The sequence below is a fragment of the Pseudomonas fortuita genome (assembly GCF_026898135.2).
GTDB lineage: Bacteria > Pseudomonadota > Gammaproteobacteria > Pseudomonadales > Pseudomonadaceae > Aquipseudomonas > Aquipseudomonas fortuita.
In genome coordinates this window covers 6165845-6221614 of the sequence record NZ_CP114035.2, presented here as the reverse complement: position 1 = coordinate 6221614, position 55770 = coordinate 6165845, and the positions used below count along the sequence as shown (strand labels likewise).

Sequence of the window (55770 nt, the reverse complement as noted above, 5' to 3'; positions counted from 1 at the left end):
TCTGGGTATAGAACGACAGCTGTGCGCCCACTGCGACGGGTACCAGGAAGGCCATGCGTTCAATGGCCACGGTCGCCACGCGGCCACCGGCGACGCGGCTGGCCATGGCGGTGCCGGCCAAGTCCATCTGGGCAACCAGCCAGCCGCCGAAGATGTCGCCAAACCCGTTGGTTTCGCGCGGGAGTGCGGTGATTTGCAAGGCCAGGTCGCCTTGCGGGATTGGATCTTCTTGTTCGAGCTCAATCATGCGATGGGGCCTCTGACCCGTGACGCTTTTCGTTGGTGTGGCGCGAAGGCCGGGTAAACGATTCAGCTTGAAACATACTACGCCGATTTCGTTTCGCTGGACGGCCGTAGGGAAACTCTGCGAAACCGTCTGACATAAAGACCGGCGTTTTCGCACAACATCCCACGCGGGCAACAACCTTTTCCTACGAATCAGCAGTATATAGGGCATAACTGCCAGCGACGACCGCGCATTCATGAATATCTGTATGGATTTTGTATCGCTTTCGGCGCGGCTCGGCAATTTGCTATCTTCGCCTGTCTCCCAATCCAGAAGCCGCGTGCCAAGCGGCCTGCATGCCCTACAAGAGAACAACGATCGATGACTTCCGTGCCGAGCAGTATCGAGCAGCCTCCGCGGCCGCTGACCCGCAGTGACTACAAAACACTCTCGCTGTCCGCCCTGGGTGGCGCACTGGAGTTCTACGACTTCATCATCTTCGTGTTCTTCGCCACGGTGGTTGGCAAGCTGTTCTTCCCGGCCGACATGCCCGAGTGGCTGCGCCTGATGCAAACGTTCGGCATCTTCGCCGCTGGCTACCTGGCGCGGCCGCTGGGGGGCATCATCATGGCCCACTTTGGTGACCTGCTTGGACGCAAGAAGATGTTTACCCTGAGCATCTTCATGATGGCCCTGCCGACCCTGATCATGGGCCTGCTGCCAACATACGCACAAATCGGCATGTGGGCGCCGATCCTGCTGCTGCTGATGCGGGTGATCCAGGGCGCGGCGATTGGTGGCGAGGTGCCGGGCGCCTGGGTGTTCGTCTCTGAGCACGTACCGGCGCGCAACACCGGCTACGCATGCGGCACTCTGACCGCAGGCCTGACGGCGGGCATTCTGCTGGGCTCGCTGGTGGCGACCTTGATCAATAGCGTGTACAGCGCCGACGAAGTGGCCGATTACGCCTGGCGTATCCCATTCCTGCTCGGTGGTGTGTTCGGCCTGTTCTCGGTGTACCTGCGCCGCTGGCTGCACGAAACCCCGGTGTTTGCCGAAATGCAGCAACGCAAGGCGCTGGCCGAGGAGCTGCCGCTGCGCGCCGTGCTGCGCGACCACCGCGGCCCGATCATCCTGTCGATGCTGCTGACCTGGATGCTGTCGGCCGGTATCGTGGTGGTTATCCTGATGACCCCTGCGCTGCTGCAGAGCTTCTACCACATCAGCCCGATCGACTCGCTCAAGGCCAACAGCATGGCCATCGTGCTGCTCAGCTTTGGCTGCATCGGCGCCGGCAGCCTGGCCGACCGCTTTTGGGCGGGGCGGGTGTTCGTGATCGGCAGCCTGCTGCTGCTGGCCAGTTCCTGGACCTTCTACCATAGCCTGCCAACCCGGCCCGAGCTGCTGTTCCCGCTGTATGCGCTGACCGGCCTGTGCGTGGGTGTGATCGGCGCGGTGCCTTATGTGATGGTCAAGGCATTCCCGGCGGCGGTGCGCTTCAGTGGGCTGTCGTTCTCGTACAACGTGGCCTACGCGATTTTCGGTGGCTTGACGCCAATGGTGGTGACCGCGCTGCTGAAAGTAAGCCCGATGGCGCCTGCCTATTATGTAGCAGGCCTGTGCGCCGTGGGTCTGGCCGTAGGCCTGTACCTGCTCGCCAACAAGCGCTGATCTGTTTCGGGGCTGCTGGCCTCTTCGCGGGCACGCCCGCTCCCACAGGGCTCAGCACAACCCCTGTGGGAGCGGGCGTGCCCGCGAAGAGGCCAGACCTGCTATCAGTGATGGCCTTTCATCCAATTGTCACAATGAAGTCATATCGTGTTCATGCGGCCTGCCGATACTTGGGCCCGTTCCATCCAACACCCCAATATTCCTGCTAGGAGCAAGGCATGAAACTGAAGCGTTTGATGGCGGCCCTTACCTTTGCCGCCGCTGGCGTTGCAACCGCCAACGCGGTAGCCGCTGTCGATCCTGCAATCCCGACCTACACCAAAACCACCGGTGTTTCGGGCAACCTCTCCAGCGTCGGTTCCGATACCCTCGCGAACCTTATGACCCTGTGGGCCGAGGCCTACAAGAAGGAATATCCGAACGTAAACATCCAGATCCAGGCTGCCGGCTCTTCCACCGCGCCACCCGCGCTGACCGAAGGCACCGCCAACCTCGGCCCGATGAGCCGCAAGATGAAGGACGTCGAGCTGCAGGCCTTCGAGCAGAAGTACGGCTACAAGCCTACCGCCATCCCGGTTGCCGTCGACGCCCTGGCCGTGTTCGTGCACAAGGACAACCCGATCAAAGGCCTGACCATGGCCCAGGTCGACGCCATCTTCTCCTCCACCCGCCTGTGCGGTGGCAAGGCTGATATCAAGACCTGGGGCGACGTTGGTGTGACCGGTGACCTGGCCAACAAGCCAATCCAGCTGTTCGGCCGCAACTCGGTATCGGGCACCTACGGTTACTTCAAGGAAGAAGCCCTGTGCAAAGGCGACTTCAAGCCTAACGTGAACGAACAGCCTGGCTCGGCGTCGGTCGTGCAGTCGATCAGCTCCTCGCTGAACGGCATCGGCTACTCGGGTATCGGCTACAAGACCGCCAGCGTCAAGACCGTAGCCCTGGCCAAGAAAGAAGGCGGCGAGTTCGTTGAAGACAACGAAGCCAATGCCCTGAACGGCACCTACCCGCTGTCGCGCTTCCTGTACGTGTACGTCAACAAGGCCCCGAACAAGCCTTTGGCGCCGCTGGAAGCCGAGTTCGTCAAGCTGGTACTGTCGCAAGCTGGCCAGCAGGTCGTGGTGAAAGATGGCTACATCCCGCTGCCGGCCAAAGTCGTCGACAAGACCCTGGCTGACCTGGGCCTGTCCCACGCCGGTAACGTCGCAAAGAAGTAAGTAACTGAAGAGGGGGCCGGTGCTGATGCCCGGCCTCTTCCACGAATTTCCAGTCCGAAGCCAGGTTCACTGTGCGGCGGGCTTTCGCGCGTCACCACTTTGTAATGTTTTTGTCACACGGGACCGCTAGGGTGTGCGCATGAATGATCTGGCCAATTCCAACATGACCCAAAACTCCCAGCCCGTGCGCATTGATTTCAATACGCCCGAGTTGCAACGCAAGCGCCGCATGCGTGCGCTCAAGGACCGCCTGACCCGCTGGTACGTCCTGGTGGGCGGGCTTGCCGTGTTGGCGGCAATCACCCTGATCTTCTTCTACCTGGCCTATGTGGTGTTGCCACTGTTCCAGGGCGCCGAGCTGACCCGTAAGCAAGCCTTGGCGCCGGCCTGGCTACAGCAGGATGCCGGCAAGCCGCTGATGATTGCGCTTGAAGAACAGAACCTTGTGGGGATGCGGGTTTCGGACAAGGGCCAGGCATTGTTCTTCGATACCAAAACGGGTAACGAGCTCAAGCGGGTCGACCTGCCCGTGCCGTCAGACGCCCAGGTCACGTCGATCAGTAGCGACCAGCCGGGCAGCCCGCTGGTGGTGCTGGGCTTGTCCAATGGTCAGGCGCTGGTGTTCCACCACACCTACAAGATCACCTACCCGGACAACAAGAAAACCATCACCCCCGGCATCGACTACCCGTACGGCGAGCAGCCGTTCGTGCTCGACGAACAGGGCCGTGCGCTGGAACACGTCAACGTCAACGTCAATGGCGACACCCTGGTACTGGCCGGGTCTACCGGCGCGCACCTGCAGGTGGTGCAGCTGACGCGCACCGAAAACATGATGACCGAAGAGGTCACCACCGAGCAGAACCGTATCGTGCTGCCGCAGATGACCGAAGCGGTGAAGAACATCTTCATCGACCCGCGTCAGCAGTGGCTCTACGTGATCAACGGCCGCGCCACCGCCGACGTGTTCAGCCTGCGTGACAAGAGCCTCAACGGCCGCTACAAACTGGCCGAAAGCGCTGACACTGAAATTACCGCCAGCGCCCAGTTGGTCGGCGGCATTTCGCTGATCATTGGTGATTCCAAAGGTGGCCTGGCCCAATGGTTCATGGCCCGTGACCCAGACGGCGAGTCGCGCTTCAAGCAGATCCGTACCTTCCAGATGGGCAAGGCCCCGGTGGTGCAGATCGACGCCGAAGAGCGCCGCAAAGGCTTCATCGCCCTGGACGCCGACGGCAAGCTGGGCGTGTTCCACAGCACGGCGCACCGCACCCTGCTGGTGGAGCCTGCTGCCGAAGGCCCGGGCACCTTGGCCCTGTCGCCGCGCGCCAACCGTATCATCATCGAAGAGGGCGGCAAGCTGCTGCCGCTGAGCCTGCGCAACCCGCACCCTGAAGTTTCCTTCAGCGCGCTGTGGGGCAAGGTGTGGTACGAGAACTACGACGAGCCGAAATACGTCTGGCAATCGACTGCTTCCAATACCGACTTCGAGCCCAAGCTGAGCCTCTCGCCGCTGACCTTCGGTACGCTGAAGGCCGCGTTCTACGCGATGATCCTGGCCGCCCCGCTGGCCATTGCCGCCGCCATCTACACCGCCTACTTCATGGCCCCGGGCATGCGCCGCAAGGTCAAACCGGTGATCGAGCTGATGGAAGCCATGCCGACGGTAATCCTCGGCTTCTTCGCCGGCCTGTTCCTGGCGCCGTACCTCGAAGGCCACCTGCCTGGCGTGTTCAGCCTGTTCCTGCTGATGCCGTTCGGCATCCTGCTGGCCGGCTTCACCTGGAGCCGCCTGCCAGAGTCGATCCGCCTGCGTGTGCCGGATGGTTGGGAAGCTGCGATCCTGATACCGGTCATCCTGTTCACCGGCTGGTTCGCCCTGACCATGAGCCCGCACCTGGAAAACTGGTTCTTCGGCGGTGACATGCGCCTGTGGATCACCAACGACCTGGGCATCACCTACGACCAGCGCAACGCCCTGGTAGTGGGTATCGCCATGGGCTTTGCGGTCATCCCGAACATCTACTCCATTGCCGAGGATGCCGTATTCAGCGTGCCGCGCAGCCTGACCCTGGGCTCTTTGGCCCTGGGTGCGACGCCTTGGCAGACCCTGACCCGCGTGGTCATCCTCACCGCCAGCCCGGGTATCTTCTCGGCGCTGATGATCGGCATGGGCCGTGCGGTGGGTGAAACCATGATCGTGCTGATGGCCACCGGCAACACCCCGGTGATGGAGATGAACCTGTTCGAGGGCATGCGCACCCTGGCCGCCAACGTGGCCGTGGAAATGCCGGAATCGGAAGTCGGTGGCAGCCACTATCGCGTGCTGTTCCTGGCCGCCCTGGTGCTGCTGATGTTCACGTTCGTCATGAACACCTTGGCCGAGCTGATTCGCCAGCGTCTGCGCAAGAAATACTCGTCGCTTTGATAGAAAGGTAGCGATCCGTGAAAAAGGATTCCCTCAAAGGCTGGTTCAAGAGCGGCGCCCCTGGCGTCTGGATGAGCGGCGGCGCCGTGGCCATGGCGGTGATCATGACCGTCGGCCTGCTGGCGGTGATTGCCGTGCGCGGCCTGGGCCACTTCTGGCCGGCCGATCTTGTCCAGGCCACCTACAAGGTGCCGGGCCAGGCTGACCATGTCGTCATCGGCGAAGTGGTGCAAAAGGAAGAGGTACCCCGTGCCCGCCTGAAGGGGGCCGGCCTGCCGGTACCGGACCAGGGCCCGGAGTTCATGACCCGCGAGCTGATAAAGGTGGGTAACCGCGACCTCAACGGCAGCGACTTCACCTGGGTGGTCGGCGACTGGCTGGTCGATGAACAGCGCCCGGCCGACCTGATCGCCCTGGAGCGCCGCGAGTGGGGCAACTTCTATGGCTACCTGGTCAGCGTCAAGGAAGAGGGCCGCGTAGTTGCCGAAGGCCCTGCTGCGTGGAACGAACTGCAGGCCCGCCTAAAGCGCGCCAACCAGCTCAACGGTGAGCTGCAGCAGTTGGAGAAGAAGGACATCGGTGCCATCAACCATGGCCTTGAGCGCCTGCGCCTGCAGGCACGCAAGCTGGAACTGGACGGCAAGCTGGACGCCGCCGCCCAGGCCGACATGGACGCCGACCGCGCCGAGCTGAACAGCCGCTACAAAGCCATCGAAGACCGCTTGAGCGGCCTGCACCAGGCGTTCGCCCGCGACAGCCTGGTGGCCCGTGACGCCAACGGCCGTGAAGTGGAGATCAACCTGAGCAAGGTGGTGCACGCCATCCAGCCGAACGGCATGTCCGGTTTCAACAAGCTGGGTACTTACTTTGCCAAAGTCTGGGAGTTCCTCAGCGATGACCCGCGTGAGGCCAACACCGAAGGCGGTATCTTCCCGGCCATTTTCGGTACCGTGATGATGACCCTGATCATGGCCGTAATCGTCACCCCGTTTGGCGTGCTGGCTGCTGTGTACCTGCGCGAGTACGCACGGCAAGGCCCGGTGACCCGCCTGATCCGTATTGCAGTGAACAACCTGGCTGGCGTGCCGGCGATCGTCTACGGTGTGTTCGGCCTGGGCTTCTTCGTCTACGTGCTGGGTGGCTCGATAGACCGCTTGTTCTTCCCCGAAGCCCTGCCGGCGCCGACCTTGGGTACCCCGGGCCTGCTGTGGGCATCGTTGACCCTGGCACTGCTGGCTGTTCCGGTGGTGATCGTGGCCACCGAAGAAGGTTTGGCGCGTATTCCGCGTACCGTGCGCGAGGGCTCGCTGGCCTTGGGCGCGACCAAGGCCGAGACGCTGTGGAAGATCGTCTTGCCCATGGCAAGCCCGGCCATGATGACCGGCATGATCCTCGCCGTGGCCCGCGCTGCCGGTGAAGTGGCGCCGCTGATGCTGGTGGGTGTGGTGAAGCTGGCGCCGTCGCTGCCAGTGGACGGGAACTACCCCTACCTGCACCTGGACCAGAAGATCATGCACTTGGGCTTCCACATCTATGACGTCGGCTTCCAGAGCCCGAACGTCGAGGCCGCGCGGCCGCTGGTGTACGCCACGGCACTGTTGCTGGTGCTGGTGATCGCTTCCCTCAACCTGTCGGCCGTGTGGATCCGCAACCACCTGCGCGAGAAGTACAAGGCGCTGGACAGCTGAGCCTGATTGCAAGCGTGCCCCCGGTGAGCCGGGCGGCCCTTTGAAACGAATTGACAGCGTATGGAGTTGACCATGCAGCAAGATTCTCATACCCACGGCATCGACATGTCTGCCCTGGGCCGCAACAAGCAGAGCCTGCACCTGGCCGAAGAAACCGTGGCCATCGAAGTGCCGGGCCTGAGCCTGTTCTACGGCGACAAGCAGGCGCTGTTCGACGTCAGCATGAACATTCCCAAGCAGCGCGTAACCGCCTTCATCGGCCCCTCCGGCTGCGGCAAGTCGACCCTGCTGCGCACCTTCAACCGGATGAACGACCTGGTTGATGGCTGCCGTGTGGAAGGCGCCATCAACCTGTACGGCAACAACATTTACCGCAAGGGCGAAGACGTGGCCGAGCTGCGCCGCCGTGTGGGCATGGTGTTCCAGAAGCCCAACCCGTTCCCCAAGACCATCTACGAGAACGTGGTCTACGGCCTGCGTATCCAGGGCATCAACAAAAAGCGTGTGCTTGACGAAGCCGTGGAGTGGGCGCTCAAGGGCGCGGCCCTGTGGGACGAGGTCAAAGACCGCCTGCACGAGTCGGCGCTAGGCCTTTCCGGTGGCCAGCAGCAGCGTCTGGTCATCGCCCGCACCATTGCCGTGGAGCCGGAAGTGCTGTTGCTCGACGAACCGTGCTCGGCACTGGACCCGATCTCGACCCTGAAGGTCGAAGAACTGATCTACGAATTGAAAGCCAAGTACACCATCGTCATCGTGACCCACAACATGCAGCAGGCGGCCCGGGTTTCGGACTACACCGCATTCATGTACATGGGCAAACTGGTCGAATTCGGTGACACCGATACCCTGTTCACCAACCCGGCGAAGAAGCAGACCGAAGACTACATCACCGGTCGCTACGGCTAGCAGCCACGCGGCCCGCTCCCACAGGGAATGACACGAACTACTTGAAGCTTGAAGCCTCTTCGCGGAGCGAACGATGATCAACAAAGAAAGCCTTACTCACCATATTTCCCAGCAGTTCAACGCCGAGCTCGAAGAGGTGCGCAGCCACCTGCTGGCCATGGGTGGTCTGGTGGAAAAACAAGTCAATGACGCGGTTACAGCGCTGATCGAGGCCGACTCGGGTCTGGCCCAGCAAGTGCGCGAAGTCGACGAACAGATCAACCAGATGGAGCGCAACATCGACGAGGAATGCGTGCGCATCCTCGCCCGTCGCCAGCCGGCGGCCTCCGACCTGCGCCTGATCATCAGCATCTCCAAGTCGGTGATCGACCTTGAGCGCATTGGTGACGAGGCCACCAAAATTGCTCGCCGCGCCATCCAGCTGTGCGAAGAAGGCGAGTCGCCGCGCGGCTACGTCGAGGTGCGCCACATTGGCGACCAGGTGCGCAACATGGTCCGCGATGCGCTTGATGCTTTTGCCCGCTTCGATGCCGACCTGGCATTGTCGGTAGCCCAGTACGACAAGACCATCGACCGCGAGTACAAGACTGCCCTGCGCGAGCTGGTGACCTACATGATGGAAGACCCGCGCTCTATCTCGCGGGTACTGAGCGTGATCTGGGCGCTGCGCTCGCTGGAGCGTATCGGTGACCATGCCCGCAACATCTCCGAGTTGGTGATTTACCTGGTGCGCGGCACCGACGTGCGCCACATGGGCCTCAAGCGGATGACGGCAGAAGTGCAGGGTACCGCTGTCGCCGACGGCGAAAAGGCTAATGTTCCGGGCGAATCTGACGATAAGTAAGGTTGCTCCCGAGCTTCGACGCCCGGCCTTGGCCGGGCGTTTTCGTTTGCGGTCGAGGAGCCGGCAGGCACCCGCGAACGATGTGAAGAAGTCCCGGCGTGACCAGGTTGTAGCAAATGGCCATTATTTGGCAGTAGGCTAGTCGGGATTCAGAAGGAGTATTGATGAGTAAAGTGAATGTGCTGGTCGTGGATGACGCCCCGTTTATCCGTGACCTGGTCCGCAAGTGCCTGCGCAATGCCTTCCCGGGCATGGCCATCGACGACGCCATCAATGGTCGCAAGGCCATGGCCATGCTGGGCAAGGAAGCCTTCGACCTGGTCCTGTGTGACTGGGAAATGCCGGAAATGTCCGGCCTGGAATTGCTCACCTGGTGCCGTCAGCAGCCAGCGCTGAAGAACCTGCAGTTCATCATGGTGACCAGCCGTGGCGACAAGGAAAACGTCATTCAGGCGATCCAGGCGGGCGTTTCCGACTTTGTTGGCAAGCCGTTCACCAATGAACAACTGCTGACCAAGGTGAAAAAAGCGCTGACCAGGATCGGTAAGCTCGACAGCCTGATGGCCATCGGCCCGGCGCGGGCCAACCCGGCATTCGCCAACGATTCTTTGAGTGCCCTGACAGGTGGCAAGCCAGAGGCAGCCAAGGTGACGGCCCCCCCATCGGCGCCAGTGGCTGCCAAGCCATTGGTCACTGCACCTACGCCTCCAGCCCCCGCGCCGACGGGGCGGGGCCAAGGCCAGTTGCGCCTGGCCAGCGGCATGCAACCGTGCGTGATCAAGGCGCTGAGCCTGAAAGAGGCGCTGTTGGTGGTACGCCGCAACGAAGCGCTGCCGCAGGTGCTGGAGGGCGCCGTGCTGGACCTGGAGCAGGGCGAGAACGCCGAAGTCGCCCGCCTGAACGGCTACCTGCACGCCGTTGCCGCATTGGAGCCCAAGCCCGACAGCGACTGGCTGCAGTTGACCTTCAAGTTTGTTGACCAGGACGCCCAGAAGCTTGATTACCTGTCGCGCCTGATTGCCCGCGGCACCGCGCAGAAACACTTCACACCCGGCGCCTGAGCCCGGCAATTCATGCGGCGAAGCTGAAATCCTGGGGCTGCTGCCGCAGCCCTATCGCGACACAAGGCCGCTCCAAAAGCCCGCGCAGCCCTGAGCCATCCGACCAACTGCAATACCTGCCTCAAAACGCGCTGCTAGGCTTCGACAGATCATAACTGTCAAAAAGCCACTATCATGCCCGCCCGCCTGCTGCTGTTCTGTGCATTGCTCATGGCCTCGGCGTCGAGCCTGGGTGTGACGCTCTATAAAATCACCGACGATTTCGGTGTCGTGTCCTATACCGACCGGCCAGGCCCTGGCGCCAAACCCTTGGTGCTGCGCGAGCCCATGGTCGAAACGCTCGAAGGCCAAGTGCTGCTGAACGCGAAAACCTTCGACGGCGGCGTGAGCTTTTCGGCACGCAACGAGCTGCATGTGCCGGTAGAGGTCGAATTACGCCTGGACAACCTGGTGAACGCCCAAGGCGGCGATGCCCCGCGTATCGTGCGCCGGCTGCTGCCGCCGCGCACCACGCAAATGCTCAGCGTGCTCAGGGGGCGCCCCGGGCTGCTGCTGAACTACCGCTCGACCCTGCTACAGGCCATGGGGGACCCTGGCAAGCGGCCTCAGGGCTTCCGGTATGCGTTCCCCTGGGTCGGCGGGCCGTTCCGCGTCACCCAAGGCCCCAACGGCCGTGTCAGCCATTTTGGGCCCAAAGGGCGCTACGCCATGGATTTCGCCATGCCTGAAGGCACTACCATCATCGCGGCGCGGGAAGGCGTGGTGGTGAAGACGCAGAACAGCCAGAGCGGGCGCGAGCCCAACCCCTCGGGCAACTTTGTCAGGATCCTGCACCCGGACGGCACCATGGGCGTTTATCTGCACCTGATGCGTGGTTCGGTGGTGGTGGCGGAGGGGCAGCGGGTACGCCAGGGGCAGATGCTGGCCAAGTCGGGCAATACTGGCAACAGCACAGGCCCGCACCTGCATTTTGTGGTGCAGCGCAATGTGGGGTTGGCGCTGGAGTCGATACCTTACCGGTTCGACCGGCCGATCAGCGGGTTGCCCGACTTTACTGCGGGTAACCCTTGAGATTTTTGGGGCCGCTTTGCGGCCCTTTCGCGGCACAAGGCCGCTCCTACAGGATCACGCGAACCCCTGTAGGAGCGGCCTTGTGCCGCGATGGGCTGCGCAGCAGCCCCGTACCCCTCAATCGAGCTTGAGCACCTTGGCCAGCACGATCTTGGGCCCTTTCATCTTCTTGATGATGATGCGCAGCCCTTCGACCTCCAGCACTTCCTCTTCTTCCGGTACGCGCTTGAGCGTCTCGTAGATCAGCCCCGCCAAGGTTTCCGCCTCGATGTGATCGAGGTCGATGCCCAGCAGGCGCTCCACCTTGAACAGCGGGGTGTCACCGCGTACCAGCAGCTTGCCTGGCTGGTACGCAAGGATGCCGCGCTCGGTCTTGCGGTGTTCGTCCTGGATATCGCCCACCAGCACTTCCAGCACGTCTTCCATGGTCAGGTAGCCGATTACCTTGCCGTCGGCTTCCTCCACCAGCACGAAGTGCGCGCCGCCCTTGCGGAACTGCTCCAGCAGTTGCGACAGCGGCATGTGCCGCGATACGCGCTCCAGCGGCCGGGCAAGGTTGTCCAGGTCGATGGTCTCGGGCAAGTGCTCCAGTTCGGCAAGCTCCAGCAGCAGGTCCTTGATGTGCAGCAGCCCGGTGAACTCTTCACGCTCGGCGTCATACACCGGGTAGCGGCTGAATTTGTGGCGACGTATCAAAGCCAGGATCTGCTTCAGCGGTGCATTGGCATCGATGCTGACCATGTCTTCACGCGAGTTGGCCCAGTCGACCACTTCCAGCTCGCCCATTTCCACGGCCGAGGCGAGCACACGCATGCCTTGGTCGCTCGGGTCCTGGCCACGGCTGGAGTGCAGGATCAGCTTCAGCTCTTCACGGCTGTAGTGGTGTTCGTGGTGCGGGCCCGGTTCGCCCTGGCCGGCAATGCGCAGGATGGTGTTGGCGCTGGCATTGAGCAGGTAGATGGCCGGGTACATCGCCCAGTAGAACAGGTACAGCGGCACGGCCGTCCACAGCGACAGCAGCTCGGGCTTGCGGATGGCCCAGGATTTGGGCGCCAGCTCACCGACCACGATGTGCAGGTAGGAAATGACAAAGAATGCGACGAAGAACGACACGCCCTTGATCAGTTCGGGCGAGTCGACACCGAAGTACGCGAGCAGCGGCTCGAGCAAGTGGGCAAAGGCCGGTTCGCCGACCCAGCCCAGGCCCAGGGAGGCGAGGGTGATGCCCAGCTGGCACGCTGACAGGTAGGCGTCGAGCTGGTTGTGGACCTTGCGCAGGATATTGCCGCGCCAGCCATGCTGTTCGGCGATGGACTCCACGCGCGTGGCGCGCAGCTTGACCATGGCGAACTCGGCGGCAACGAAGAAGCCGTTGAGCAGCACCAGCAGCAAGGCAAAGATGATCATGCCGAAATCGGCGAATAACGAGGTGAGGCTGATACCAGGGGAAGGGTCCATGATGGAGTTTTTACGGGGTCCGTCTTGAGATTGGGAGAAAAAAAGTGCCAGCTCTTGCTGGCACAGGGGATCCAATGTAGCGGCTGGGGCCGTAAAAGCAAAGGGTGGCTGGCTTATTGCGGTCCGTGTGGAAGCGGGCCTGCCCGCGAAGGGCTGCGCAGCCGCGCCGATCTCAAGCCTTTTCGTTGACCAGTTGTGCCGGCGCAAAGTGACAGGTAAAGGTGCTGCCGTGGCCCGGCACGCTGCTGATGTCCAGTTTGCCGCGGTGGCGCATCAGCACATGCTTGACGATCGCCAGCCCCAGCCCTGTGCCACCGGTATTCGATGCACGGCTGGAGTCCACCCGGTAGAAGCGTTCGGTCAGGCGGGGCAAATGCTTGGCGTCGATGCCCACCCCCGAGTCCTGCACCGACAAGTGGGCACCCTGGGCATCGGCCCACCAGCGGATGCGGATGTTGCCCTCGTCCTGGGTGTACTTGACCGCGTTGAACACCAGGTTGGAAAAGGCACTGCGCAGCTCTGACTCGCTGCCCTTCAGCTTCACACCGGGCGCGGCTTCGAGGGTGATGCGCTGGTTACGTGGCCCAGACAGGGCCTGAGCGTCGTTCTTGATCGCGGCGAGCAGGGCTTCGACCGCCACCGGCTGGTTGTCCGACGGGTAATCGGTGGCTTCCAGCTTGGCCAGCAGCAACAGGTCGTTGAGCAGCGTCTGCATGCGCGAGCCTTGCTGGCTCATCTGCTGCAGGGCGCGGCCCCAGCGCGGGTTCACATCCTCTACGTTGTCCAGCAGGGTTTCCAGATACCCCGTGATCACCGTCAGTGGCGTGCGCAATTCGTGCGACACGTTGGCGACGAAGTCCTTGCGCATCTGTTCCAGCTGGTGAATGCGCGTGACATCGCGCACCAGCATCAGGTGTTCGTTGTTGCCGTAGCGGGTGATGTGCAACTGCAGGCGCATCCGGTCGTTGATGGGCGAGGGTATTTCCAGCGGTTCGAGGTAGTTCTCCGTCTCGAAGTACTCCTTGAAGCGCGGATGGCGCACCAGGTTGGTTACCTGCTGGCCACCGTCCTGCGGGGTCTTGAACCCCAGCAGGGTTTCGGCGGCACGGTTCCACCACTCCAGGTTGCCGTCGCTGTCGAGCATGATCACCGCGTCGCGCAGCGCGGCGGTGGACTCCTGCACCCGGTCGATCACTGCCTGCAGGCGGCCACGCACGCGCTGGTCGCGGCGCTGCAGGTGGTAGATGCTGTCGAACACCTCGCCCCATAGGCCGTAACCATCGGGCGGTGCTTCATCGGGTTGGTGGTTGCGCAGCCAGTCGTGCAGGCGCAGCAGCTGCTTGAGGGTCCAGCCCAGGTAAAGCGCCAGGCCAATGGCCAGGCTCCAGCCATAGTAGCCGCTGACCAGCCCGCCAATCAGGCAGACGGTAATCAGCAACAACAGATGGCGAATCAGGGTTGCGTGCCAGTTCTGGTTCAATTGACGGTCCTTGTACAACGACGTGCAGCTTGGCGCTTTTGAACTCGATCAGCTCTTGGTCGAGAAGCGGTAGCCAGTGCCCCGCACGGTTTGTACCAGATTTTCGTAGGCCTCACCCAGCGCCTTGCGCAGACGACGGATGTGTACGTCGACGGTGCGTTCTTCGACATAGACGTTGCCGCCCCACACCTGGTCCAGCAGCTGGCCACGGGTGTAGGCGCGCTCCTGGTGGGTCATGAAGAACTGCAGCAGGCGGTATTCGGTGGGGCCCATCTCGGCGGGCTTGCCGTCGATGGTGACGCGGTGGCTGATCGGGTCGAGCAGCAGGCCGCCGACTTCGATCGGTGCTTCGCTGTCGCTCGGGCCGGTGCGACGCAGCACGGCTTTCAGGCGCGCTACCAGTTCGCGCGGCGAGAACGGCTTGGTGATGTAGTCGTCAGCACCCACTTCAAGGCCCTGGATCTTGTTGTCCTCTTCACCCTTGGCGGTAAGCATGATGATCGGGATATCGCCGGTCAGCTCATCGCGCTTGAGGCGGCGGGCCAGCTCGATGCCAGAGGTGCCGGGCAACATCCAGTCGAGCAGGATCAGGTCCGGTTTGCGGTCGACGATGATCGCGTGGGCCTGTTGGGAGTTTTCCGCTTCCAGGCAGTCATAGCCGGCCATTTCCAGGGCAACGGCGATCATCTCGCGAATGGGTGCTTCGTCGTCGACGATCAGAATGTTCCTGCCAACCATGCTCAAAACCTCTCCTGGATTCGGTGTCTTGGCCCGCATTAGATAACGGAATTATTGCAGCTGTGTGACAGGGTGTTGGCCGTTATGGCGACATTGCGTGACTGAACTAGGCTTGAAAGGGCCGCTGCGGCGGCAACCCGAACCTAATTCCCCCAGAAACAATGGTGAATCCAATGACACGACAAACGCTGAGCTGGATGGCCCTTTTCACTGCGCTGGCGCTCCCGGGGGTGGCGTCGGCCCACCATGCCATGGAGAAGGACGGCATGTGGGTCGATCATGCCGGCATGACGCTGTACACCTTTGACAAGGATGCGGGCGGCAAGTCGATGTGCAATGACGCGTGCGCCAAAAACTGGCCACCGTTGCTGGTCAAGAAAGAAGACGAAGCACCGAAGGACAAATGGACCCACGTAACGCGTGACGATGGTGCAATGCAGTGGGCCTACGACGGCAAGCCGCTGTATACCTTCATCAAGGACACGAAGGCCGGTGACAAGACCGGTGATGGCGTGAAAGACGTCTGGCATATCGCCAAGCCTTGATATTGCCGGGGCCGCTGTGCGGCCCATGGCCGGCAAGCCAGCTCCCCCGGTTTTTGTGCAGCCTCGCAGGCAGCGCTGTACCTGTGGAGGCTGGCTTGCCGGCGATAGGGCCATCAGCCTTGACGCAGTGTGTAGTCCAGCACTACCCCGATGAACACCAGCAACCCCGCCCAGTGGTTGTGCAAAAACGCTTTGAAGCACGACTCGCGGTCCAGCTTGCGCGTCGACCAGTACTCCCACGCAAAGCACGCCGCCGCACCCAGCAACCCCAGGTGGAACCAGCCCCCCAGTTCGAAGCGGCTACCCGCAAGCAACAGGCAACCTAGCGACAGCATCTGCAAGGTGAGGATGATCGCCCGGTCGGCTTCGCCGAACAGGATCGCGGTCGACTTTACGCCAATCTTCAGGTCGTCATCGCGGTCGACCATGGCGTAATAGGTGTCGTAACCCACCGTCCACAGCAGGTTGGCGATGTACAGCAGCCAGGCGCTGGCCGGCAACTCGCTCCCTGCGGCGGTGAAGGCCATGGGAATGCCCCAGGAATACGCCGCGCCCAGCACCACCTGCGGGTAATAGGTGTAGCGCTTCATGAATGGGTAGCAGGACGCCAGCGCCACCGCGCCAAACGACAGCCACACCGTGCGGCTGTTGGTGCATAGCACCAGCAGGAAGCTTACCCCGACCAGGATCGCAAACAGGGCCAGCGCCTCGCGCGGCTTGACCCGGCCGCTGGCCAGCGGCCGGTCGGCGGTGCGTTTGACGTGGCCGTCCACCTTGCGGTCGGCAAAGTCGTTGATGCAGCAGCCCGCGGCCCGCATCAGCACTACGCCAAGGCCGAAGATCAGCACGTTGGCCAGGGTGGGAGCACCGTTGCCGGCAATCCACACCGCCGACAGGGTCGGCCACAGCAGCAGGTAGATACCGATCGGCCGGTCCATGCGGCTGAGCTGGACGAAGTCCCAGGCCCGTGGGTGCAGGCGGTTCAGTGACTTCAGCAGTTGCATGTACATCAGCGGTTTTCCTCCCTGGCCGCTTGCCACAAGGCCGGCAGGAACACTTCTGCCACCAGCAGGTCCAGGCCGTCTCGTTCAAAGCGCGAGCGGCGCCCCCAAAGTGCTGCATGGGCGGCGTCGGCCGGCAGCCACGCCTGTGGGTAGCTGCACACTTCGATCGGGTGGCGGATGAACGCCTGGTCGCAGAACAGCAGCTCGCCCAGCGAGCGGCTGCCGAGGGTTTCCAGGTCCAGCCCGCCGCGCTCCAGGGCGCTGCGGCTGGCGACACTGCGGGCGAACACCCAAGGCTGGCCATGGCCGCGCAGGTACACCTCGCGCACCCAGCCTTCGGCGCCGGCGGCAATGCCCAGCGCTTGGCATTCATCGTCGCGCAGCGGTTGCCAGCCCTCGAACAGCGGGGTGACGGAGAAGTGATCAAAGGACAGGCGGGTCAGGCGGCGGGTCAGCGAACCCTCGTCGAACAACCAGTCAAGGGTAGGCTGGTCGAAGTCGGTCGCCAGCTGTGAATACGGCAGCCACGCGACAGCGGCTGCTTGCGGGGATTCGTACGACACGTCGGTCTGCTTGTTACAACCAATGAGGCGGCGAGCTTAGCATGATTGCCCCGACTGCTTGCATAATGGCTGAAGCAGGGCCAAAGACCCGCCAGATAAAGCCTGAGTTCTAACGAGGAAAAGACCTGATGAAAAAGTGGCAATGTATTGTCTGTGGCCTGGTCTACGACGAAGCCGAAGGCTGGCCCGACGACGGCATCGCCCCCGGCACCCGTTGGGAAGATGTGCCTGAAGACTGGCTGTGCCCCGACTGTGGCGTGGGCAAAAGCGACTTTGAAATGATCTCCATCGGCTAATCGAGGAAAGCACGACATGACGTCCCCTGTGGTAATCATCGGCACCGGCCTGGCGGGCTACAACCTGGCCCGTGAATTTCGCAAGCTCGATGCGCAGACGCCGCTGCTGCTGATCACCGCCGACGATGGTCGCTCCTACTCCAAGCCCATGCTCTCCATGGGCTTTGCCAAGCAGAAAGACGCCGACGGCCTGTGCATGGCCGAGCCGGGTGCCATGGCCGAGCAACTGAATGCCGAGGTTCGTACCCATACCCGCATCAGCGGCATCGACCCAGGCCACAAGCGCCTGTGGATCGGCGAAGAGGCTGTGGAGTACCGCGACCTGGTGCTGGCCTGGGGGGCGCAGACCGTGCAGGTGCCGATAGAAGGCGATGGCAGCCATCTGGTGTTCCCGATCAACGACCTGGAAGACTACGCACGCTTCCGTACCGCCGCCGTCGGCAAACAACGTGTGCTGATCCTCGGTGCCGGCCTGATCGGCTGCGAATTCGCCAACGACATGAGCTTGGGGGGCTTCCAGGTCGACGTGGTGGCGCCGTGCGAACAGATCATGCCGACCCTGCTGCACCCGGCCGCTGCGGCAGCGGTGCAGGGCGGGCTCGAAGGCCTGGGTGTACGCTTCCACCTGGGGCCCGTGCTGACCCGCTTGCACCAGGTGGACCACGGCCTGGAGGCACACCTGTCGGATGGCAGCGTGATTGCCTGCGACCTGGTCGTTTCGGCCATTGGCCTGCGCCCCCGCATCGACCTGGCCGCCGCGGCCGGCTTGCAGACCCATCGTGGCGTCAGCGTAGACCGCGAATTACGTACATCCCACGCCAACATCTTCGCCCTTGGCGATTGTGCCGAGGTCGATGGCATCAACCTGCTCTACGTGATGCCGCTGATGAGCTGTGCCCGGGCGCTGGCGCAAACCCTGGCCGGCAAGCTGACAGCGGTGGCCTACGGGCCGATGCCTATCACCGTCAAGACCCCGGCCTGCCCTTTGGTGGTATCGCCGCCGCCCTTGGGGCACGATGGTACTTGGCAGGTGGAGGGGCAGGGCAGTGACCTCAAGGTGCTCTGCCACGGGGCTGACGGCGAATTGCTGGGTTATGCCCTGACCGGGACAGCCGTCATGGACAAGCTGGCACTGAATCGCCAGTTGCCACCGGTAATGGCGTAAATAGAGGGCGTTCTGTCGGATTTATCCTGTTGTTGCCTGCACAATGGCCGGCCTGATACTGGCGCGGCCCCTGAGCACGTGCCATTCTCACTTCCGTCTGCCGCAGATTAGAGCCTGCGGTGCCTTGAGCGCTGCTCCCAAAGGCAGCACGGCATAACAACAAGAATTCCGTCAAAGAGGCTTCACTATGCGCAAACCAGAACTCGCCGCCGTCATCGCCGATAAGGCTGATCTGACCAAGGAAAAGGCCAATCAGGTGTTGAACGCGATTCTCGACAGCATCACCGGTGCCCTGGACAAGGACACGGTGACCCTGGTCGGTTTCGGCACCTTCGAAAAACGTCATCGCGGCGCGCGTACCGGCAAAAACCCGCAAACCGGTGAGCCGGTCAAGATCAAAGCCAGTAACACGGTGGCCTTCAAGCCAGGCAAGAACCTCAAGGACAGCGTCAATCCACCGGCCGCGCCAACCAAGGCCGCCAAGAAAAAGTAAGCTTCCGCTGACGAATCGTTGATCCCGAACGGGCGCCTTCATGGCGCCCGTTGTGCTTTACACGCAGTAACTGCTGTGAACTTGCATAAAATGGTCGTTAAGAGGATAAAGTGCGAAACTTAGTCACTTTTCAATCGAGGCGTGTCGATGAAGTTCCGCTTTCTTCTCTGGGCCATGGGGCTTTTGATGGCCAGGGCCAGCCGTAACAACCCGGCATTCCAGCAGCAGCTCAAGGGCAAGGACCTGGTGTTCCAGATGCAGACCCTGGACGGCAAGGTTGCCCGGCACTTCGTCGTCAACAACGAGCGCATCAGCAGCAAGGGCGGCGCACATCCGCAGCCGGCCTTCGCCATCGCCTTCAAGGACGCTGCCTACGGCTACGCCACGATGCAGGCGGGCAACAAGCAGTTGGCGTTCATGCAGGGGATTCAGGACAAGAACATCCAGATCAAGGGCAACCCGGCGCTGGTGATGTGGTTCCAAGGCTTGATGAAATACCTGAAACCGAAGAAGAAAGGCTGAAATTGCCGGGGCTGCTGCGCAGCCCATTCGCTGGCTTGCCGGCGATTGGGCCGCAAAGCGGCCCCTCGCGATATCAGTGCGGTGCGTGAAACTGCGAAGCCAGCTCGCGCAGCAGGTTCTCGGCCTCGAGCACCTTGTTCACCACATCCTCGGCCTTGTCCCGGGTAATCCCCAGGCGCTCCAGCAACTCGTCAGGAATCTCTTCCTGCGGCCCGGAGCCAATCCCTCGTGTACGCAACAGGCGGGTCGCCAGGCACACCAGGTTGGGGAACGCCGAATACTCGCCGTCGTACGCCGGGTCGTGCTGGAAGCGCAGCGCGGTCGACAGCTCTTCGGGCATGTCCCACAGCTTCATCAGCCAGGCACCGATCTGTTCGCGGCTGATGCCTAGCAGGTGCTGTTCCACATAGGTGTGGTTCAGGTGCGGGTTCACCTCCAGGTGGCGGCAAATCAGCGAGAAGTGCGGCGGGAACACGTGCGCCAGCAGCAGGTAACCGAAGTTGTGCAGCAGCCCGGCCAGGTAGGTCAGCCCGGCTTCGGGACGTTCTGCCCGAGGCATGGCGCGGGTCAGGCCTTCGATGATCGCGGCAGTGTAGATCGACTGCTGCCAGTAGGGTGTGGCCTGTTGCGGCTGGTCTTTTGGCAGGCTCAAGGTCTTGCCCAGGGCCAGGCCCAAGGCCAGGTTGATCACCAGGTCGAAACCCAGCACGCGCACGATGGCGTCTTCCACCGAGCGGATCTTGCCCGGCGAAGCGTAGTAGGGCGACGCCGCCCAGCTGACTACCTGCGCCGCCAGCGCCGGGTCGGTTTCGACCACGCCGGTGATGTCATCGATGCTCGCGTTGGGGTCTACCCGCAGCTTGATGATCTTCTGCGCGGTATCGGCCAGCGGCGGAATCTCGATGGTTTCTTCCAGACGCTTCTGGATGCGTCGGGCGGTGAACGCCTGAACGGCATTGGTGATTTCCAGGGTGTCGTCATGGGGGCGGTCGAGGTTGGGGCTGATGGCCTCGACCTCCTGGCCGAAGCTGCTGGCGCTGGCCTTGGCCAGCATGCGCTTGAAGTGGGCGTGCTCAATCGCTAGCAGCAGGCCGACTTCGCCAGACTGGATGTACACAGTCTCGGCGTCGAGCAGGCTCTTTTCGTACTGGCACGGTGAGCTGGTCAGCGCAGGAATGGCGGGCAGGGCCTTCAGCTGGTGCTTGTCGAGCATTTGCTTGAGGCGCGGCACCGACACGGCGGTGAGCTTGCGCCCGGTCAGCTCGGCCAGGCGGTTGAGGTCCAGCAGTTGGCTCTGCGGGAACAGCACCATGAGTGCGCCGACCTCGTCGTCGAGAAGCACCGCCTGCACCCGGGAGGCCGCAGGCAGGTGCGGGTGTTCGACCACCTCACGGTAGACGACGCCGACCTTGTCGAGCAGCAGCCTGATAACAGAGGGGGCGTGTGGGGTTGCGGTGTCCAGGGCAACTTCAGTCATGGTCCGTATCCACTGATTCTTTTAAACGCGAAGTATAACCAGCCTGCGAGCAAATCTGGATCCATTCTGGGACTAGCGTCACACTTGGCCATATTGCTGGCCATGGCGCAGCCAGCGGTCGAGCAGCGGGCTGACATGGTCCGGCCAGCGGGCCACCAGGGCCTGGGCGGCATCGCGCACAGCCGGTAACAGGTCGGCATCGCGCATCAGGTCGGCGACCTTGAATTGCAGCAGGCCGGTTTGGCGTGTACCCAGCATTTCGCCGGGGCCACGCAGTTCGAGGTCTTTCTCGGCAATGATGAAGCCGTCGTTGGTCTCGCGCATGATCCCTAAGCGTTCGCGGCCAATCTGCGACAGTGGCGGGTGGTACAACAGCACGCAATGGCTGACGGCACTGCCCCGGCCAACCCGGCCGCGCAGCTGGTGCAACTGGGCCAGGCCCAGACGTTCTGGGTTTTCGATGATCATCAGGCTGGCGTTGGGGACGTCCACGCCGACTTCGATGACCGTGGTCGCGACCAGCAGCTGCAATTCGCCGGCCTTGAACTGGGCCATGATTTCGGCTTTTTCCGCAGGCTTCATGCGGCCGTGGATCAGGCCCACACGCAATTCGCCCAAGGCGCTGCCGAGTTCTTCATAGGTGCTTTCGGCGGCCTGGCAGGTCAGCTCTTCGGATTCTTCGATCAGGGTGCACACCCAGTAGGCCTGACGCCCCTCGGCGCAGGCGGCGCGAACCCGTTCGACCACCTCGAAGCGGCGGCTGTCGGCTACCAGCACGGTGTTTACCGGCGTGCGTCCAGGGGGTAATTCGTCGAGCACCGAGGTGTCCAGGTCGGCGTAGGCGCTCATGGCCAAGGTGCGCGGAATAGGGGTGGCGGTCATGATCAGCTGGTGCGGGCACAATTCGCCTGCCACGCCTTTCTTGCGCAGGGCCAGGCGTTGCTGCACGCCAAAACGGTGCTGCTCGTCGATGATCGCCAGGGCCAGATGCTTGAACTTCACTTCTTCCTGGAACAGCGCGTGGGTGCCGACCACCATGGGCGCACCGTTGGCGATCTGCTCCAGGGCGCTGGCCCGGGCCTTGCCTTTGAGCTTGCCGGCCAGCCAGGCCACTTCGATGCCCAGCGGTTCGAGCCAGCGCTTGAAGGTGATGAAGTGCTGTTCGGCGAGGATCTCGGTGGGCGCCATCAGTGCCACCTGATAGCCCGCTTCCAGCCCTTGCAGTGCTGCCAGGGCGGCAACCACGGTCTTGCCGGCACCGACATCGCCCTGTACCAGGCGCATCATTGGCTCGTGCTGGCTGAGGTCGTAGGCAATTTCGTTGGCCACGCGCTGCTGTGCGCCGGTAGGCTGAAAGCCCAGGTTTGCCAGGTACTGCGCCTGCAGGCGCGTGGCCTTGGGCAGCACCGGCGCCCGCAGGCTGCGCAGGCTCTCGCGCAGGCGTTGCTGCGACAACTGGTGGGTCAGCAGCTCTTCAAAGGCCAGGCGGTGCTGGGCCCAGTGCTGGCCTTCGGCAAGTTCATCAAGGTCGGCGTCGGCCGGCGGGTTGTGCAGGTAACGGATGGCATCGTCCAGCGGCGCCAATTGGTAGTCCCGGGCCAGCTCGTCAGGCAGCCAGTCGGGCAGGCTGCGCGGGCCAAGCAGGCCCAGGCTCTGCTGGCACAACAGGCGCAGGCGTTGCTGGGTGAGGCCTTCGGTGGACGGGTAGATCGGCGTCAGGGTCTGTTCCACCGGTGGCGGCGGCTCGTCACCATTCAGTGCGCGGTACTCCGGGTGGTAGATTTCCAGGCCCGAGGCACCGGGGCGGGCTTCGCCGTAGCAGCGCAGGTGGGTGCCACGTTTCAGGCCTTCCTTCTGCGCGTTGCTGAAGTGGTAGAAGCGCAGGCTCAGCACGCCGGTGCCGTCACCCAGGCGCACCACCAGGCTGCGTCGCTTGCCCATGGTCACGTCGGCGCCGCTGACCACGCCCTCGATCACGGCATCCTGCCCTGGGCGCAATTGGCCGATCGGCACCACACGGGTGCGGTCCTGGTAGCGCAGGGGCAGGTGGAACAGCACATCCTGCAGGTTCTCCAGGCCGACCTTGGCGAGTTTTTCCGCCATGGCCTCGCCAACGCCCTTGAGTACCGTGACCGGGACCTTCGACAGCTCACTCATGACTCAGGCCGTTTGTTCCGCAGGGGCTTTGGCGACCGAGCACAGGCGGATCGAGTCGGCGAGGATCTCGATGGCCTTTGGCCGCGGGAAGCTGGCGCGCCAGGCGATGGCCACGGTACGGAACGGTGCCGGTGCCGTCAGTGGGCGAACTTCGATGACCCCAGGTGCATAGTGGTGGCTGTGCACCGCCGACAGCGGCAGGATCGACACGCCAAGGCCCGACGCCACCATGTGGCGGATGGTTTCCAGCGAGCTGGACTCGACGGTGGTGTGCCTGGCGCCTTCGCCCCCCTTGTTCAGGGTAGGGCAGGCTTCCAGTACCTGGTCGCGGAAGCAGTGGCCCTCACCAAGCAACAGCAGGCTCTTGTCGTTGAGCATGGCGGTGTCGATGGTCTTTTTCGCCGTCCATGGGTGGTCGGCGGGCATCAGGGCGCAGAACGGCTCATCGTACAGCGGCAGGGTCAGCACATCGGCTTCGTTGAACGGCAGGGCGATGATCACCGCGTCCAGCTCGCCGTTACGCAGCTTTTCACGCAGTACGTGGGTGAAGTTTTCTTCGATGTACAGCGGCATCTGCGGCGCTACGCGATGCAGTTGCGGAATCAGGTGCGGGAACAGGTACGGGCCGACGGTATAGATGGCACCGACCTTGAGCGGGGCAGTCAGCTGGTTCTTGCCGGCCTGGGCCAGCTCGCGGATGCCCTGGGCCTGCTCCAGTACCTTCTGTGCCTGGGCGACAATGCTCTCGCCGACGGGGGTCAGGCGTACCGCGCTTTTGCTGCGCTCGAAGATCAGAACGCCAAGCTCATCCTCGAGCTTCTTCACACCGACCGACAGGGTCGGCTGGCTCACATGGCAGCGTTCGGCGGCATGGCCGAAATGCTGTTCCTGGGCGAGTGTGACGATGTAGCGTAATTCTGTGAGGGTCATAACGTGCGTCCATGAAGTTGCGGGCCCAGCATAGCGGCTGCAATCGATAGACGCACGTTATCAGACTTGCCGATTTGTGACAGAAGCAAAAGTCTTAGCGGCGGTCCAGCGAGTAGACGAACGGTGCCACGACTTCGATCGTGCCATTGTTCAGCAACTCGGGTGGCGGCTTGGGTACCGTGCCGGCCCGACGGATCATTTCAAGGGTTGCCCGGTCCAGTGCGGCACTGCCCGACCCACCTGCCATGGAGTACGACACGACCTTGCCTTCGGCGTCGACCACGAAGCGCAGGCGGTTGATGCCTTGCAAGCCGCGACGGCGCGCGTCTTCCGGGTAGCGCTTGTACTTGGCCAGGTGGCGCAGCAGGTCGCTCTGCCAGGTTGGCAAGGCGTTGCTGTTGGACGCAATGCTCGGCGCCGGTGCCGCGGACTTCTGCGGTGGCGTATTGCTGGGCGGTGCGTCTACCGTTTGCTCGGTAGGTGGCGCTTCCTTCGGCGGCTCAGGCTTTTTCTCGGGCTTCGGCGGCTGGGGCTTGGCCTTCGGCTTGGGCGGCTTGGGGATGGCGATCTTGGGCTTGGGTGCTTCCGCCAGCTTGGGCAACGGCGGTTCTTCGACCGGTGCCGGTGGCTGCGGAGCCGCTTTCGGTGGTGGTGGTGGCGCAGGCTCCGGTAACGGTGCCAGCTCCACCATCATCGCTGCCGGGGGCAGCTCGATGGCCTGAGGCACCGACCAGTTGAGCGTCAGCAGCACGGCGACCACGTGCACGCCCAGCACGATCGCCAGGCTGCCACCGTAGCGCGCCATGTTTGAGCGCGTTTTCGTCATTTCTTGGCTGCCGTCTCGAGACCTACCAGACCGACCTTGAGGTAGCCGGCCGCCCGCATGTTGTTCATCACTTCCATCAGGTCGCCGTAATCCACGCCTTTGTCAGCCTGGAAGAAGATGGTGGTTTCCTTGTCACCCTTGGTCTTGGCGTCGAGCATCGGGCCAAGCTGGTCGGGCGCCGCAACCTGATCGTCGCCGACGTACAGCTTCTGGTCGGCCTTGACGCTGACGAACACCGGTTTCTCGGGCCTGGGCGCCGGCTTGGCGGTTGAAGCCGGCAGGTCGACCTTGATGTCGACCGTGGCCAAGGGGGCAGCGACCATGAAGATGATCAGCAGCACCAACATCACGTCGATGAACGGCGTAACGTTGATTTCGTGGTTTTCGGCGAGGTCGTCGCCACCTTCGTTGAGATGCAGGCCCATGGCTTACCCCACTTTCACCATGTGCGGGGCGGCGCGCTCGCTGCCCTGGTGGTCCAGGTCACGGCTGACCAGCAGCAGTACCTGAGCGGAGGCGTCGGACACCTGGGCCTTGTAGCCAGCGATGGAGCGGGCGAAGACGTTGTAGATGACCACAGCCGGGATTGCAGCGACCAGGCCCAGGGCGGTGGCCAGCAGGGCTTCGGCGATACCTGGGGCAACCACCGCCAGGTTGGTGGTCTGGGTCTTGGCGATGCCGATGAAGCTGTTCATGATGCCCCACACGGTACCGAACAGACCGACGAAAGGCGCGGTGGAGCCGATGGTGGCGAGCACGCCGGTGCCGCTGCTCATGGTGCGGCCGCTGGCGTGCACCAGGCGCTCCAGACGGAAGCTGACGCGTTCCTTGATACCTTCTTTTTCGCGGGCGTTGGCCGACAGGCGCATCTCTTCGAGGGCATCGTGGACCAGGGTATGGGCCAGGGTACCTTCCTTGTTGGAGACTTCGCTCGCGTCTTTCAGGGTGGTGGATTTCTTCAGCTGGGCGATTTCGCCACGCAGGCGACGTTTGGCGCCCATCAGCTCGAAGCCTTTGGCGATCCAGATGGTCCAGGTAATGATGGAGGCGATGGCCAGGCCGATCATGACGATCTTGACCACGATATCGGCGTTTTTGTACATGCCCCATGGGGACAGGTCGTGGGCCATGCCCAGCGAGGTGTCTTCAACCAGGGCCTCAACGTTCGGGTCTACCGCAGCCGGTGAAGCAGCAGCGTTGGCAGCAGGAGCCTGCGCATCGGCAGCCGGGGCAGCAGCAGGTGCGGCCGGGGCAGTGGCAGCAGCAGGCGCGGCGGCGTTGGCGGTTGGCTCATCGGCCATGGCCACCGGGGCCAGCACCAGGCTGAGTGTCAGCGCGGCGATGGCGCGCCAGGCGCGCGACGGGGTTGGCGAAGCGGAAGGTTGAATACGTGTCATGCTGGCCGGACCTGATGAAGAAATAAAGTGAGCGTTCTCCAAGGCCTCGAGGTAGGCCGAGAACAAATTGGCGGCCATTATTGCAAGTAATTCTTGTTAACAAAAGTAATCTTGTTGCTTTTTTCGCCTATGGTCTAGCCATCCATCGTGTAGCGTGGGTGGGCTGATCAATTGGTCTAGGGAGTTCAGAGATGTCAGACCTTTCCGTGATGGTGGTGGGTTGTGGTGATGTAGGTGGGCGTCTGGCCCTGCAAATGCTGGGTAAAGGCTGGCAGGTAAGCGGCTTGCGCCGCGCTGTCGGGCAGCTGCCTGCGGGCGTTCAACCGGTTGCCGCGGACCTGGCCGAACCGTCGATCCCGCAAGCCTGGCCACAGGGCACGCTGGATTATCTGGTGTACTGCGTGGCGGCCAGCCAGCACGACGAGGCCGGTTACCAGGCGGCTTATGTGGATGGCTTGCGCCATGTGCTGGCCTGGCTGGCCGAGCGAGGCCAGCGCCCCCGTCGCCTGTTGTTCGTCTCCAGCAGCAGCGTGTATGCGCAGAAGGACGGCGAGTGGGTCGAGGAAGGCGCAGCCACAGAGCCCGAAGGTTATTCCGGGCGTGTGATGCTGGAGGCTGAACGGCTGGCGCTGGCCAGTGGTATCCCGGCGAGCGTGGTGCGCCTGACCGGCATCTATGGCCCAGGCCGCGAGTGGCTGTTGAGCCAGGTGCGCCAGGGTTACCGTGTGGCCGAAGAGCCGCCGCTGTATGGCAACCGCATTCATGCCGAAGATGCCGCCAGCCTGTTGGCGTTTCTGCTGCAGGCCGATGCGGATGGCAAGGTGCTGGACGACTACTACATTGGCGTTGATGACGACCCGGCGCCCCTGGCCGACGTGGTGGCCTGGCTGCGGGCATACATGGGGGTTACCGAGTGGTCCGATGAGCAGCGGGTTCGGCGTACTGGCAGCAAGCGCTGCAGCAACGCCCGGGCCCGGGCGCTGGGCTGGGCACCGGAGTACCCAAGCTACAAGGAAGGGTATGCAGCCATCCTGAAAGGAGGGCGTTGAATTTACCGGCCTCTTCGCGGGTAAACCTGCTCCCACAGGGATATCACAAGGCCTGGAGACAGTGATTACCCGCGAAGAGGCCAGTGCATTCAGTGCAAATGCAGCAGGATTCAGTTCTGCTCCAGCACCCACTGGCGCTTGCCCGCGGCCAGTTCCGGCATTTCATCCGGTTGCGCACGGTTCACTGCCTGGAAAATCTCCAGCTTGTCGCCAGTTCGCTTGATGATGAACGGTGCACCACGCTGGTTACGCTCCAGCCACAGGCTGTCATTGCTGCCGCCCATGGTCGCGCAGTCACCTGCCAGGCACAGGGCAAAACGGTCCGGCCCCGGCAGGCCGGTGACGTTGCCGGTGTCGCTGAAGCGCACGCTGGCACCTTTGCCCTCACCTTCGACCACCTTCCAGTTGCCGCCCAGGTAGGCCTGGTACAGCGCTTTCTCGAAGCTGCTGCCCAGCGGCGCATTGGCAGTTGCCGGCGCCTTGGCACGCACGAAGGTCTGCTTGGCGCCACGCTGGTCGACGGCTTGCAGCTCGTCACCGTCGAGCGACAGCTGCTCGGTCTGGCCGCCCTCGAAGCTGGCCTGCCATTGCTTTTCGTTGCTGCTCAGCTGGCCATCAGCGGCCTCGAAACCATTGCTGTAGCTGGCCTGCTGGCTGGCAACGTCGAGCTTCCATTCGAACACGGGGCCGTGTTCATTCAGCGCTTGGCGCAGGCTGCCGCCCTTGACCGCTGCAGTGATGGCCTCCTGGTTGATCCAGGTGCCGTTGAAATCTTCGGGTTTGTGGCTGGCGCAGCCGCCCAGTAGCAGGGCTGCCAGCGCGATGGGCAGTGCTTGACGCATGACGGGGTAACCTTGCAAAAGGAGGAGTGACGGGCAGGGCGCCCGTCACCGGGGCATCACTCGATGACCAGGATGGCGTCCATTTCGACCTGGGCACCTTTCGGCAGCGCGGCAACGCCGATGGCGGCACGGGCCGGGTAGGGTTGCTCGAAGTAGCGGCCCATCACCTCGTTGACCTTGGCGAAGTGGCTCAGGTCGGTGAGGAAGATGTTCAGCTTGACGATGTCCTTGAACGAACCGCCAGCGGCTTCAGCCACGGACTTGAGGTTCTCGAATACCTGCACGGTCTGGGCTTCGAAGCCTTCGACCAGTTCCATGGTCTTCGGGTCCAGCGGGATCTGGCCCGACATGTACACCGTGTTGCCGGCCTTGATCGCCTGCGAGTAGGTGCCGATGGCGGCAGGGGCCTTGTCGCTCGTGATGACGGTCTTGCTCATGATGACTCCTTGCGGTTGGCGGACTACGTACGCATGCGGGTGATGCGGACCACGCCGGTCAGGGTACGCAGCTTCTTGATCACACGCGCCAGGTGCACACGGTCGTGCACGCTGACCACCAGTTGGACCACGCTGATACGGCCATCGCGTTCGTCCATGCTGATCTTCTCGATGTTGCCGTCGGCGGCGTTGACGCTGCTGGCCAGCAGGGCAATAAGGCCGCGCTGGTGCTCCAGTTCGACACGCAGTTCGACATTGAACTCACCGGTGATGTCCTTGGCCCAGGAAAGCTGCACGCATTTTTCCGGGTTGTGGCGGATTTCACTGATGTTGCGGCAATTTTCCAGGTGCACGACCATGCCCTTGCCGGCCGACAGGTGGCCGACGATCGGGTCGCCAGGGATTGGCGTGCAGCATTTGGCGTAGCTCAGCACCAGGCCTTCGGTGCCACGGATCGCCAACGGGCCTTCCGGCGCAGGCAACTGCTCGCCGTCAGCCGACAGCAGGCGGCGTGCGACTACGTAGGCCATGCGGTTGCCCAGGCCGATGTCTTCGAGCAGGTCTTCGATCAGTTCCAGGCGGTACTCGGCGAGAATCGCCTGGATGCGCTCCTGGGGGATTTTATCCAGGCTGCTGTCAAAGCCGGTGAGTACCTTGTTCAGCAGGCGCTCGCCCAGGCTGATGGACTCGGAGCGGCGCTGTTGCTTCAGGGCGTGACGGATGTGCGTACGCGCCTTGCCGGTCACCACGAAGTTGAGCCAGGCCGGGTTCGGCCGAGCGCCGGGGGCGCTGACGATTTCCACCGTCGAGCCGCTTTGCAGCGGTTCGGACAGCGGCGCCAGGCGGCGGTTGATGCGGCAGGCGATGCAGCTGTTGCCGACGTCGGTGTGTACCGCGTAGGCGAAGTCCACCGCCGTGGAGCCTTTGGGCAGCTCCATGATGCGGCCTTTGGGCGTGAACACGTAGACCTCGTCCGGGAACAGGTCGATCTTCACGCTCTCGATGAATTCCAGTGAGTTGCCGGCACGTTGCTGCAACTCGAGGATACCCTTGACCCACTGCCGCGCGCGGGCATGGCTGCCCTTGGGCTGCTCGTCGTCGTTGGACTTGTACAGCCAGTGCGCGGCGATGCCGTTGTTGGCCATCTCTTCCATTTCGCGGGTGCGGATCTGGATTTCGATGGGCACGCCGTGCATGCCGAACAACGTGGTGTGCAACGACTGGTAGCCGTTGGCCTTGGGGATCGCGATGTAATCCTTGAAGCGACCAGGCAGCGGCTTGTACAGGTTATGCACGGCGCCGAGCACGCGGTAGCAGGTGTCGACCTTGTCGACGATGATGCGGAAGGCATACACGTCCATGATCTCGTTGAAGGCACGGCGCTTGCCGCGCATCTTCTTGTAGATGCCATAGAGGTGTTTCTGCCGGCCGCTGACCTCGCCTTCGATGCCGTCGGCAGCCAGGCAGTTGGCCAGCGAGTGTTCGATCTTGGCGACGATCTCTTTACGGTTGCCGCGTGCGCTTTTCACCGCCCGGTGAATCAGCGACGAGCGCATTGGGTGCATGGCCTTGAAACCCAGGTCCTCGAACTCCACGCGCACGGTGTGCATCCCCAGGCGATTGGCGATAGGGGCGTAGATTTCGAGGGTTTCCTTGGCAATGCGCCGGCGTTTTTCGCCGGACAGCACTTCCAGGGTGCGCATGTTGTGCAGGCGGTCGGCCAGCTTGACCAGAATCACGCGAATGTCGCGGGCCATGGCCATGGCCATTTTCTGGAAGTTTTCGGCCTGCGCCTCGGCCTTGGTCTCGAAGTTCATCTGGGTCAGCTTGCTGACCCCATCGACCAGTTCGGCCACCGTCTCGCCAAACTGCTGGCTGAGGGCTTCCTTGGCGATACCGGTGTCTTCGATCACGTCGTGCAGCATGGCCGCCATCAGGCTTTGATGGTCCATGTGCATGTCGGCGAGGATGCTGGCCACGGCCAGCGGGTGGGTCACGTAGGGCTCGCCGCTGCGGCGGCGCTGCCCATCGTGGGCCTGTTCGGCGTAGAAATAGGCGCGCCGGACCAGGTTGACCTGTTCGGGGCCAAGGTAGGTCGACAGCCGTTCGGCCAAGGCTTCTATACCCGGCATGGGTTGACCTCCTGCGGAGGAAGAGGGCCTTGCGCCGTGCGACGTCGACCTGGCATCAATCAGACAGCCTCGTTGTTCTCGTCCTCGAAGGCGGCGAAGACCGGATCCTCGGTGACGATCTCTTCAGCGGCGATGAACTCGTTGGTGACGATGCCTTCGGCGATTTCACGCAGGGCAACAACGGTCGGCTTGTCGTTTTCCCACGCAACGCGTGGTTCTTTGCCGCCGGTCGCCAGCTGGCGAGCGCGCTTGGTCGAGAGCATGACCAGCTCGAAGCGGTTATCCACGTGTTCCAGGCAGTCTTCAACAGTTACGCGGGCCATGGTCTTCCTCAGTAGCAAATGCGGTGGGCGTGCAGCCCAGTAATGGGCAGGCGGACTCGATAGTATAAAAATTCACCAGCCAATAGGGAAGCGCTGTTTTGCCGGGCGGTCACCTTGAAGCACTGTGTTTGCTTCTTCGCGGGTAAACCTGCTTCCACAGGCACCGCCTACCCTGTGGGAGCAGGTTTTGCCGCGAAAGTGCCGGACCAGACAGCCGCAATACTTGAGCCCGACGATAACCTCAGAGCATCGCGCCACGCAACCGCGGCGTCAGCTCTTCGAACAAGGTCTGCACCGAGCGCAGCGCCCGGCAATCCGGCCGGGTCAGTAGCCAAAGCTGAGTGTCGCAACCCGGTAGCGGTCCGCTCAGCGCTTCCACGCCGGGCAGGGCGTGCACCATGTAATCCGGCAGCGCCGCCACGCCCAGGCCGGCGGTTACCAGCTGGGCGATGGTCGACATCCCGCTGCACTGGTAGCGCGGGCTCAACCCAGGGTGCTGCTGGTTGCGCCAGACCACCGTGGGGTGGTCCTGCATCGAGTCGTCGGGGGCGATCCATGGCACGCTGACGGCCGATTCTGCCAGGCGCTCGCGCCACTGCGGCTGGCCGCAAACCACATAGGATGTTGACCCCAGGTTGCGACCTACCAGGTGCTCCGGTGGTGTATTGGTCAGGCGCAGGGCAATGTCGGCGTCACGCCGGCTGAGGTTGGCGAAGGTATTCGAGGTGCCCATCTCCAGCGACAGGGCCGGGTAGTTGGGCATGAACTCGGCCAGCGCCGGCAGCAGCAGGCTATGCATCACCGCCTCGGTGCAGGTCACCCGCACCGTGCCGCTGACCACCTGCTCGCCACTGGTCATGGCAATGCGTGCCGCCTCCAGCGCCTGCTCGGCGCGCTCGGCCTGCTCGGCCAGGGCCTGCGCGGTGTCGGTCGGCAGGTAGCCCTTGCGGCTCTTGACGAACAAGGCGGTGCCCAGCGCCGACTCCAGCCGGCGGATCGAGCGGAACACCGTCGAAACGTCGACTTTGAGGAGCTCGGCGGCCTTGGCCAGCGAGCGGCCACGCTCCAGTGCCAGGACCAGAGAGAGGTCGGCGTGGGTGATCTGATATTGCATTGGTGCACGCTCTGCTTGCCGAATTGCCAATGTCTGTTGCGTCGGGGCCATTTTATAGTGAAACCGCCCCCCGGAATCAATGCGTCCGGTCGGGTAACCAATCCCCACGATGGGAAAGTGAAAAAAACAACAGCTGCAACCATCGTCGCCCGTGAGGCGCCAGCCGTATCCCCACATCGCCGCAGCACATCAAAGGATGTACACCATGACGTCGGTAACCCCGTGCGCCAGTTCTTCCAGCGAGATGAATGACTTCCTCCAGGCCCATCCGGACACACAGTACGTCGACCTGCTGATCTCCGACATGAATGGCGTGGTACGTGGCAAGCGCATCGAGCGGGCCAGCCTGCACAAGGTGTACGAGAAAGGCATCAACCTGCCGGCTTCGCTGTTCGCCCTGGACATCAACGGTTCCACGGTCGAAAGCACCGGCCTTGGCCTGGACATTGGCGATGCCGACCGCATCTGCTTCCCGATCCCCGGCACACTGTCGGACGAGCCATGGCAGAAACGCCCCACCGCCCAGCTGCTGATGACCATGCACGAGATCGAAGGCGCGCCGTTCTTTGCCGACCCGCGTGAAGTGCTGCGTCAGGTGGTGAGCAAGTTCGACGACCTGGGCCTTACGATTTGTGCTGCGTTCGAGCTGGAGTTCTACCTGATTGATCAGGACAACCTCAACGGCCGCCCGCAGCCGCCGCGCTCGCCCATTTCCGGCAAGCGTCCGCAGTCGACCCAGGTGTACCTGATCGACGACCTCGACGAATACGCCGACTGCCTGCAGGACATGCTCGAAGCGGCCAAGGAGCAGGGCCTGCCTGCCGATGCCATCGTCAAGGAAAGCGCCCCGGCGCAGTTCGAGGTCAACCTGCACCACGTGGCTGACCCGCTGAAGGCCTGCGACTACGCGATCCTGCTCAAGCGGCTGATCAAGAACGTGGCCTACGACCATGAAATGGACACCACCTTCATGGCCAAGCCCTACCCGGGCCAGGCAGGCAACGGCCTGCACGTGCATATTTCGTTGCTGGACAAGAAAACCGGCAAGAACATCTTCTCAAGCGATGACCCGCTGCAAAGCGACACGTTGCGCCACGCCATTGGTGGTGTGCTGGAGACGATGCCGGCATCGATGGCCTTCCTCTGCCCGAACATCAACTCCTACCGCCGCTTCGGTGCGCAGTTCTATGTGCCCAATGCGCCGAGCTGGGGCCTGGACAACCGCACCGTGGCCGTGCGCGTACCTACCGACAGCAGCGACAACGTGCGCCTGGAACACCGCGTGGCCGGCGCCGACGCCAACCCGTACCTGATGCTTGCGGCAGTCCTTGCCGGCGTGCACCACGGCCTGACCAACAAGGTCGAGCCGGATGCGCCGATCGAAGGCAACTCCTACGAGCAACTGGAACAGAGCCTGCCGAACAACCTGCGTGATGCCCTGCGCGCGCTGGACGACAGCGAAGTCCTCAACCAATACATCAGCCCGGACTACATCGATATCTTCGTGGCCTGCAAGGAAAGCGAACTGGCCGAGTTCGAAGTGTCGATCTCCGACCTTGAGTACAACTGGTACCTGCACACGGTGTAAGCCCATGAGCGCAAATGCGGTCCCCCTGATCGGTGTCAGCGCCTGCCGCCAGCAGGTGGGGAAGAACTCGTCGCATACAGTAGGCGACAAGTATGTCGAGGCGGCCGGCTTTGCCGGTTTGCCGCTGATCTTGCCGGCCCGTGACGGCGGCAGTGACACGCAGGCGCTGCTGGCCCGTCTGCACGGCATTGTTTTTACCGGCTCGCCTTCAAATATCGAACCGCATCATTACAATGGCGCCCCTAGCGCGGCGGGTACCCGGCACGATCTGGCGCGCGATCGCCTGACCCTGCCGCTGCTGCAGGCGGCAATTGCCGCTGGTGTGCCGGTGTTCTGCATCTGCCGTGGTTATCAGGAACTGAATGTGGCGTTGGGTGGCAGCCTGCACCAGCGCGTGCAGGAATTGCCCGGTTACCTTGACCACCGCGAACCTGAGGACGCACCCCTGGAGGTGCAATACGGCGCTCGTCACCTTGTCGGCATCGAGCCAGGCGGGTTGTTCGAGCGCCTGGGGCTGGCTGAGCAGTTCGAGGTCAACTCGCTGCACAGTCAAGGCATCGAACGCCTGGCGCCCGGCCTGCGTGTCGAGGCGCGGGCCCCGGATGGCCTGATCGAAGCGGTGTCCATGCCCGCAGCGCCGGGCTTTGTGCTCGGCGTGCAGTGGCACCCGGAATGGCGCTTCACCGAAAACCCGGTTTCGCTGCGCCTGTTCCAGGCGTTTCGCGAGGCCTGCATTGCCTACGCAGCACGGGAGGGCGCACGGCAGGAAACAGTCTGACGTCAGCCGAAGGTCTCGGATGACCGGTCCCCCGGCAGCAAGCTTTCAATGAGTGAAAGCAGGCCTTGTGCGCAAGGCCTGCGAAAACAATTCCAAAATTTACGGCAAATACTCATGAGCAATTATACAGAAGCCGGCCGCCCACCCGATGTGGCGGCCGACGCAGGCAACACCCAGCGCGGCAAGGGCTTGGCCAAAGGCCGCTTGGGCCTGCTGGCCAGCGTGGTGCTGGGCATTTCCACCATCGCCCCGGTCTACACCCTGACGGGCGCCCTCGGCCCGACCGTGCGCGAGGTGGGTGCCCACCTGCCAGCGGTGTTCATCGTCGGCTTCCTGCCGATGCTGCTGGTGGCCCTGGGCTACCGCGAGCTGAACTCGGCAGAGCCGGACAGCGGTACTTCGTTTACCTGGTCGGCGCGTGCCTTTGGCCCGATGATCGGGTGGATCGGCGGCTGGGGGCTGGTGGTCGCCACCACCATCGTGCTGTCGAACCTGGCGGGTGTAGCCGTCGACTTCTTTTACCTGTTCCTTGGCCAGATCACCGGCAAGCATGAGCTGGCAGCATTGGCCGACAATCTGTTGATCAACATCAGCACCTGTTGCGTGTTCATCGGCCTGGCCGTGTGGATCTGCTGTCGTGGCATCGCCACCACCATGACCGTGCAGTACGGCCTGGTGGCCCTGCAGTTGCTGGTGCTGATCGGCTTTGCCTTCGCCGCCTTCGGCGGCACCACTGCGCCGCCACCGCTGGCGTTCGATTTCGCCTGGTTCAACCCGTTCGGTGTCGAGTCGTTCTCGGCCTTTGCTGCCGGGCTGTCGCTGTCTATCTTCATTTTCTGGGGCTGGGACACGTGCCTGACCGTCAGCGAAGAGTCGGTGGGCAGCGAAGAGGTGCCGGGCAAGGCTGCCACCTGGACCGTTATGTTGATCCTCGGGCTGTACCTGTTCACCGCTATCGCCACTCTGCAGTTTGCCGGTATCAGCGAAACCGGGCTGGGCCTTAACAACCCACGCATCCAGGAGAACGTCTTCGCCCACCTGGCCGGCCCGGTCATGGGGCCGCTGGCAATCCTGATGTCCATCGCCGTGCTGGCCAGCACCGCGGCGTCGCTGCAGTCCACCTTCGTGGCGCCGGCGCGGACTCTGTTGGCCATGGGTTACTACGGTGCGGTACCGCAGAAGTTTGCCAGCGTCTGCCCGCGTTCGCAGACCCCACGCTACGCCACCATTTGCGCTGGCCTGGCAGCAGGCCTGTTCTACGTGACCATGCGTACCCTGAGCGAGAACGTGCTGGCGGATACCATCACCGCGTTGGGCATGATGATCTGCTTCTACTATTCCCTGACCGCGTTCGCCTGCGTCTGGTATTTCCGCGACAGCCTGTTTGACAGCCTGCGCCACTTCATCATGCGCGGCCTGTGCCCGTTGACAGGTGGGGTGATCTTGTCGGTGATTTTCGCGCGCACCGCCATCGACAGCGCCTCGCCGGACTTCGGCAGTGGCTCGCATGTGGGCGGGCTGGGGCTGGTGTTCGTGATTGCCGCGATCATCTCGGTGCTCGGCATCGGGCTGATGATGCTGTCGCGCATGCGCGCGCCGGCTTACTTCCTGGGGGCTACCCTGCGTCAGCAGGCTACCCTGCCGCTGCAGGAATGACTGGAAGGGGCTGCTCTGCAGCCCATTCGCGGGACAAGCCCGCTCCCACAAATACTGCGCCGACATTGAAGGCAGCGATTGTCCTGTGGGAGCGGGCTTGTCCCGCGAATGGGCCGCAAAGCGGCCCCATCGTTTTCAGCCAACCAACTGTTTCAGCAAGGCCCCGTGGCGCTGCTGCTGTTTCTTCAGCACCAGGCGATTAGAACGGAACACCGACTTCAAATCTTCCAGCGCGACGTCGAAATCATCGTTGATGATCACGTAGTCATACTCGTCGTAGTGCACCATCTCGCTCACCGCTTCCTTCATGCGCCCAGCGATGATCTCTTCGCTGTCCTGCCCACGGCCGTCCAGGCGCTGACGAAGGGCTTCCTGGCTTGGCGGCAGGATGAACACCGACAATGCCTGCGGCATCAACTTGCGCACCTGCTGGGCGCCTTGCCAGTCGATTTCCAGGATCAGGTCATAGCCCTGGTCCAGGGTGTGCTGCAGTGCACTGCGCGAGGTGCCATAGAAGTTGCCGAACACTTCTGCATGCTCCAGGAAGTCGCCTTGCTGGATCAGCGCCTTGAACTCCTCATGGACAACGAAGTGGTAGTTCACTCCGTGCTCCTCGCCCGGGCGCATGGCGCGGGTGGTGTGCGAGACCGAGACGCGGATTTGCTGGTCGTCCTTGGTCAGGGCCGTTACCAGGCTGGTCTTGCCGGCGCCCGAAGGGGCCGAAACGATGTAGAGGGTGCCGCTGCTGTGGTTCATGGTCGGGGTGGCCTTACTCGATGTTCTGTACTTGTTCACGCATCTGTTCGATCAATACCTTCAGGTTGACCGCCGCTTGCGTACTGCGTGGGTCGAAGGCCTTGGAGCCGAGGGTGTTGGCTTCGCGGTTGAGTTCCTGCATCAGGAAGTCCAGGCGCCGGCCGGCGGCGCCGCCACCCTTGAGCACCCGACGCACTTCGGTGACGTGGGTGCTGAGGCGGTCGAGCTCCTCGGCCACGTCGCTCTTCTGGGCCAGCAGCACCATCTCCTGCTCCAGGCGCTGCGGGTCGAGTTCGGCCTGCATGTCGCCGAAACGGTCGAGAATCTTCTGCCGCTGCGCCGCCAGCATCTGCGGCACCAGGGCGCGCAGGGTGGTGACTTCGCTGGTCATGTTGTCCAGGCGCTCGTTGATCAGCCGGGCCAGTTCCTGGCCTTCGCGCTGGCGTCCGGCCTTGAGTTCGGCCAGGGCTTCGTCGAACAGTGCCATGGCCTCGGCGTTCAGCGCCTGTGGGTCGCTGGTGTCTGCCACCAGCACGCCTGGCCACGACAGCACTTCCAGCGGGTTCAGCGGTGCCGGCTGCTTGATCAGGCCGGCCACTTCCTCGGCGGCGGCGACAAGCTGTGCGGCGCGCTCGCGGTCTACCTTCAGCGGCTTGCCGTTGCTGTCTTCATTGAGGCGCAGGGTGCATTCCACCTTGCCCCGTGAAAGGCCCTGGCGCAGGCCTTCGCGCACGGCGCCTTCGAGGTCGCGCAGGGCCTCGGGCAAGCGCAGGTGGGGTTCCAGGTAACGGTGGTTGACCGAGCGCAGCTCCCAGATCAGGGTGCCTTGGCTGCCGGCGCGCTCGACACGAGCAAAAGCGGTCATGCTGTGCACCATGGGGAGTACCTCGCGTAGATGTATGAACGGTGGGAGCCTCTCGGCTGCAAGGCGCAGGATTGTAGCGCAGTGGGGCCTCGGCGCCCAATCCACCCATGTTACAGAGGGGTGGCCACGGCAGTCGGAAAAGGCGACGGGCTGTGTCGGGCGCGACAATAGGCATGTCTTCCCCGCGCTGCGGGCTCTATAATGCTCGGCAGATTCAAAGTCCCAGTACAGGTATCCCAGATGAAACGTCCAAGTGGTCGCGCCGCCGATCAGCTCCGCTCGATCCGCATCACCCGCAACTACACCAAGCACGCCGAAGGGTCGGTACTGGTCGAGTTCGGTGACACCAAGGTCATTTGCACGGTCAGCGTGGAAAACGGTGTGCCGCGCTTCCTCAAAGGCCAGGGCCAAGGCTGGCTCACCGCAGAGTACGGCATGCTGCCGCGTTCCACCGGCGAGCGTAACCAGCGCGAAGCCAGCCGTGGCAAGCAGGGTGGCCGCACCCTGGAAATCCAGCGCCTGATCGGCCGTTCGCTGCGCGCTGCGCTGGACATGAGCAAGCTGGGTGACATCACCCTGTATGTCGACTGCGACGTGATCCAGGCCGATGGCGGCACCCGTACCGCGTCCATCACCGGTGCCATGGTCGCCCTGTGCGACGCCCTGGCGGTAATCAAGAAGCGCGGTGGCCTTAAGGGCGGCAACCCGCTCAAGCACATGATTGCTGCCGTGTCGGTAGGCATGTACCAGGGCGAAGCCGTGCTCGACCTGGATTACCCGGAAGACTCCGCTGCCGAAACCGACCTGAACGTGGTGATGACCAGCGCCGGTGGCTTCATCGAAGTGCAGGGCACCGCTGAAGGCGCGCCGTTCCAGCCGGAAGACTTCAACGCCATGCTGGCGCTGGCGCAGAAGGGCATGAACGATATCTTCGAGCTGCAGCAGGCGGCTCTGGCTGACTGACTGTTTGGGGCCGCTGCGCGGCCCATTCGCGGGACAAGCCCGCTCCCACAAGATTTGTACAGCTTTCCAGCCATGCATGAATCCTGTGGGAGCGGGCTTGCCCCGCAAATGGGCTGCGCAGCAGCCCTAGCACGCTCCCACAAGATTTGTACAGCTTTTCAGCCATGCATGAATCCTGTGGGAGCGGGCTTGCCCCGCGAATGGGCTGCGCAGCAGCCCTGGCACTCAGATGGTCAACGTCCAGTCATAATCCACGATAAGCGGCGCATGCTGGGAGAAGCGCGGCTGACGCGGCAGGCGGGCGTTGCGCACGAAGCGGCGCAGGCCCGGCGTGAGGATCTGGTAGTCGAACCGATAGCCCAGGTTGAGCATCTCGGCCTGCTCGTTGTCTGGCCACCAGCTGTACTGGTCACCTTCACGGCTGACTTCACGCAGGGCATCGACGTAACCCATCTCGCCGGTGATCGCATCCATCCAGGCGCGTTCCGGCGCCAGGAAGCCCGGCGACTGCTGGCTGTCACGCCAGTTTTTGATGTCGAGCTTCTGCTGCGCCACGTAGAACGAGCCGCAATAGATGTATTCGCGACGCTTGCGACGCTGTTTGTCCAGGTACTTGGCGAAGTCGTCCATCAACTTGAACTTCTGGTTCAAGTCTTCGTCGCCGTTCATGCCCGAAGGCAGCAGCAGGCTGGCAATACTGACTTTGTCGAAATCTGCTTGCAGGTAACGCCCGTAGCGGTCGGCTGTCTCGAAGCCCAGGCCGGTGATGACTGCCTTGGGCTGCATGCGCGAGTAAAGGGCCACACCACCTTGGGCAGGCACCTCCGCGTCGCAGGCATAAAGGAAATAGCCATCGAGCTGGAAAGCTGGGTCATCGAGTTCAAAGGCCGAGGCGCGGGTATCCTGAAGGCAGATGACGTCGGCATTCTGGGCTTGTAGCCAGCTGAGCAAACCACGCTCGGCCGCAGCCTGAATGCCATTAACGTTCACACTGATGATCCGCATAAATGGCCCCAAAAATCTCGTGCGTGTATGATACCCGAGCTCAACCCATTTAGCTAAATCCGTGGTGTCCGGGACTATTCATGCAGCCGTATCAGCGCGACTTTATCCGTTTTGCCATCGATCGCGGGGTACTGCGTTTCGGTGAATTCACCCTGAAATCGGGGCGTACCAGCCCGTATTTCTTCAATGCCGGCCTGTTCAACACCGGTTCTGCATTGGCCGAGCTGGGGCGGTGCTATGCCGCAGCCATCGTCGACAGCAAGATCCCGTTCGATGTGCTGTTCGGCCCGGCCTACAAGGGTATCCCTTTGGCGGCGACCACCGCCGTGGCCCTCGCTGATCAGCATCAGCTCGATGTGCCATGGTGCTTCAACCGCAAGGAAGCCAAGGACCACGGCGAAGGCGGCAGCCTGGTTGGTGCGCCGCTGGCCGGTGATGTGCTGATCATCGACGACGTGATCACCGCCGGTACCGCCATCCGCGAGGTCATGCAGATCATCAACGCCCAGCAGGCCAAGGCCGCTGGCGTGCTGATCGCGCTGAACCGCGAAGAGCGTGGCAATGGCGAACTGTCGGCGATCCAGGAAGTGGAACGCGACTTCGGTATCCCGGTGGTCAGCATCGTTTCGCTGACCCAGGTGCTAGAGTTCCTGGCCGATGACCCACAGCTCAAGCAGCACCTGCCGGCTGTCGAGGCTTACCGGGCGCAGTACGGGATCTGATCCTGGCCTGGAAATGAAAAAGGCGACCTTCACATGAAGGTCGCCTTTTTTGTGTCACCTGTTCCGGCCCTTTCGCGGGTGAACCCGCTCCCACAGGATCTCCACAGCCCTCAAAGGCGGTGCTATCCCTTGTGGGAGCGGGTTTACCCGCGAAGAGCCCGGTGCAGGCTAGCCAATCACTCAGCGCGGCTTGCGGTTGGTAATGAGGGTACCCACGCCGCTGTCGGTGAAGATTTCCAGCAGCACCGCGTTCGGTACGCGGCCGTCGATGATGTGCGAGCTGTTCACGCCACCCTGCACCGCATCCAGCGCGCACTTGATCTTCGGCAGCATGCCGCCGTAGATGGTGCCGTCGGCGATCAGTTCGTTGACCTGCTCGGTGGTCAGGCCGGTCAGTACCTGGCCCTGTTTGTCCATCAGGCCGGCGATGTTGGTCAGCAGCATCAGCTTCTCGGCCTTCAGCGCCTCGGCTACCTTGCCAGCCACCAGGTCGGCGTTGATGTTGTACGACTCACCGTTGGCGCCCACGCCGATCGGCGCGATCACCGGGATGAAGTCACCCTTCACCAGCATGTTCAGCAGGTCGGTGTTCACGCTTACCACTTCGCCCACGTGGCCGATGTCGATGATTTCCGGGGTGGTCATCTCGGGCGTCTGGCGGCTGACGGTCAGCTTGCGGGCGCGGATCAGTTCCGCGTCCTTGCCGGTCAGGCCGATGGCGCTGCCGCCGTGGCGGTTGATCAGGTTGACGATGTCCTTGTTGACCTGGCCACCCAGCACCATCTCCACCACGTCCATGGTCGCCGAGTCGGTGACGCGCATGCCGTCGATGAAGTGGCTTTCGATCGACAGGCGCTTGAGCAGGTCGCCGATCTGCGGGCCACCACCGTGGACCACCACCGGGTTGATGCCCACAGCCTTCATCAGCACGATGTCACGGGCGAAGCCTGTTTTCAGCTCCTCGCTTTCCATCGCGTTGCCGCCGTACTTGATCACCAGGGTCTTGCCGACAAAGCGGCGGATGTAAGGCAGTGCTTCGGACAAAACCTCGGCTACATGGGAAGCGGCATCGCGATCGAGGGTCATGCAGGGCTCCTGTAAGGAACAGATAGTCGGTCAGAACGGCAGTTGCAGCTCAGGCTCAACCCGCAGCAACTGGGTACGGAATACATCCTTGATACGTTGCAATTCGGCGTCGCTGTCGGCCTCGAAGCGCAGCACCAGCACCGGGGTGGTGTTGGAGGCGCGGACCAGGCCCCAGCCGTGGGTATAGTCAACCCGCACACCATCGATGGTGGTCAGGCTGGCTTCGCCCCAATCGGCGTCGCGTTGCAGTGCATCAATGATGCTGAATTTACCCTCGTCGGTCACATCAATATTGATTTCCGGCGTGGAAATATCGTTAGGGAAGGCGGCAAACAGGTTTTCGGCGCTCTGTCCGGCCTTGCTGAGGATCTCCAGCAGGCGCGCGGCGCTGTAGATGCCGTCGTCAAAACCGTACCAGCGTTCCTTGATGAAGATGTGACCGCTCATTTCGCCGGCCAGCAGCGAGCCGGTCTGTTTCATCTTCTTCTTGATCAACGAATGGCCGGTCTTCCACATCAGTGCGCGGCCGCCATGCTGTTCGATCAGCGGGGTCAGGCGACGGGTGCATTTGACGTCGAAGATGATTTCGGCGCCGGGGTTGCGCGCCAGCACATCCTGGGCAAACAGCATCAGCAGGCGGTCCGGGTAGACGATGCTGCCGGTGTTGGTCACCACGCCGACGCGGTCGCCGTCACCGTCGAAGGCCAGGCCGATGTCGGCGCCGGTTTCCTTGACCTTGGCGATCAGGTCTTCGAGGTTTTCCGGCTTGCCCGGGTCCGGGTGGTGGTTGGGGAAGTTGCCGTCGACCTCGCAGAACAACGGGATCACTTCGCAGCCCAGGGCTTCGATCAGCTGCGGTGCGACCACGCCGGCGGCGCCGTTGCCACAGTCCACCACCACTTTGAGCTTCCTGGCCAGTTTCACGTCGCTGACGATTTGCTGGAAATAGCGGTCCAGGATCTCAACCTTTTCCACGCGGCCTTCGGCCAGGGTCAGGTCGTTGGTTTTCAGGCGGGTCAGCAGGGCCTGGATCTGTTCGTTGGCCAGGGTGTCGCCGGCGATGACGATCTTGAAACCGTTGTAGTCCGACGGGTTGTGGCTGCCGGTCAGCATCACGCCCGACTTGCCGGCCAGCACATTGGCCGCGTAGTACAGCGCCGGGGTGGGCACCAGGCCGATGTCGCTGACCTGGCACCCGGCATCGACCAGGCCTTTGATCAGCTGTTCGACCAGCATCGGGCCCGACAGGCGGCCATCGCGGCCTACCGAAACCTGCGGTTCGCCCTGGGCCAGGCTTTGCGCGCCGATGGCGCGGCCGATCCAGTAGGCGGTTTCGGCGTGAAGGGTTTTGCCGACCACGCCACGAATGTCATAGGCGCGGAAAATGCTGTCTGGTAGCGCGGCGGGGACCAGGTGGGCCATGTCGTTCATCTCTGGTAGCTCCAATAATCAAAGGTCTGGGCAGGCGCAAACTGACGCTTGGACGGTGCTTTCGCCAGAGAGTTCGCCATCCTTGGCCTGAACGGTCATCTGCCGGCTCAGTGGCTGCCGGAGTGACCAAAGCCACCAGCGCCACGCTGGCTTTCATCGAACGCTTCGACGATGTCGAAATGGGCCTGCACCACCGGCACCAACACCAGCTGGGCGATACGTTCGCCAACGGCGATGGTGAACGGCGTGTTGCCACGGTTCCAGCACGACACCATCAGCTCGCCCTGGTAGTCCGAGTCGATCAGGCCGACCAGGTTGCCCAGCACGATGCCGTGCTTATGGCCCAGGCCCGAGCGCGGCAGGATTACCGCGGCCAGCCCCGGGTCGCCAATGTAGATCGACAGGCCGGTAGGAATCAGCAGGGTCTGGCCTGGCTCGAGGACGGTGTCCTCCTTGAGCAGGGCGCGCAGGTCCAGGCCGGCGGAGCCGGGGGTGGCGTAGGTCGGCAGCGGGAATTCGCTGCCCAGGCGTGGGTCGAGAATCTTGGCTTGAAGAGCGTGCATGTAACTTATTGAACCTGGTTGAGCCGATCGGCGATGAAGGCGACCAGTTGCCGGGCGATCTTGCCTTTGCTGGTCTGCGCGAAGAGGGTCTGGTGCTGCTGGCGGTCGATCACGGTCAAGGCGTTTTCTTCGCTGTTGAAGCCGATGCTGGGGTTGGCCACATCATTGGCGACGATCAGGTCGAGGTTCTTGTCCTTGAGCTTGCGCGTGGCGTAATCGAGCAGGTGTTCGGTTTCGGCGGCGAAGCCGACGCTGAACGGGCGGTCGCTGCGGCCAGCAATGGTGGCAAGGATATCGGGATTGCGCACCATCTGCAGCAGCATGCCGTCGCCGGTCGTAGGATCTTTCTTCAGCTTTTGCGTGGCAACGACTTCCGGGCGGTAGTCCGCGACCGCGGCCGAGGCGATGAACAGGTCACACGGCATGGCCGCTTCACAGGCCGCAAGCATGTCCCGCGCGCTGACCACGTCGATGCGGCTGACCCGGTCGGGCGTTGGCAAGTGCACAGGGCCCGTGACGAGGGTGACCCGAGCCCCGGCTTCGGCGGCTGCTTCGGCCAGGGCGAAGCCCATCTTGCCGGAGCTATGATTGGTGATGTAGCGCACCGGGTCGATGTTTTCCTGGGTCGGGCCGGCGGTGATCAGCACGTGCTTGCCGGTCAGTGCCTGGCGCTTGAAGCTTTCTGCGGCGCACCAGGCCAGGTCGGTGGCTTCGAGCATGCGGCCCAGGCCCACGTCGCCACAGGCCTGGCTGCCGGACGCCGGGCCGAACACCTGGATGCCACGGCTCTTGAGCAGTTCGAGGTTGGCCTGGGTAGCCGGGTCGCGCCACATCGCCTGGTTCATGGCCGGGGCGACGGCGACGGTGGCGTCGGTGGCCAGCACCAAGGTGGTCAGCAGGTCGTCGGCCATGCCTTGGGCCATGCGCGCCATGAGGTCGGCCGTGGCCGGGGCGATCAGTACCAGGTCGGCCCACTTGGCCAGTTCGATATGGCCCATTGCCGCTTCGGCGGCAGGGTCGAGCAGGTCCATGTGCACCGGGTGGCCCGACAGCGCCTGCAGGGTCAGCGGGGTGATGAACTCGGCACCACCACGGGTCATGACGACGCGCACCTGCGCGCCGTGCTCCAGGAGACGGCGAATCAGCTCGGCGCTTTTGTAGGCGGCAATGCCGCCACCCACGCCGAGAACGATGCGCTTGCGATACAGCCGCTGCATAGGCTTGCCTTTTTCCAGTGAGAGCGGGCGGCGACGTTTGAGATTGCCTGCGGCAGTACGTCGCATGTACGAGGCGAAATAGATTAACACAGGGTCGAAATGGGCCGCAGCAAGGGCAGGGGGCGGGGATGAATATCAGGGAATGGCCGGCTGAAGAAAGGCCGCGGGAGAAGTTGCTGCAGCGTGGGGCTGGCAGCCTGACCGACACGGAGTTGCTGGCTGTATTTCTCGGTTCAGGTGTGCGCGGGCGTAATGTGGTGGAGCTGTCGCGAGGCCTGCTGGTGAAGTTCGGGAGCTTGCGCCGGTTGTTGGAGGCCGACCGCGAGGCCTTCGTCGGCGAGCTTGGGCTGGGCCCGGTGAGGTACAGCCAGTTGCAGGCGCTGCTGGAAATAGGGCGCAGACACCTGGCGACATCGATTGAGCGGGAATCTGCCATGGACAGCCCGGAAACGGTGCGGCGCTATTTGAAAGCGATGCTGCGACATGAGGCCAGTGAGGTGTTCGGGTGCCTGTTTCTGGATACCAAGCACAGGCCGCTGGCGTTTGAAATCCTGTTCAGGGGCACGATAGATCGGGCGAGTGTCTACCCGCGGGAGGTGGTGCGGCGGGCGTTGCTGCATAACGCGGCGGCTTTGATCCTGTGTCACAACCATCCTTCGGGGAACAGTGAGCCGAGCCAGGATGACGTGCATTTGACCCTGTCGTTGAAGCGGGGGCTGGGGCTGATCGATGTGCGGGTGCTGGATCACATCATCATCGGTGACGGGGAGCCCTTATCGATGGTTGAGCAGGGGTGGATTGTCGCTTAGAGGTGTGCATGTGCCGGCCTCTTCGCGGGACAAGCCCGCTCCCACAGATTCGCCGCCATATTGGAGGGCAGCGCAGACCTTGTGGGAGCGGGCTTGTCCCGCGAAGAGGTCGGTGCAGGCTTACTTGGTAACCGACACCTTGCTGAAATCCAGCCGCCCGAACGGGCTCACCTGGTACCCCTCAACCCCTTGGCGCAACAGCGTCGCCGCCGTCGGGTGCGCCAGTGGTACCCACAGCGCCTGCTGCTGAATCAAGGTCTGCGCCTGCTGATACAACCGGCTACGCACGCTCTGGTCGTTGGTGGTGCGCCCGGCGCTGATCAGCTGGTCCAGGCGGTTGTCGCAGAAGCGGGAAAAGTTGGTCCCCGACTCGACCGCAGCACAGGAAAACTGCGGGCTGAGGAAGTTGTCCGGGTCGCCGTTGTCACCCGCCCAGCCCATGAACAGCAGGTCATGCTCACCGGCTTTGGCGCGGCGGATCAGCTCGCCCCATTCGATCACGCGGATCTCTGCCTTGACCCCGATCTTGGCCAGGTCGGCCTGCAGCATCTGCGCGCCAAGGCTGGGGTTTGGGTTGAGCAGGCTGCCCGACGGGCGGGTCCAGATGGTGGTGCTGAAACCATCGCTCAGGCCGACCTTGGTCAGCAGGGCCTTGGCTTTCTTCACGTCCAGCGGGTAGCCAGGCAGGTCCTTGGCATAGCTCCAGGTGTTGGGCGGGTAGGGGCCATTGGCGGCCACTGCGGAGCCTTCGAACACGGCCTTGAGGTAGGCCTGTTTGTCGAAGGCCAGGTTGATGGCCTGGCGTACTTCCGGCTTGTCCAGCGGTGGGTGCTGGCTGTTGATGGCGACGAAGGCTGTCATGAACGCCGGGGTAGTGGCCACCTTGAGGCTGCCGTCCTTGCCGGCCTCGGCAATGTCCAGGGGCTTGGGTGACAAGGCCACCTGGCACTCGCCACGCTTGAGCTTTTGCAGGCGCACGTTGGCATCGGTGGTAATGGCGAAGATCAGCGGGTCGACCGCGGGCTTGCCGGCGAAGTAGTCAGGGTTGGCGCGGTAACGTACCACGGCGTCCTTCTGGAAACGCTGGAACACGAACGGCCCGGTGCCGATCGGCTGGTTGTTGAGCTTCTCGGGCGTGCCCGCCTTCAGCAGCTTGTCTGCATATTCGGCAGAGTAGATCGAGGCGAAGCCCATGCTCAGCGTGGCCAGGAACGTGGCGTCCGGGTGGCTGAGGGTAAAACGCACGGTGTTCGGCGCTGGCGCCTCGATAGCCTTGATCAGGCTGCCCAGCTGCAGCGACTGGGCATGTGGGTAGCCACCCGGTGCAGTCTTGTGCCAGGCATGGGCGGGGTAGAGCATGCGCTGGAAGCTGAACAGCACATCGTCGGCGTTCAGCGCGCGGCTTGGCTTGAAATAGGCAGTGGTGTGGAATTTCACGTCATCGCGCAGGGTAAAGTCATACACCAGGCCGTCGGCTGACACCGTCCAGCTGGTTGCCAGGCTCGGCACCACCTTGCCTTGCGCGGCGTCGAACTCCACCAGGCGGTTCATCAGCACGTCGGCCGTGGCGTTGGTGGTGGTCAGTGAGTTGTACTGCACCACGTCGAAGCCCTCAGGGCTGGCTTCGCTGCAAACGCTCAGCGGCGCGGCCTGGGCTGCACCGGCAGCGAACAGCGCGCCGGCGGCGAACAGGGAGTTGAACAATAAGGAAAGGGCGGCAGCACGCATGGTGGCTCCTTGGCTGTCAGTGGCCCATCTGCCAGTGCAGTCTGGAAAAGGCCTACCCTAGTGCGCCCGTCGGTAAATGACCACACCCTTTTTTACAAATGTGGCGACGAGTGGTCGACGGCCGACGGGGCCTGCCGCTATGCTGGCCCGGCGCGTTCTGGCGTGCGGCAATGTGTATCTACTGTTGTTGCAGCCAAGTCTTTCTGGTATAAAGCAGCGCTCTTTTCTAGGGGCTCGGCCTGTCGCATAAGCGGATCCGGTCGATAAGACCTCCAGAATCACGGCGCCCAGGCGCCAAAGACTGAGAGATTAAGCGGCCAACCCATGCCGGGTTGGGCATGTGGTTTTAGAGGGCTGAGTCATGTCGAGAGTCTGTCAAGTTACTGGTAAGGGTCCAGTAACCGGGAACAACATTTCCCACGCAAACAACAAAACCCGTCGTCGTTTCCTGCCGAACCTGCAGCACCACCGTTTCTGGGTTGAATCCGAGAAGCGTTTCGTGCGTCTGCGCGTTTCCGCCAAGGGCATGCGTATCATCGACAAGCGCGGCATCGACGCCGTTCTGGTTGACATCCGTAAAGCTGGCGCCAAGGTTTAAGGGAGAGCATCATGCGTGAATTGATCCGTCTGGTTTCGAGTGCCGGTACCGGCCACTTCTACACCACCGACAAGAACAAGCGCACCACCCCGGACAAAATCGAGATCAAGAAATATGATCCGGTTGTTCGCAAGCACGTGGTGTACAAGGAAGCCAAGATCAAGTAATTGATCGGCGACCTGAAAAAAACCCGCATCCGAGAGGACGCGGGTTTTTTTATGCCTGTCCGGTGCCTTACTTCTGCTCGAACATCACATAGATCTTGCGGCAAGGCTCGAGTACTTCCCAAGTGCCCTTGAACCCGGCAGGGATGACAAACCGATCACCGGCCCGCAGGGTCTTGGCCCCGCCGTCCTGGTCGCGCAGCACCGAAACGCCCTGGACGATCTCGCAGTACTCGTGCTCGGTGTAGTTCACCGTCCACTGCCCCACCTCACCTTCCCAAACGCCTGCGGCAAACTGCCCGCAAGGGCTGGAGTAGTGGTTATAGACCGCTTGGTCTGGCTCGCCCTTGAGGATTTTTTCCGCCGCCGGGCGGTAGCGTTCGGCCTCGGTGATGATCTGCGCGAAGTCGATGATGCTGTCGATTCTCATGGTGCGGCTCCTGTTTTTGTTTAATAAAATGAACATCAGTAGGCGTTTGAGCCTTTCGTGTCAAATATATTGATAGTTTACACCGGCTGGTTTAGGGTATCGCTTGCCAGTGTGCGCTCGTCGCCCGGCCAGAATTCTGACAACGCCTGTGAGTCCTCAGTGCGGCGTTGCACCTAAACAAGAGGAGGAGTTTCGTATGACTACCCTGACCCGTGCGGACTGGGAACAGCGTGCCCAGCAACTGAAGATTGAAGGCCGCGCCTTCATCAACGGCGAATACACCGATGCCGCATCCGGTGAAACCTTCGAGTGCCTGAGCCCGGTCGACGGACGCTTCCTGGCCAAGGTTGCCAGCTGCGACCTGGCCGATGCCAACCGCGCTGTGGAAAACGCCCGCGCCACCTTCAACGCCGGCGTGTGGTCGCAACTGGCCCCGGCCAAGCGCAAGGCCAAGCTGATCCGCTTTGCCGACCTGCTGCGCAAGAATGTTGAAGAGCTGGCGCTGCTGGAAACCCTGGACATGGGCAAGCCGATCGGCGACTCCTCCAGCATCGACATCCCGGGTGCGGCCCAGGCCATTCACTGGACTGCCGAAGCCATCGACAAGGTCTACGACGAAGTTGCCCCGACCCCGCACGACCAGCTCGGCCTGGTGACCCGCGAACCCGTGGGTGTGGTGGGTGCAATCGTACCGTGGAACTTCCCGCTGCTGATGGCCTGCTGGAAACTCGGCCCGGCGTTGGCCACCGGTAACTCGGTGGTGCTCAAGCCGTCCGAAAAATCCCCGCTGACCGCCATCCGCATCGCTCAGCTGGCCATTGAAGCCGGTATCCCGGCTGGCGTGCTGAACGTGCTGCCAGGCTACGGCCACACCGTAGGCAAGGCCCTGGCCCTGCACATGGACGTTGATACCCTGGTGTTCACCGGCTCGACCAAGATCGCCAAGCAGCTGATGGTGTACGCGGGCGAATCGAACATGAAACGCATCTGGCTGGAAGCCGGCGGCAAGAGCCCGAACATCGTCTTTGCCGACGCGCCGGACCTGCAAGCTGCCGCCGAGGCCGCTGCCAGCGCCATCGCCTTCAACCAAGGCGAAGTGTGCACCGCAGGCTCGCGCCTGCTGGTCGAGCGTTCGATCAAGGACAAGTTCCTGCCAATGGTGGTCGAAGCCCTCAAAGGCTGGAAGCCAGGCAACCCGCTGGACCCACAGACCACGGTCGGTGCCCTGGTCGACACCCAGCAGATGAACACCGTGCTGTCGTACATCGAGGCTGGCCACAAGGACGGCGCCAAGCTGCTGGCCGGCGGCAAGCGCACCCTGGAAGAGACTGGCGGCACGTATGTCGAGCCGACCATCTTCGACGGCGTGACCAACGCCATGCGCATCGCCCAGGAAGAGATCTTCGGCCCAGTGCTGTCGGTGATTGCCTTCGACACTGCCGAAGAAGCCATCGCCATTGCCAACGACACGCCCTATGGCCTGGCGGCTGGCATCTGGACGTCGGACATTTCCAAGGCCCACAAGACCGCCCGTGCCGTGCGCGCTGGCAGCGTCTGGGTCAACCAGTACGACGGTGGCGACATGACCGCACCGTTCGGTGGCTTCAAGCAGTCGGGCAACGGCCGTGACAAGTCGCTGCATGCGCTGGAGAAATACACCGAGCTGAAGGCGACCTGGATCAAGCTGTAACTCCAGGGGGCCGCGTTGCGGCCCAATCGCCGGCAAGCCAGCTCCCGCAGGTTTTTCGCAGCCCTCAAGGCCTCCGTTATACCTGTGGGAGCCTGGCTTGCCGGCGATGGGCTGCACAGCAGCCCCAACAATAGCCGGGTCGGCTCACGCTGACCCGGCTTCGTCGTTTTTGCTGTTCACGAATTCTGCCTGGGAGGCTGCAATGCGTTGGGGTACCTACTTCGCCGTACTGGCATCGGTGCTGAGTGTCGGGCTGGCGCTCGGCGTGAGCATGCCGCTGGTGTCCCTGCGCCTGGAGGCTTGGGGCTACGGCAGCTTTGCCATCGGCGTGATGGCGGCGATGCCGGCGCTGGGTGTGCTGGCCGGTGCCAGCCTGGCCAGCCGCCTGGCCGGCTGGGTTGGCGTACCTTCTGCGATGCGCCTGTGCCTGTGGGGTGGGGCGCTATCGATCGGCCTGCTGGCCCTGTTGCCTAGTTACCCGCTGTGGCTGCTGCTGCGGCTGATGATCGGCATGTCCCTGACCGTGGTGTTCATCCTGGGCGAAAGCTGGATCAACCAGCTGGTGGTCGAGCAATGGCGTGGTCGCCTGGTGGCGCTGTACGGTAGCAGCTACGCGTTGAGCCAGCTGGCCGGGCCACTGGTACTGGGCTTTCTCGGCTCTGATGACGATTTCGGTTTCTGGGCTGCGACGGGCCTGCTGCTGGTCGCGCCGCTGATCCTGCTGGGGCGAGGCGGTGCACCGAGCACGGAAGCGTGCAACGTGACCTTCGGCGACCTGTTTCGTTTTTGCCGTCGTTTGCCGGTGATCGCCTGGGCCATTGCCCTGTTCGCTTCGTTCGAGGCGATGATCCTGACTTTGCTGCCGGTGTATTGCCTGCAGCAGGGCTTTACCACCGAGATTGCCCTGTTCATGGTCAGTACCGTGGTGGTGGGTGATGCGGTGTTGCAACTGCCCATCGGGGCGTTGGCCGACCATATGTCGCGCCGCACCCTGTTCACCGGCTGCGCGGTGACCCTGCTGGTGTCCAGCCTGGCGATTCCACTCATGCTGCATACCCCGGTGATCTGGCCGTTGTGGGTATTGTTCGGGGCCAGCGCAGGGGGCTTGTTCACCTTGTCGCTGGTACTGATTGGCGAGCGCTACCGGGATGACGCGCTGGTGCGGGCCAACGCCCATGTTGCGCAGCTGTGGGGTATTGGTTGCCTGCTCGGGCCACTGTTGGCGGGGGCGGGGAGCCAGTGGGTCAGCGGGCACGCGCTGCTGTGGCTGATGGCGGCGGGGGCTGCGGGGCTGGTGGTGTTGACCCAGCGGCGTGGGGCGTTTGAACCGGTTTCTGCCTGATGGATTTTGGGGCCGCTTTGCGGCCCTTTCGCGACGCAAGGCCGCTCCCAGATTGATCGGTGTACACCGTACCCTTGTGGGAGCGGCCTTGTGTCGCGATGGGCTGCGAAGCAGCCCCAACGATAGCGGCTACAACATCTTCTCCAAGCCAACCGCCTTGCTGATCCACGCATTGAACCGCCGCCACATCCCACCCGGTTCAGACGTCAGCACGTGCCGCTTGCCATTGTCCTCGGTCGCCCACACCAGCTTGCCCCCCACCAGCTTCACCTGGTAACTCAACGCAGGCGCCATACCCTGTTGGGCCAGCTCGCGGGTGTACTCCGCCAGCTCCGGGCTGTCCACCAGCACTCCAACCTCGGTGTTCCACAGCACTGAACGCGGGTCGAAGTTGAACGAGCCGATGAAGGTCTTGCGCCGGTCGAATACGATCGCCTTGGTGTGCAGGCTCGAATCCGAACTGCCACGAAAACTCAACCGCCCCGCGCTTGGGTCGCCTGGCTGCCGGCGAAGCTCAAAAAGCTGCACCCCGTGCTCCAGCAAGGCCCGGCGATAGGGCGCATAGCCGCCATGCACGGCCGGCACGTCGGTGGCTTCCAGCGAGTTGGTCAGCAGCTTCACCGAAACGCCAGCGTCGGCGCGGCCGGTCAGGTACAGCAGGCCCGGTTCGCCCGGCACAAAGTAGGCCGATGCCAGGATCAGTTCGCGGTGCACGTTGGCCAGGTCCGGTGCCAGTTGCTGGCTCAACAGCAGCTGTGGGTCCGGTTCGTTGTCGGCCAGCACCTTGTTGGGTGCATCCCACAGCACTTGGGCGTGGGCCCAGATCAGCTCGTTGCGCCACACGTCCAGGCGAGGCTGCGACTGGTAGGCCATCAGGCGGTCGTACAGGGCTTTGCGTTGGGTCCTGGCTTCGGCCAGCGACACTTCCAGGCGATGGCGGCTGGCACGCAGGTCGTTGGCATTCGGGTCGCGCCAGAGGAAGTCGGCGATCGGCCGGCTGAGGGCGCTGTTCCAGTACTGGTCGAAACTGTGCCCCAGCTGCTCGGCCACCGGGCCAATACCCAGCAGGTCGATGTCGGTGAAGTTGAGGTTGGGCTCGGCATCGAAATACTCGTCGCCCAGGTTACGCCCGCCGACAATCGCCATGCTGTTGTCCACCAGGAACAGCTTGTTGTGCATGCGCCGGTGCTGGCGCGACAGGTTGAACAGCCGGCCCATGGCGCGGGTCACGCCAGTGCTGCGGCCCAGGTGCAGCGGGTTGAACACGCGGATCTGGATGTTGGGGTGGGCATCGAGGGTGCCCATGATGGTGTCCAGGCCGTCGCTGGTGGTGTCGTCCAGCAGGATGCGCACACGCACGCCACGGTCGGCTGCACGCAGCAATTCATGCACCAGGGCGCGGGTGCTGAGGCCGTCGTGGACGATGTAGTACTGCAGGTCGATGCTCGCCTGGGCGTTACGGATCAGTTCGGCACGGGCGCGGAACGCTTCATTGCTGTTGGGCAGCAGGCGAAAGCCCGAGCGGCCGCCGTAAGGCGCGGCCTGGCGCAGCACCGAGCGGCCAAAGGCGGAGTCATGGGCGGGCAGCGCCTGGCTGGTTTCGCGGGGCGCGCTGACGCTGGTGCAGCCGGCAAGGCCGAGCAGCAGCACCAGCAGCAGGGGCAAGGCGTGCTGGAGTCTCAAGGGTGGACCGTCCTGTGCAGCAAGGGCTTTGGGGTTGGACCGTGGCGGGCGGCGCAAAGTTACGCGTCGGCGCTTTCTTCATCCAGTAGACGAAGGGCGGTTTCACCTACCTTGCGCACAGCGGCCTCGATCTGAGGCGTCGGCCGCGCGGCGAAGTTCATGCGCAGGCAGTGGCGAAACTTGCCCGAGGCCGAGAAGATGCTGCCCACGGCAACTTGCACACCTTGCTCCAGTAAAGCCCGGTTCAAGCGCAGCGTATCGAAATGTTCGGGTAATTCTACCCACAGCATGAAGCCACCTTGGGGGCGGCTGACCCGGGTGCCTGTTGGAAAGTAGCGGGTTACCCATTCGCTCATCAGGTCGCGGCCACGCTGGTACTGGCTACGCATGCGCCGCACGTGGGGCTGGTAGTGGCCGCCGGCGATGAAGTCGGCGATGGCCAGCTGCGGCTGGCTGGCGCTGCTGCCGGTGCTGATGTACTTCATGTGCAGCACCCGCTCCAGGTAGCGCCCGGGCGCCACCCAGCCCACCCGCAGGCCGGGGGCGAGGGTCTTGGAAAATGAGCTGCAGAACAGCACGCGTCCATCGTCGTCGAACGACTTGATAGTCCGCGGACGCGGGTAGGTGTAGGCCAGGTCGCCGTACACATCGTCCTCCAGAATCGCCACGTCGTAGCGCTGCGCCAAGCTAAGGAGGGCCTTCTTTCGGGCCTCGGGCATGATGTAGCCGAGCGGGTTGTTGCAGTTGGGGGTGATCTGGATGAGCTTGATCGGCCACTGCTCCAGGGCCAGTTCCAGCGCCTCCAGGCTGATGCCGGTCAGCGGGTCGGTGGGAATTTCCAGCGCCTTCATGCCCAGGCCCTTGAGGGTTTGCATGGCGCCGTGGAAGCTGGGCGAGTCGACTGCGACGATGTCGCCTGGCTCGCAGACCGCGCGAATGCTGCACGACAGCGCCTCGTGGCAGCCGGTGGTCACGACCAGGTCGGCCGGGCTCAGGCGGCAGCCGGAGTCCAGCATCAACCGCGCAACCTGCTCACGCAGGGCCAGGTTACCGTGGATGTTGTCGTAATACAGGCCGGGCATGTCCTGCCGCCGACTTAACTGAGCCAGGCTGCGCAGCAGGGGCTTCAGGGTAGGGGTGTTGATGTCGGGCATGCCACGGCCGAGCTGGACCACATCCTGGCGCGGCGTGCTGCGGATGAGCTCCAGCACCTGCTCCCATTGCGAAATATCCACCGGGCGCTGGGCCGGGCGGCTGACGGCGGGCAGCGCTGGCAGCTGGCGGTGGTCGCTGACGAAGTAGCCGGATTTGGGCCGGGGCGAGACCATGCCGCTGTCTTCCAGCATGCGATAGGCCTGTTGCACGGTGCTCAGGCTGACCCCGTGTTCCACGCTCAGGGCGCGCACAGAGGGCAGGCGCTGGCCAGGGCGATACAGGCCTTGCTCGATACGGGCGCCGAGCAGTTCGGCCAGGTTCAGGTAGAGGGTCACGGCATACTCCTGCGCTGCATTGGCATAGCGACCGGTACAGTTGGGCTGAAAATACAGCATTCAGTCGGCCAACGGCCAATTCTGTATGGGAATAATAAGGCTGTATTGGCTCTGTATTGTCGATGGTGCCGACGCGCATCCTTTCTCCACGGTATCAACTGAACGAGAGGGTGCGGTGATGGGCGGCATGAGCGATGTGCGCTTGCAACTGATGGCCAGTGAACTGGAAGCCGGGCAGCAGGCCAAGGTATTCAACGCGCCGCAAGGGCTTGGGCGTTGGGGGCTGATGCTGCATCGCTGGCATACCCGCAGGGCGCTGTTGCAGCTGACGGATGACGAGTTGCGCGATGTCGGGCTGAGCTGGGAGCAGGCCCGTACAGAGGGACGTAAACCCTTCTGGAAAGACTAACAACGAGACGCTGCGCGGCCGCTCCTACACCGACCGCGTCAGTTTTCAGATCAACTCTTTAAGCCTGTGCCACAGCATGCCCAGCGCCAGCAGTGGCGAGCGCAGGTGCTTGCCGCCGGGGAAGGTGATATGCGGCACGTTGGCGAACAGGTCGAAACGCCCGCTTGCCTGGCCACTGATTGCCTCGCCCAGCAGGCGCGCGGCCAGGTGGGTGGCGTTGAGCCCATGGCCTGAATAGGCCTGGGCGTAATACACGTTCGGCTGGCTGGCCAAGCGGCCAACCTGCGGCAGGCGGTTGGCGCCGATGCCGATCATGCCGCCCCACTGATAGTCGATGCGCACGTCGGCCAGCTGCGGGAACACCTTGAGCATCTTCGGCCGCATGTAGGCGGCGATATCTTTCGGGTCGCGGCCTGAATAGTGGCAGGCACCGCCAAACAGCAGGCGGTGGTCGGCAGACAGCCGGTAGTAATCCAGCGCCACGCGCTGGTCACACACCGCCATGTTCTGCGGCAGTAAAGCGCGGGCGCGTTCTTCGCCTAGCGGTTCGGTGGCGATGATGTAGCTGCCGGCCGGCAGCACCTTGCCGCCCAGCTCGCGGTTGAGGCCGTTGAGGTAGGCGTTGCAGCACAGCACCAAGGTCTTGGCGCGTACCCGGCCCTGGGCGGTATGCACTTGCACCTCGGGGCCATAGTCGACGCGGGTAACCTCGGACTGCTCGAACAGCTTCACGCCCA

Annotated in this window: 53 protein-coding genes and 1 pseudogene (2 of these 54 only partly in view); 25 read left to right on the top strand and 29 right to left on the bottom strand. The window is 63.0% G+C overall.

Annotation, left to right across the window (positions count from 1 at the left end; genetic code table 11):
* On the bottom strand, nt 1-247 hold the 5' portion of the coding sequence (locus OZ911_RS28405; RefSeq protein WP_016489852.1) for an acyl-CoA thioesterase. It extends 152 nt beyond the left edge of the window; 247 of the gene's 399 nt are visible here — the first part of the coding sequence; it begins with the start codon at nt 245-247; its stop codon lies off the left edge, out of view.
* A 360-nt stretch (nt 248-607) separates the two neighbouring features.
* Here OZ911_RS28405 and OZ911_RS28400 point away from each other — a divergent pair, with 360 nt between their 5' ends.
* The 8 genes from OZ911_RS28400 (at nt 608) to OZ911_RS28365 (ending at nt 11112) form a co-directional block, all read left to right on the top strand.
* The gene (locus tag OZ911_RS28400) at nt 608-1897 is read left to right on the top strand and encodes an MFS transporter (protein ID WP_070086517.1); all 1290 of its coding nucleotides are present in this window, start codon (nt 608-610) and stop codon (nt 1895-1897) included.
* A gap of 218 nt (nt 1898-2115) precedes the next feature.
* Nucleotides 2116-3114 carry a phosphate ABC transporter substrate-binding protein PstS gene (locus tag OZ911_RS28395; protein WP_016489850.1) on the top strand — a complete coding sequence of 333 codons (999 nt, stop codon included), beginning with the start codon at nt 2116-2118 and terminating at the stop codon, nt 3112-3114.
* Nucleotides 3115-3253: 139 nt separating this feature from the next.
* On the top strand, nt 3254-5542 hold the full coding sequence (locus OZ911_RS28390; protein WP_016489849.1) for an ABC transporter permease subunit: 2289 nt from the start codon (nt 3254-3256) through the stop codon (nt 5540-5542).
* A 71-nt stretch (nt 5543-5613) separates the two neighbouring features.
* Nucleotides 5614-7230, top strand: a complete 1617-nt coding sequence (gene pstA, locus OZ911_RS28385) for a phosphate ABC transporter permease PstA (RefSeq protein ID WP_172455922.1) — start codon at nt 5614-5616, stop codon at nt 7228-7230.
* A 72-nt stretch (nt 7231-7302) separates the two neighbouring features.
* Complete coding sequence (pstB, locus tag OZ911_RS28380) at nt 7303-8136, top strand: phosphate ABC transporter ATP-binding protein PstB (RefSeq protein ID WP_016489847.1); 834 nt, start codon at nt 7303-7305, stop codon at nt 8134-8136.
* A gap of 73 nt (nt 8137-8209) precedes the next feature.
* Nucleotides 8210-8980, top strand: coding sequence for a phosphate signaling complex protein PhoU (gene phoU / locus OZ911_RS28375; RefSeq protein WP_016489846.1), 771 nt, complete (start codon nt 8210-8212; stop codon nt 8978-8980).
* Between the two features lie 164 nt (nt 8981-9144).
* Nucleotides 9145-10041, top strand: a complete 897-nt coding sequence (locus OZ911_RS28370; protein ID WP_070086516.1) for a response regulator — start codon at nt 9145-9147, stop codon at nt 10039-10041.
* Nucleotides 10042-10215: 174 nt separating this feature from the next.
* Nucleotides 10216-11112: a peptidoglycan DD-metalloendopeptidase family protein gene (locus OZ911_RS28365; RefSeq protein ID WP_016489844.1), complete on the top strand. Its 897-nt coding sequence runs from the start codon at nt 10216-10218 to the stop codon at nt 11110-11112.
* Between the two features lie 117 nt (nt 11113-11229).
* On the opposite strand, the gene OZ911_RS28360 is transcribed toward OZ911_RS28365, so the two are convergent.
* From OZ911_RS28360 to phoB, 3 genes are all read right to left on the bottom strand, one after another.
* A complete protein-coding gene (locus tag OZ911_RS28360) occupies nt 11230-12570 on the bottom strand; it encodes a hemolysin family protein (RefSeq protein WP_268968536.1) in 1341 nt (446 codons plus the stop codon).
* A gap of 172 nt (nt 12571-12742) precedes the next feature.
* Nucleotides 12743-14050, bottom strand: a complete 1308-nt coding sequence (gene phoR, locus OZ911_RS28355) for a phosphate regulon sensor histidine kinase PhoR (protein WP_023046971.1) — start codon at nt 14048-14050, stop codon at nt 12743-12745.
* A 48-nt stretch (nt 14051-14098) separates the two neighbouring features.
* Nucleotides 14099-14788: a phosphate regulon transcriptional regulator PhoB gene (gene phoB, locus OZ911_RS28350; protein WP_003253341.1), complete on the bottom strand. Its 690-nt coding sequence runs from the start codon at nt 14786-14788 to the stop codon at nt 14099-14101.
* Nucleotides 14789-14961: 173 nt separating this feature from the next.
* On the opposite strand from phoB, the gene OZ911_RS28345 reads away from it, so the two are divergent.
* Nucleotides 14962-15333, top strand: coding sequence for a COG4315 family predicted lipoprotein (locus OZ911_RS28345; protein WP_016489841.1), 372 nt, complete (start codon nt 14962-14964; stop codon nt 15331-15333).
* Nucleotides 15334-15446: 113 nt separating this feature from the next.
* Here the strand turns inward: OZ911_RS28345 and ubiA are convergent, their stop codons facing one another.
* Complete coding sequence (gene ubiA, locus OZ911_RS28340) at nt 15447-16343, bottom strand: 4-hydroxybenzoate octaprenyltransferase (RefSeq protein ID WP_016489840.1); 897 nt, start codon at nt 16341-16343, stop codon at nt 15447-15449.
* The gene (locus tag OZ911_RS28335; protein WP_023046969.1) at nt 16343-16900 is read right to left on the bottom strand and encodes a chorismate--pyruvate lyase family protein; all 558 of its coding nucleotides are present in this window, start codon (nt 16898-16900) and stop codon (nt 16343-16345) included. The genes ubiA and OZ911_RS28335 overlap by 1 nt, the downstream gene beginning before the upstream one ends.
* A 128-nt stretch (nt 16901-17028) precedes the next feature.
* On the opposite strand from OZ911_RS28335, the gene OZ911_RS28330 reads away from it, so the two are divergent.
* The 4 genes from OZ911_RS28330 (at nt 17029) to OZ911_RS28315 (ending at nt 19376) form a co-directional block, all read left to right on the top strand.
* Nucleotides 17029-17196, top strand: coding sequence for a rubredoxin (locus tag OZ911_RS28330; protein ID WP_016489838.1), 168 nt, complete (start codon nt 17029-17031; stop codon nt 17194-17196).
* Nucleotides 17197-17212: 16 nt separating this feature from the next.
* Entirely contained in the window at nt 17213-18361 is a 1149-nt protein-coding gene (locus tag OZ911_RS28325) for an NAD(P)/FAD-dependent oxidoreductase (RefSeq protein WP_023046968.1), read from the top strand.
* Between the two features lie 187 nt (nt 18362-18548).
* Nucleotides 18549-18854, top strand: coding sequence for an HU family DNA-binding protein (locus OZ911_RS28320; protein WP_016489836.1), 306 nt, complete (start codon nt 18549-18551; stop codon nt 18852-18854).
* A 147-nt stretch (nt 18855-19001) separates the two neighbouring features.
* Nucleotides 19002-19376 (top strand): SCP2 sterol-binding domain-containing protein, encoded by a 375-nt coding sequence (locus OZ911_RS28315; protein ID WP_016502241.1) that lies wholly within the window; start codon nt 19002-19004, stop codon nt 19374-19376.
* 73 nt (nt 19377-19449) lie between these two features.
* Here OZ911_RS28315 and OZ911_RS28310 read toward each other — a convergent pair whose 3' ends face one another.
* From OZ911_RS28310 to exbB, 6 genes are all read right to left on the bottom strand, one after another.
* A complete protein-coding gene (locus OZ911_RS28310; protein WP_016489834.1) occupies nt 19450-20853 on the bottom strand; it encodes an aminoacyl-tRNA deacylase and HDOD domain-containing protein in 1404 nt (467 codons plus the stop codon).
* Nucleotides 20854-20931: 78 nt separating this feature from the next.
* Nucleotides 20932-23010, bottom strand: coding sequence for an ATP-dependent DNA helicase RecG (recG, locus tag OZ911_RS28305; protein WP_016489833.1), 2079 nt, complete (start codon nt 23008-23010; stop codon nt 20932-20934).
* A gap of 3 nt (nt 23011-23013) precedes the next feature.
* Nucleotides 23014-23940: a hydrogen peroxide-inducible genes activator gene (locus tag OZ911_RS28300; protein WP_016489832.1), complete on the bottom strand. Its 927-nt coding sequence runs from the start codon at nt 23938-23940 to the stop codon at nt 23014-23016.
* Between the two features lie 94 nt (nt 23941-24034).
* On the bottom strand, nt 24035-24766 hold the full coding sequence (locus tag OZ911_RS28295) for an energy transducer TonB (RefSeq protein ID WP_016489831.1): 732 nt from the start codon (nt 24764-24766) through the stop codon (nt 24035-24037).
* Entirely contained in the window at nt 24763-25191 is a 429-nt protein-coding gene (exbD, locus tag OZ911_RS28290; protein WP_003253367.1) for a TonB system transport protein ExbD, read from the bottom strand. Before exbD ends, OZ911_RS28295 begins: the two co-directional genes overlap by 4 nt.
* A gap of 3 nt (nt 25192-25194) precedes the next feature.
* Nucleotides 25195-26163, bottom strand: coding sequence for a tonB-system energizer ExbB (exbB, locus tag OZ911_RS28285; RefSeq protein WP_024717847.1), 969 nt, complete (start codon nt 26161-26163; stop codon nt 25195-25197).
* Between the two features lie 191 nt (nt 26164-26354).
* Here exbB and OZ911_RS28280 point away from each other — a divergent pair, with 191 nt between their 5' ends.
* A complete protein-coding gene (locus OZ911_RS28280; protein WP_095116240.1) occupies nt 26355-27212 on the top strand; it encodes an SDR family oxidoreductase in 858 nt (285 codons plus the stop codon).
* 110 nt (nt 27213-27322) lie between these two features.
* Here OZ911_RS28280 and OZ911_RS28275 read toward each other — a convergent pair whose 3' ends face one another.
* The 5 genes from OZ911_RS28275 to OZ911_RS28255 all read right to left on the bottom strand — a co-directional run bounded on the left by OZ911_RS28275 (nt 27323) and on the right by OZ911_RS28255 (nt 32060).
* Nucleotides 27323-28054, bottom strand: a complete 732-nt coding sequence (locus OZ911_RS28275) for a hypothetical protein (RefSeq protein ID WP_016489828.1) — start codon at nt 28052-28054, stop codon at nt 27323-27325.
* A gap of 56 nt (nt 28055-28110) precedes the next feature.
* Nucleotides 28111-28491 carry a deaminase RidA gene (ridA, locus tag OZ911_RS28270; RefSeq protein ID WP_016489827.1) on the bottom strand — a complete coding sequence of 127 codons (381 nt, stop codon included), beginning with the start codon at nt 28489-28491 and terminating at the stop codon, nt 28111-28113.
* 23 nt (nt 28492-28514) lie between these two features.
* Nucleotides 28515-30623 (bottom strand): bifunctional GTP diphosphokinase/guanosine-3',5'-bis pyrophosphate 3'-pyrophosphohydrolase, encoded by a 2109-nt coding sequence (spoT, locus tag OZ911_RS28265; RefSeq protein ID WP_016489826.1) that lies wholly within the window; start codon nt 30621-30623, stop codon nt 28515-28517.
* Between the two features lie 59 nt (nt 30624-30682).
* The gene (gene rpoZ / locus OZ911_RS28260; RefSeq protein WP_003253383.1) at nt 30683-30946 is read right to left on the bottom strand and encodes a DNA-directed RNA polymerase subunit omega; all 264 of its coding nucleotides are present in this window, start codon (nt 30944-30946) and stop codon (nt 30683-30685) included.
* 241 nt (nt 30947-31187) lie between these two features.
* Nucleotides 31188-32060, bottom strand: coding sequence for a LysR family transcriptional regulator (locus OZ911_RS28255; protein ID WP_016489825.1), 873 nt, complete (start codon nt 32058-32060; stop codon nt 31188-31190).
* 205 nt (nt 32061-32265) lie between these two features.
* Between OZ911_RS28255 and OZ911_RS28250 the strand changes: the two genes are divergently transcribed.
* The 3 genes from OZ911_RS28250 (at nt 32266) to OZ911_RS28240 (ending at nt 36082) form a co-directional block, all read left to right on the top strand.
* Nucleotides 32266-33648, top strand: a complete 1383-nt coding sequence (locus OZ911_RS28250) for a glutamine synthetase family protein (protein WP_016489824.1) — start codon at nt 32266-32268, stop codon at nt 33646-33648.
* 4 nt (nt 33649-33652) lie between these two features.
* Nucleotides 33653-34426 (top strand): gamma-glutamyl-gamma-aminobutyrate hydrolase family protein, encoded by a 774-nt coding sequence (locus OZ911_RS28245; protein ID WP_023046965.1) that lies wholly within the window; start codon nt 33653-33655, stop codon nt 34424-34426.
* Between the two features lie 114 nt (nt 34427-34540).
* Nucleotides 34541-36082 carry an APC family permease gene (locus tag OZ911_RS28240; RefSeq protein ID WP_016489822.1) on the top strand — a complete coding sequence of 514 codons (1542 nt, stop codon included), beginning with the start codon at nt 34541-34543 and terminating at the stop codon, nt 36080-36082.
* 135 nt (nt 36083-36217) lie between these two features.
* On the opposite strand, the gene gmk is transcribed toward OZ911_RS28240, so the two are convergent.
* Both gmk and OZ911_RS28230 read right to left on the bottom strand, forming a co-directional pair.
* Nucleotides 36218-36838, bottom strand: coding sequence for a guanylate kinase (gene gmk / locus OZ911_RS28235; RefSeq protein WP_016489821.1), 621 nt, complete (start codon nt 36836-36838; stop codon nt 36218-36220).
* Between the two features lie 13 nt (nt 36839-36851).
* Nucleotides 36852-37715: a YicC/YloC family endoribonuclease gene (locus OZ911_RS28230; RefSeq protein WP_016489820.1), complete on the bottom strand. Its 864-nt coding sequence runs from the start codon at nt 37713-37715 to the stop codon at nt 36852-36854.
* Nucleotides 37716-37943: 228 nt separating this feature from the next.
* Here OZ911_RS28230 and rph point away from each other — a divergent pair, with 228 nt between their 5' ends.
* The gene (gene rph, locus OZ911_RS28225) at nt 37944-38666 is read left to right on the top strand and encodes a ribonuclease PH (RefSeq protein WP_016489819.1); all 723 of its coding nucleotides are present in this window, start codon (nt 37944-37946) and stop codon (nt 38664-38666) included.
* Nucleotides 38667-38891: 225 nt separating this feature from the next.
* Here rph and crc read toward each other — a convergent pair whose 3' ends face one another.
* Nucleotides 38892-39671, bottom strand: coding sequence for a catabolite repression control protein Crc (gene crc / locus OZ911_RS28220; RefSeq protein ID WP_003253401.1), 780 nt, complete (start codon nt 39669-39671; stop codon nt 38892-38894).
* Nucleotides 39672-39751: 80 nt separating this feature from the next.
* Here crc and pyrE point away from each other — a divergent pair, with 80 nt between their 5' ends.
* The gene (gene pyrE, locus OZ911_RS28215; RefSeq protein ID WP_003253405.1) at nt 39752-40393 is read left to right on the top strand and encodes an orotate phosphoribosyltransferase; all 642 of its coding nucleotides are present in this window, start codon (nt 39752-39754) and stop codon (nt 40391-40393) included.
* Between the two features lie 180 nt (nt 40394-40573).
* On the opposite strand, the gene argB is transcribed toward pyrE, so the two are convergent.
* The 4 genes and pseudogenes from argB to coaBC form a co-directional block, all read right to left on the bottom strand.
* Nucleotides 40574-41479, bottom strand: coding sequence for an acetylglutamate kinase (gene argB / locus OZ911_RS28210; RefSeq protein WP_004575216.1), 906 nt, complete (start codon nt 41477-41479; stop codon nt 40574-40576).
* A 30-nt stretch (nt 41480-41509) separates the two neighbouring features.
* A pseudogene (locus tag OZ911_RS28205) lies at nt 41510-42877 on the bottom strand (phosphomannomutase/phosphoglucomutase); the annotation flags it as partial.
* 140 nt (nt 42878-43017) lie between these two features.
* Nucleotides 43018-43473 carry a dUTP diphosphatase gene (gene dut / locus OZ911_RS28200; RefSeq protein ID WP_016712700.1) on the bottom strand — a complete coding sequence of 152 codons (456 nt, stop codon included), beginning with the start codon at nt 43471-43473 and terminating at the stop codon, nt 43018-43020.
* Nucleotides 43474-43478: 5 nt separating this feature from the next.
* Nucleotides 43479-44690: a bifunctional phosphopantothenoylcysteine decarboxylase/phosphopantothenate--cysteine ligase CoaBC gene (gene coaBC, locus OZ911_RS28195; RefSeq protein ID WP_016489816.1), complete on the bottom strand. Its 1212-nt coding sequence runs from the start codon at nt 44688-44690 to the stop codon at nt 43479-43481.
* Nucleotides 44691-44818: 128 nt separating this feature from the next.
* Here coaBC and radC point away from each other — a divergent pair, with 128 nt between their 5' ends.
* The gene (gene radC, locus OZ911_RS28190) at nt 44819-45499 is read left to right on the top strand and encodes a RadC family protein (protein ID WP_023048208.1); all 681 of its coding nucleotides are present in this window, start codon (nt 44819-44821) and stop codon (nt 45497-45499) included.
* 120 nt (nt 45500-45619) lie between these two features.
* Here radC and OZ911_RS28185 read toward each other — a convergent pair whose 3' ends face one another.
* Nucleotides 45620-47227: an ABC transporter substrate-binding protein gene (locus tag OZ911_RS28185; RefSeq protein WP_023048209.1), complete on the bottom strand. Its 1608-nt coding sequence runs from the start codon at nt 47225-47227 to the stop codon at nt 45620-45622.
* A 361-nt stretch (nt 47228-47588) separates the two neighbouring features.
* On the opposite strand from OZ911_RS28185, the gene rpmB reads away from it, so the two are divergent.
* Nucleotides 47589-47825, top strand: a complete 237-nt coding sequence (rpmB, locus tag OZ911_RS28180; protein WP_003253504.1) for a 50S ribosomal protein L28 — start codon at nt 47589-47591, stop codon at nt 47823-47825.
* 11 nt (nt 47826-47836) lie between these two features.
* Complete coding sequence (gene rpmG / locus OZ911_RS28175; RefSeq protein ID WP_003253507.1) at nt 47837-47992, top strand: 50S ribosomal protein L33; 156 nt, start codon at nt 47837-47839, stop codon at nt 47990-47992.
* 67 nt (nt 47993-48059) lie between these two features.
* Here the strand turns inward: rpmG and OZ911_RS28170 are convergent, their stop codons facing one another.
* Complete coding sequence (locus OZ911_RS28170) at nt 48060-48419, bottom strand: cupin domain-containing protein (RefSeq protein ID WP_016489813.1); 360 nt, start codon at nt 48417-48419, stop codon at nt 48060-48062.
* 196 nt (nt 48420-48615) lie between these two features.
* Between OZ911_RS28170 and OZ911_RS28165 the strand changes: the two genes are divergently transcribed.
* Together OZ911_RS28165 and OZ911_RS28160 are read left to right on the top strand one after the other, a co-directional pair.
* On the top strand, nt 48616-50109 hold the full coding sequence (locus tag OZ911_RS28165) for an aldehyde dehydrogenase (protein ID WP_016489812.1): 1494 nt from the start codon (nt 48616-48618) through the stop codon (nt 50107-50109).
* A gap of 202 nt (nt 50110-50311) precedes the next feature.
* The gene (locus tag OZ911_RS28160; RefSeq protein ID WP_016489811.1) at nt 50312-51451 is read left to right on the top strand and encodes an MFS transporter; all 1140 of its coding nucleotides are present in this window, start codon (nt 50312-50314) and stop codon (nt 51449-51451) included.
* A 129-nt stretch (nt 51452-51580) separates the two neighbouring features.
* Here OZ911_RS28160 and OZ911_RS28155 read toward each other — a convergent pair whose 3' ends face one another.
* Nucleotides 51581-53134, bottom strand: coding sequence for a phospholipase D family protein (locus OZ911_RS28155; RefSeq protein WP_016489810.1), 1554 nt, complete (start codon nt 53132-53134; stop codon nt 51581-51583).
* A gap of 59 nt (nt 53135-53193) precedes the next feature.
* On the bottom strand, nt 53194-54624 hold the full coding sequence (locus tag OZ911_RS28150) for an aminotransferase-like domain-containing protein (RefSeq protein ID WP_161775551.1): 1431 nt from the start codon (nt 54622-54624) through the stop codon (nt 53194-53196).
* Nucleotides 54625-54802: 178 nt separating this feature from the next.
* Between OZ911_RS28150 and OZ911_RS28145 the strand changes: the two genes are divergently transcribed.
* Nucleotides 54803-55033: a DUF1127 domain-containing protein gene (locus OZ911_RS28145; protein ID WP_016489808.1), complete on the top strand. Its 231-nt coding sequence runs from the start codon at nt 54803-54805 to the stop codon at nt 55031-55033.
* A gap of 45 nt (nt 55034-55078) precedes the next feature.
* On the opposite strand, the gene OZ911_RS28140 is transcribed toward OZ911_RS28145, so the two are convergent.
* Nucleotides 55079-55770 carry the 3' portion of an NAD(P)/FAD-dependent oxidoreductase gene (locus tag OZ911_RS28140; RefSeq protein ID WP_023048289.1) on the bottom strand. It continues 601 nt past the right edge of the window, so 692 of the gene's 1293 nt are visible here — the last part of the coding sequence; its start codon lies beyond the right edge, outside the window — the gene reads right to left on this strand; it ends in the stop codon at nt 55079-55081.

Bases quoted from the DNA above. Each gene is read 5' to 3' on its own strand.
- OZ911_RS28400 (WP_070086517.1), top strand. From the start codon at position 608: ATGACTTCCGTGCCGAGCAGTATCGAGCAGCCTCCGCGGCCGCTGACC.
- OZ911_RS28395 (WP_016489850.1), top strand. From the start codon at position 2,116: ATGAAACTGAAGCGTTTGATGGCGGCCCTTACCTTTGCCGCCGCTGGC.
- OZ911_RS28390 (WP_016489849.1), top strand. From the start codon at position 3,254: ATGAATGATCTGGCCAATTCCAACATGACCCAAAACTCCCAGCCCGTG.
- pstA (WP_172455922.1), top strand. From the start codon at position 5,614: ATGAGCGGCGGCGCCGTGGCCATGGCGGTGATCATGACCGTCGGCCTG.
- pstB (WP_016489847.1), top strand. From the start codon at position 7,303: ATGCAGCAAGATTCTCATACCCACGGCATCGACATGTCTGCCCTGGGC.
- phoU (WP_016489846.1), top strand. From the start codon at position 8,210: ATGATCAACAAAGAAAGCCTTACTCACCATATTTCCCAGCAGTTCAAC.
- OZ911_RS28370 (WP_070086516.1), top strand. From the start codon at position 9,145: ATGAGTAAAGTGAATGTGCTGGTCGTGGATGACGCCCCGTTTATCCGT.
- OZ911_RS28365 (WP_016489844.1), top strand. From the start codon at position 10,216: ATGCCCGCCCGCCTGCTGCTGTTCTGTGCATTGCTCATGGCCTCGGCG.
- OZ911_RS28360 (WP_268968536.1), bottom strand. From the start codon at position 12,570: ATGGACCCTTCCCCTGGTATCAGCCTCACCTCGTTATTCGCCGATTTC.
- phoB (WP_003253341.1), bottom strand. From the start codon at position 14,788: ATGGTTGGCAGGAACATTCTGATCGTCGACGACGAAGCACCCATTCGC.
- OZ911_RS28345 (WP_016489841.1), top strand. From the start codon at position 14,962: ATGACACGACAAACGCTGAGCTGGATGGCCCTTTTCACTGCGCTGGCG.
- ubiA (WP_016489840.1), bottom strand. From the start codon at position 16,343: ATGTACATGCAACTGCTGAAGTCACTGAACCGCCTGCACCCACGGGCC.
- OZ911_RS28330 (WP_016489838.1), top strand. From the start codon at position 17,029: ATGAAAAAGTGGCAATGTATTGTCTGTGGCCTGGTCTACGACGAAGCC.
- OZ911_RS28325 (WP_023046968.1), top strand. From the start codon at position 17,213: ATGACGTCCCCTGTGGTAATCATCGGCACCGGCCTGGCGGGCTACAAC.
- OZ911_RS28320 (WP_016489836.1), top strand. From the start codon at position 18,549: ATGCGCAAACCAGAACTCGCCGCCGTCATCGCCGATAAGGCTGATCTG.
- OZ911_RS28315 (WP_016502241.1), top strand. From the start codon at position 19,002: ATGAAGTTCCGCTTTCTTCTCTGGGCCATGGGGCTTTTGATGGCCAGG.
- OZ911_RS28310 (WP_016489834.1), bottom strand. From the start codon at position 20,853: ATGACTGAAGTTGCCCTGGACACCGCAACCCCACACGCCCCCTCTGTT.
- recG (WP_016489833.1), bottom strand. From the start codon at position 23,010: ATGAGTGAGCTGTCGAAGGTCCCGGTCACGGTACTCAAGGGCGTTGGC.
- OZ911_RS28300 (WP_016489832.1), bottom strand. From the start codon at position 23,940: ATGACCCTCACAGAATTACGCTACATCGTCACACTCGCCCAGGAACAG.
- OZ911_RS28295 (WP_016489831.1), bottom strand. From the start codon at position 24,766: ATGACGAAAACGCGCTCAAACATGGCGCGCTACGGTGGCAGCCTGGCG.
- exbD (WP_003253367.1), bottom strand. From the start codon at position 25,191: ATGGGCCTGCATCTCAACGAAGGTGGCGACGACCTCGCCGAAAACCAC.
- exbB (WP_024717847.1), bottom strand. From the start codon at position 26,163: ATGACACGTATTCAACCTTCCGCTTCGCCAACCCCGTCGCGCGCCTGG.
- OZ911_RS28280 (WP_095116240.1), top strand. From the start codon at position 26,355: ATGTCAGACCTTTCCGTGATGGTGGTGGGTTGTGGTGATGTAGGTGGG.
- OZ911_RS28275 (WP_016489828.1), bottom strand. From the start codon at position 28,054: ATGCGTCAAGCACTGCCCATCGCGCTGGCAGCCCTGCTACTGGGCGGC.
- ridA (WP_016489827.1), bottom strand. From the start codon at position 28,491: ATGAGCAAGACCGTCATCACGAGCGACAAGGCCCCTGCCGCCATCGGC.
- spoT (WP_016489826.1), bottom strand. From the start codon at position 30,623: ATGCCGGGTATAGAAGCCTTGGCCGAACGGCTGTCGACCTACCTTGGC.
- rpoZ (WP_003253383.1), bottom strand. From the start codon at position 30,946: ATGGCCCGCGTAACTGTTGAAGACTGCCTGGAACACGTGGATAACCGC.
- OZ911_RS28255 (WP_016489825.1), bottom strand. From the start codon at position 32,060: ATGCAATATCAGATCACCCACGCCGACCTCTCTCTGGTCCTGGCACTG.
- OZ911_RS28250 (WP_016489824.1), top strand. From the start codon at position 32,266: ATGACGTCGGTAACCCCGTGCGCCAGTTCTTCCAGCGAGATGAATGAC.
- OZ911_RS28245 (WP_023046965.1), top strand. From the start codon at position 33,653: ATGAGCGCAAATGCGGTCCCCCTGATCGGTGTCAGCGCCTGCCGCCAG.
- OZ911_RS28240 (WP_016489822.1), top strand. From the start codon at position 34,541: ATGAGCAATTATACAGAAGCCGGCCGCCCACCCGATGTGGCGGCCGAC.
- gmk (WP_016489821.1), bottom strand. From the start codon at position 36,838: ATGAACCACAGCAGCGGCACCCTCTACATCGTTTCGGCCCCTTCGGGC.
- OZ911_RS28230 (WP_016489820.1), bottom strand. From the start codon at position 37,715: ATGGTGCACAGCATGACCGCTTTTGCTCGTGTCGAGCGCGCCGGCAGC.
- rph (WP_016489819.1), top strand. From the start codon at position 37,944: ATGAAACGTCCAAGTGGTCGCGCCGCCGATCAGCTCCGCTCGATCCGC.
- crc (WP_003253401.1), bottom strand. From the start codon at position 39,671: ATGCGGATCATCAGTGTGAACGTTAATGGCATTCAGGCTGCGGCCGAG.
- pyrE (WP_003253405.1), top strand. From the start codon at position 39,752: ATGCAGCCGTATCAGCGCGACTTTATCCGTTTTGCCATCGATCGCGGG.
- argB (WP_004575216.1), bottom strand. From the start codon at position 41,479: ATGACCCTCGATCGCGATGCCGCTTCCCATGTAGCCGAGGTTTTGTCC.
- dut (WP_016712700.1), bottom strand. From the start codon at position 43,473: ATGCACGCTCTTCAAGCCAAGATTCTCGACCCACGCCTGGGCAGCGAA.
- coaBC (WP_016489816.1), bottom strand. From the start codon at position 44,690: ATGCAGCGGCTGTATCGCAAGCGCATCGTTCTCGGCGTGGGTGGCGGC.
- radC (WP_023048208.1), top strand. From the start codon at position 44,819: ATGAATATCAGGGAATGGCCGGCTGAAGAAAGGCCGCGGGAGAAGTTG.
- OZ911_RS28185 (WP_023048209.1), bottom strand. From the start codon at position 47,227: ATGCGTGCTGCCGCCCTTTCCTTATTGTTCAACTCCCTGTTCGCCGCC.
- rpmB (WP_003253504.1), top strand. From the start codon at position 47,589: ATGTCGAGAGTCTGTCAAGTTACTGGTAAGGGTCCAGTAACCGGGAAC.
- rpmG (WP_003253507.1), top strand. From the start codon at position 47,837: ATGCGTGAATTGATCCGTCTGGTTTCGAGTGCCGGTACCGGCCACTTC.
- OZ911_RS28170 (WP_016489813.1), bottom strand. From the start codon at position 48,419: ATGAGAATCGACAGCATCATCGACTTCGCGCAGATCATCACCGAGGCC.
- OZ911_RS28165 (WP_016489812.1), top strand. From the start codon at position 48,616: ATGACTACCCTGACCCGTGCGGACTGGGAACAGCGTGCCCAGCAACTG.
- OZ911_RS28160 (WP_016489811.1), top strand. From the start codon at position 50,312: ATGCGTTGGGGTACCTACTTCGCCGTACTGGCATCGGTGCTGAGTGTC.
- OZ911_RS28145 (WP_016489808.1), top strand. From the start codon at position 54,803: ATGGGCGGCATGAGCGATGTGCGCTTGCAACTGATGGCCAGTGAACTG.